Here is a 57307-nt window from a genome sequence, read left to right on the forward strand (position 1 = left end):
GTCGCCGTCGCCGCGACAGCGGCGACCACTCCCGCGCAGAGCCTGCTCGCGGACTTCACCTTCGACACCACTCCTCGCGGTGCGGCGCCTCCGCTCCGATCGTCGTCGAGGCGCCGTGGCCGGTCCGGACGACGGTCTCGGCGGGCAGCGTCAGCAGGCGCTCCGTGATCGAGTCGATGATCGTCGGGAAGTCGCTGTAGGAGCGGCCGGTGGCCCCCGGCCCGCCCTGGAAGAGCGTGTCGCCGGTGAACACCGTGCCGAGCGCCTCGGCGACGAAGCAGACGGCGCCGGGGGTGTGGCCCGGGGTGTGCCGCACCTCGAGCTCGACGCCGGCGACGGGCACGATCCGCCCGTCGACCAGGGCGCCGCTCGGGGCCGTACCGGGGTGCACGGCGTCCCACAGCATCCGGTCGGCCTCGTGGAGCAGCACCGGGGCGCCGGTCGCAGCGCGGACTCCCTCGACCGCGTCGAGGTGGTCGTCGTGCCCGTGGGTCAGCAGCACGGCGAGGAGTCGGCGCTCGCCGACGGCCGCGAGGATCGCGTCCGCGTCGTGGGCGGCGTCGATGACGACGCACTCGGAGTCGTCGCCGACGATCCAGACGTTGTTGTCGACGGCCCAGGTGCCGCCGTCGAGGCTGAAGGTGCCGCTCGTGACGAGCTGCTCGATCCGCGCGCCCATCAGAGCACCACCACCGAGCGGAGCACGTCGCCGCCGGCCATCGTGGCGAAGGCCTCCTCGATGTCCTCGATCCCGATCCGCTCGCTCACGAACTCGTCCAGGGGCAGTCGGCCCTGGAGGTAGAGGCCGGTCAGCATCGGGAAGTCGCGCTCGGGCAGGCAGTCGCCGTACCAGCTCGACTTCAGCGAGCCGCCGCGGCCGAAGACGTCGAGCAGGGGGATCTCGAGCGTCATCTCGGGAGTCGGCACCCCGACCAGCACCACGGTCCCGGCGAGGTCGCGGGCGTAGAACGCCTGGCGCCAGGTCTCGGGGCGGCCCACGGCGTCGATGACGACGTCCGCTCCGAAGCCGTTCGTCAGGGCCTGCACCGCCGCGACGACGCCCGCCTCGTCGAGGCCGCTGGAGTCGATGACGTGCGTGGCGCCGAGCTTCTCGGCCGCGACCAGCTTCTTGGGGTCCCGGTCGATCGCGATGACCGTGCCGGCGCCCGCGAGAGCGGCGCCGACCACGGCGGCCGTGCCGACTCCTCCGCAGCCGATGACCGCGACGGAGTCGCCGCGCGTCACGTTCCCGGTGTTCATCGCCGCGCCGAGGCCGGCCATGATCCCGCAGCCGAGCAGGCCCACCGCGGCGGGGTCCGCCTCCGGATCGACCTTCGTGCACTGCTTCGCGTGCACGAGGGTCTTCTCGGCGAAGGCGCCGATCCCGAGGGCGGGGCTGAGCTCGGTGCCGTCCTCCAGGGTCATCCGCTGAGTCGCGTTGAAGGTGTCGAAGCAGTACCAGGGCTCGGCCCGGGTGCAGGCCCGGCACTCGCCGCAGACCGCGCGCCAGTTGAGGACCACGAAGTCGCCGACCGCGACATGGGTGACTCCCTCTCCGATCGCGCTGACCCGTCCGGCCGCCTCGTGACCGAGGAGGAAGGGGAAGTCGTCGCTGATCCCGCCCTCGCGGTAGTGGAAGTCGGTGTGGCAGACACCGCAGGTCTCGATGTCGACCACGGCCTCGCCCGGGCCCGGATCGGGGACGACGATGTCGACGAGCTCCACGGGAGCGCCCTTCGACCGGGCGATGACGCCGCGCACAGTGGTGGGCATGGGGGCTCCTTCGACGGGGGCGTGCAGGTCCGCTCCACAGTAACGACCGCGGGAGGCGGGTGCGCCGGGTAGACGCGGGCGCTCCCGCCCACTCCGGGGCCGGGCCGCCCGCCTCGCGGACCGCGACCCTGACAGTCGGTAGGGTGCGGGCCATGCGCACTCTGTACCCCGAGATCGAGCCCCACGACTCCGGCATGCTCGACGTCGGCGACGGCCACTCGCTCTACTGGGAGGTCTCGGGCAACCCCGAGGGCAAGCCCGTCGTGTTCCTGCACGGCGGCCCCGGAGCCGGCACCTCGCCCGCCCACCGGCGGCTGTTCGACCCCGAGAAGTACCGCATCGTGCTGTTCGACCAGCGGATGTGCGGCCGCTCCACCCCGCACGCCGGCGAGCCGGAGGCCGACCTCTCGACCAACACCACCTGGTACCTGGTCGCCGACATCGAGCGCCTCCGCGAGCACCTCGGCGTCGAGCGCTGGCTCGTGCTCGGCGGCTCCTGGGGCTCGACCCTCGCCCTCGCCTACGCCGAGACCCACCCCGAGCGGGTCAGCGAGATCGTCCTCCGCGGGATCTTCACCCTCCGGCGCGCCGAGCTCGAGTGGTTCTACGAGGGCGGCGCCGCCGCGGTCTACCCGGACCTCTGGGAGGGCTACACCTCCGTCGTCCCGGCCGGCGAGCGGGGCAGCCTCATCGAGGCGTACTACCGCCTGCTCCACGACGCGGACCCCGCCGTGCACGGCCCCGCCGGCGTCGCCTGGACCACCTGGGAGGCGTCGACCATCACCCTCGTGCAGAAGCCGGAGCTGATCGCGGACTGGTCCGATCCCGTCTTCGCGCTCGCCTTCGCCCGCATCGAGAACCACTTCTTCGTGCACAGGGGCTGGTTGGAGGAGGGGCAGCTGATCCGCGACGCCGGCGTCCTCCGCGACATCCCGGCCGTCATCGTGCAGGGCCGCTACGACATGTGCACCCCGGCCTTCACGGCCTGGGACCTGCACCGGGCCTGGCCCGAGGCCGACTTCCGGATGATCGCCGACGCGGGCCACGCCTTCGACGAGCCGGGGATCCTCGACGCGCTGATCGAGGCGACGGACCGCTTCGCGTCCTGACGGGCGGGGCGGTCCGCGCCTCGCGGCCGGGATGTCCGGGCGCCCGTGCCTGAGCGTCCCGCGCCCGGTGCCGTCGTGTCCCGGGAGCGGGTCTACCCTGATCAGATGCGCGCGGACGACGCCTCCGGGATGGAGGACTGGCCCACCGGCCGGCTGCTCTCCACCGCCTCCCGGATGGTCGAGCACGCCTGGCACGGCGCCCTCGCCGAGATCGGCCTCACCCACGCCGGCCTGATCGTGCTGCACCTCCTGCAGGCGGGTCCCGTCGCGCAGAAGGAGCTGGCCGCCGCGGCCCACGTCGAGGTGCAGACCATGTCGCGCACCATCGAGCGCCTCGAGCGCGAGGGCCACGTCTCGCGCACCACGGATCCGTCGGACCGCCGCCGGCAGCTCGTCGCGCTCACCGACGTGGGCAGCGAGGCCTGGCGCCGGGCGCACCGCCTCGAGGTCGACATGTTCCCGGGCTCGCTCGAGCACGGCCCCCTGCGCGAGGCGCTGCTCGAGATCATCCGCTCGGCCAGCGAGTCGCGCTGGGGCTGACCGCAAGCCCGAGCGGAGCCCGTCCGCGGAGCGCTAGCTTCGTCGGCATGACCTTCAACGACGACTCCCAGCTCAGCGGCGGCAAGGTCCGCCGTCGCGGCCGCACTACCGGCATCGCCGTCGGCGGGGGCGCGGTGGGCGTGGTCGTGCTCGCGCTGCTCTCGCAGCTGCTCGGCGTGAACCTCTCGGGCCTCGGCGAGGTGTTCGGCGGAGGCGGGTCCTCGCCGGAGGGCGTCACCTCCACCGCGGTGGCCTGCGACAGCGGCGCCGACGCGAACACGCAGGTCGACTGCCGCCTCGAGGGTGCGGCGGAGTCGCTCGACCGCTACTGGGGCGAGCAGACGCCGACACTCGGAGTCGCCTACACGACCCCGACCGGCGTCGACCTGTTCGAGGACAGCACCACCACCGGCTGCGGGAGCGCGACCGCCGCGGTCGGCCCGTTCTACTGCCCGCCGGACCGGACGATCTACCTCGACACCGACTTCTTCGACGAGCTGCGCACCCGGTTCGACACCTCGGGCGGATCGCTCGCGCAGATGTACATCCTCGCCCACGAGTGGGGCCACCACATCCAGAACCTGACCGGCGCGATGGAGTCGGCGGACCGCTCCGGCACCGGCCCCGAGTCGGACTCGGTGCGCCTCGAGCTGCAGGCCGACTGCTTCGCCGGCGCCTGGGTGGGCGACGCCTCGACGGTGCCCGACGAGACCGGCACGCCCTACCTCAAGCCGGTGACGGCGCAGGAGTACCAGGACGCGCTCGGCGCCGCGGCCGCCGTCGGCGACGACCGCATCCAGGAGCAGGCCACCGGCACCGTCGATCCGGAGGGGTGGACGCACGGCTCGGCCGAGCAGCGCCAGCGCTGGTTCCAGGCCGGCTTCGAGGGCGACGCCATCGACTGCGACACCTTCGCGGCCGCGCAGCTCTGACCGGGCGCCGCTGAGCGCTCCTCGCCGCTCGATGAGGACCCGCGCGGGTCAGGACACGGAGTCGGCCGGCTCCTCCATGTACCACTCGGTGAACGAGCGCGCCCGCCCGTCGGGGGCGAAGCGGATGACCCAGAGGTTCAGGTAGGTGCGGTCGCCCGGGTAGACGGTGCGCGCCTCCACCACAGCGGTCTCCTCCGTCAGTGCGACCAGGCCCCACGCGAACGTCGGGTCGGCGGGCTCCTCCTCCGCCAGCCACCACTCGACGATCGCGTCGCGCGGGGTGATCGCGTCGCGGTGCGGCGCCGTGAAGTACTCGGCGTCCTCGGTGAACAGTGCGGCCACGTCTGCCGCGTCGTCCGTGGCCCAGGCCTTCTCGTAGCCGGCGATCCAGCTCTCGATGTCGATCATCCGCCCATCCTCGTCCTGCCCGACGCGCGCGGGAAGGAGGAGGAGGGAACAAAGCGGCGGCCCGCGCTGTTGAGCCCCGAGCCGGTCGAAAGCAGAGCCGAGCGATACGATCCCGCCGACGACGGCCCGCCCGCCGCCGCGGTCCGGGTGCGCGTCCGCCGCCGACACGAAGGACAGCCGTGCCCGACTCCGACAGACGCTCCCTGACCCGCTCGCCGGACCCGCGCCTCATCACCGCCGTCCTCGCCTTCGCGGGGATGAGCGCCTCCTTCATGCAGACGCTGGTCGTCCCGATCCAGTCCGAGCTGCCGACGCTGCTCGGCGCCGACCGCACCGAGACCGCGTGGGTGATCACCGCGACGCTGCTGAGCGCCTGCATCCTCACCCCGGTCTCGGGCCGCCTCGGCGACCTCTACGGCAAGCGGCGGATGGCCGTGGCCGCGCTGGTCGTGCTCGTGATCGGCTCGATCGTCTGCGCCTTCGCGGGTGACGTATGGACGCTGGTCGTGGGCCGGGCCCTCCAGGGCGCGGTGATGGGCGTCATCCCGCTCGGCATCTCGATCCTCCGCGACACCCTCCACCGCGACCGGCTCCCCGGTGCGATCGCCCTGGTCAGCGCGACCCTCGGCATCGGCGGCGCGCTCGGCCTGCCGCTCAGCGCCCTCATCGCGCAGAACACCGACTGGCACGTCCTGTTCTGGATGTCCGCGGGCCTCGGCGTCCTCGACATCGTCCTCGTCCTCCTGGTCGTACCGGTGTCGACGCTGCGCTCGCCCGGCACCTTCGACGTGGTCGGCACGATCGGCCTCGCCCTCGGACTGAGCGGCGTGCTGATCGCCGTCTCGCGCGGCAACGACTCCGGCTGGACGAGCCCCGCGATCCTGGGCTCCGGCCTCGGCGGCATCGCAGTCCTGCTCCTCTGGGGCTGGTACGAGCTGCGGCAGGAGAGCCCGCTCGTCGACCTCCGGGTGGCCGCCCGCCCCGCCGTGCTCTTCACCAACCTCGCCTCGGTGGCGGTCGGCTTCGCGTTCTTCGGCGCCCAGATCACCCTGCCGCAGCGCCTCGAGCTGCCCGCCGCGTCGGGCGTCGGCTTCGGCCTGAGCCTGATCGTGGCGAGCCTCGTGCTCGCCCCCTCGGGCCTGGCGATGATGGCGACGTCCCCGCTCGCCGCCCGCCTCTCGGCGCAGTCCGGGCCGCGGCTCGTGCTGATCGCCGGCTCCGGGCTGATCGCGGTCTCGTACCTGCTGATCCTCCCGTTCGGCGGCGAGGTGTGGCAGATCCTGGTGATCAACGCCCTCATCGGCGTCGGCCTGGGCCTCGCCTACGCCGCGATGCCGACGCTCATCATGCACGCCGTCCCCGCCTCGGAGACCGCCGCCGCGAACGGGCTGAACTCGCTGATGCGCACCCTCGGCACGACGCTCTCCTCCGCCGTGACCGCGGGCGTGCTCGCGCAGCTGACCGTGTCGGTCGGCGACGTGCAGCTGCCGAGCTCGCAGGGCTTCGAGACCACGTTCGTGATCGGCGCGATCGGAGCGCTGGTCGCCGTCGCCCTCGGCCTGCTCATCCCGCGGGCGCCCCGACCGGAGGCGCGACCCGCTCTGCCCTGACCGGTCCGCGCGTCGTCGGCCGCGAGTGCTCCTCGCTGAGGAGACCTGGTCGCGGCCGGCGACGCGCGTCCGCTACTCGTCCTCGAGAAGCATCCGCTCGATCTGCAGCTCGCGCAGCCGCGTCGAGGCCTGCAGGTTCTCGCGCGCGGCGAGCACCAGGCGGCACAGCAGCACCAGCAGCACGATCGCGAGCACCGCGACGGCCGTCACGACGACTCCGTACAGCGCGGTCAGGACTCCCCAGGTCTGGATCATCCCTCGACGCTACGGAGCCGCGCCCGCCCTCGCGTCCCCCGCTCGGCGGAGAGCGCGGGGCGGGGCGGGCAGCCGGTGCAGGGGCAGTGGACGCGCAGAGCCCGGCCCGCGACGGCTCAGCCCGCGTACGCCCCGCGGTACGCCCGCGCCGGGTGCGTCGCCGGCAGCTCGTCCGTCCCGAACAGCTTGCGGCGCAGCGTCCCCTCGGCGTACTCGGTCTGCGCGAGGCCCCGCTCCTGGAGCACCGGCATCACCCGGTCGACGAACTCCTCGTAGCTGCCGGGCAGGATCCAGTTGACGACGTTGATCCCGTCGATCCCCGCGTCGCGCCAGCCCGCCAGGTGGTCGGCGATCTGCTCGGGAGTGCCGACGACCCGTCCGCGCAGCTTCGCCGAGAGCCGGGCCAGATCACGGACGGTCGGCTCGCGGTCGGGGGAGGCGTCGCGGATCCACTGCAGGTGGCTCTGGCCGGCGTAGGTCTCGATCGCCGAGAGCGGCAGGTCGGGGTCGAGCTTCTCGCCCGTCGCCGGGTCGAAGCCGAGGTTCGAGTGCACGAGGAACGCGTCCGAGGAGAGGTACTCGTCGATCTCGCGCTCGGCGCGGCGCGCCTCCTCCTCCGTGTCGCCGGTGATGAAGGAGAGCCCCAGGTAGAAGGAGGGCGCACCCGCTCCGCGACCGGCCGCCGCGGCGAGGGCCCGCGTGTCCTCGATCAGCTCGCGGGTCTTCTCCGGCGACCCCGAGAACACGAACTGCGCCTCCGCGTTCCGCGCGGCGAAGCGCCGGCCCGCGGGGGAGGAGCCGGCCTGGAAGAGCACGGGCGTGCGCTGGGGGGACGGAGCCGAGAGGTGCGGCCCCTGCACGCGGTAGCGCTTCCCGACGTGGTCGATGCGGTGGATGCGCGCCGGGTCGGCGAAGGAGCCGCTCTTGTCGCGCAGGAGCGCGCCGTCGTCCCACGAGCCCTCCCACAGCTTGTAGACCACGTCGAGGTACTCCTGCGCCCAGGCGTAGCGCTCGTCGTGCTCCTCGAGCCGGTCGTAGCCGAAGTTGCGGGCCGCGCCGTCGAGGGCGCTGGTGACGATGTTCCAGGCGATCCGCCCCTTCGAGAGGTGGTCGAGGGTCGAGACCTTGCGGGCGAAGTCGAACGGATGCGACTGCAGCACCGAGCTCGTGAACGCGAAGCCGAGGTGCTCGGTGCTCACCGCCAGGGCCGAGAGCAGCACGGACGGGTCGTTGCTGGGCAGCTGCAGCCCCTCGCGGGCGTTGACGTCCCAGTCGCCGTCCGCCGGACCGTAGAGCCCCGCCACGTCGGCGAAGAACATCGCGTCGAAGCGGCCGCGCTCCAGCGTCCGGGCGAGGTCGACCCAGAGCTGCACGTCGTCGAACTCGTGCTGCCGGGCGTCGGGGTGGCGCCAGAGGCCGTGCTGGATGTGGGAGGCGGTGTTCATGACGAACGCGCAGAAGCGCAGCGGGCGGGGCTCGGTGATCACGCTCCCAGGCTAGGCCGGGCGCCTCCCACCGGTCTCGAACGACTCCGCGCGTAGGGTGTCCGACTGTGGAATCCCGCATCCCCGAACCCGCGCACGCCGTCCCTCCGCTGACGGACGCCGTCGCCGAAGCGCTCGACGCCACCACCGTCGCCGAGATCCGCGCCCTGCGCGACGACTTCGCGCGCTTCATGCTCCAGTACAAGTTCGGGATGGACGAGATCGTCACGAAGGTGTCGATCCTGCAGGAGGAGTTCCGCGAGCTGCAGGAGTACAACCCGATCGAGCACGTCACGAGCCGGCTCAAGTCGGCCGACAGCCTGATCGAGAAGATCGAGCGCAAGGGCTGCGAGACGACCTTCGAGGGCATCGCCGACGCGATCACCGACATCGCCGGCGTGCGGATCACCTGCAGCTTCGTCTCGGACGTCTACCGCGTCTTCGACCTGCTCACCTCGCAGTCCGACGTGACGGTGCTCGAGGTGAAGGACTACATCGCCGAGCCGAAGGAGAACGGCTACAAGAGCCTGCACGCGATCGTCGAGGTGCCCGTGTTCCTCTCCGGCGGATCCGTCGACGTCTGCGTCGAGGTGCAGTTCCGGACCATCGCGATGGACTTCTGGGCGAGCCTGGAGCACAAGATCTACTACAAGTACGACCGGCAGGTCCCGCAGGAGCTCCTCGACGGCCTCGCCGACGCGGCCCGCACCGCCGCCACCCTCGACGCCGACATGGAGCGCCTGCACCGCCAGGTCCGCGGCCCGCTGCCCGGCGCGCGCACCTACGACGTCTGACACGCCGCCCCACGCCCGCGATCGGGCCGCCCCGACTCCTGCCGATCGAGCAGCCCGCGCAACGGGCGTCTCGAGATCTCCCTACGGAGTCAGCAGCGGCAGCAGCGCCAGCAGCAGCACCGCGGAGCCGTTCAGCGTCGCGTGCGAGACGATCGCCGCTCCGAGCCGCCCGGTGATCGTCGCGATCCAGCCGTGCGCGAGTCCCGCGGTGACCGTGGTCACGCCGAGCGTCACGATCGTCGCCGGGTTCACCATCTGGTGCCCGTGCAGCAGGGCGAAGACCGCCGTGGACGCCAGGATGCTGAACACCATCGCCCAGACCCGGCGGCCGCGGGTGGGCGGCGCCGACTCCGCGGAGCCCCGGAGCATCCGGTTCCGCACCGCGCGCATCACGACGCCGCGGCAGAGGACCTCCTCGACCAGCGGCGCGACGACGACGGGGATGAGGACCGAGCTCAGCACGAACCACAGCGGATCGGGGTCGATGTCGAGGTTCCCCTGCGCGTCCTGGAGGAGCGGAGCGAACGCGGCGAGCACGAACAGGATCACGACGCGCACCGCGATGCCGAGCCCGATCCCGATGGGCACGTCGATCCAGCGGAACCGCAGCCCGAAGTCGGCCGCCATCGTGCCCAGCCCGCGCAGCCGAGACGCCGCGAACGGGACGATCAGCGCGACGAGGTAGCTCGCGAGCGCCCCCGCGAAGGCGAGTCCGGCGGAGTAGGGGAGCACGCCGAACCCGAACAGCAGGATGAGCACGGCCAGCGGCAGGACGATCCCGACGATCGTGAGCACGGCGGTCGGCAGGCCCCAGCGGACCCGAGGATCGGGCAGGTAGAGGAGGGAGGAGTAGGGCGCGTGGACCGAGGGGATGGGCTCGGCCGGCCACGACGTCGTCGCAGCGGAGTCGGGCGCGAGCGTCGCGGGATCGGGCGGCGGGAAGGCGTCGGGTTGCATGGCCGGGCCAGCCTACGCAGACCGCCTGGACGGGATCCGGGCCGCAGTCACTGCTCGGCGCGGTCCGGATCGGCAGGACGGGCGCACGTCGCGGATCGCGGCGGCGGGGACCTCCGGGTACGAAGAAACCCCCGCCATGTAGAAGCTAGGCGAGGGTTCCAGCGGCTCCGACGGGCGTCGATCCCGTGACCTCACGATTTTCAGGCGTACTGCCGCTGCGGTGTCGATGTGACGGAGCGCACATCGGAAGACAACACCGCGCGCGCGGCTGTGCTCGCTCGTGGGTGCGGGGCACCGATCAAGACCGCCACGGACGTCTGGGTTCGGTGTGGTTCGAGGATCAGGAGCAAGTGCGGTTCGTGCGCGGAGCTGTACCGCAGTGACTGGGCAGCGATTGCACGCTCGGGTGTTTTTGACGGACCGGTCGAGCATTACCGCTTCTACCTGCTGACGCTCACCGCTCCATCGTTCGGCGGCGTGCACCGAGTGCCCCGCGAGGGCAGTGCGAACTGCCGCTGCGGCAGCGTGCACGACGCGTCGGATGCCGGACTCCGTGGTGTCCCGCTTGACACTGGCAGCTACGACTACGCGGGTCAGGTCGCTTGGAACCGGGACGCGGGGCTGCTGTGGGACCGCACGCGGCGGCGGATACGCGACAGGTGGGACTCGCTCGAGTACTTCATCGTCCGCGAGTGGCAGGACCGAGGAGTCCTGCACGTGCACGCACTGGTGCGAATCAAGCGCTTTGAAGCACCGGACCAGGACACGCTCCGTGATGCGGCGCGGACGGCGACTGCGGTATCACGCATTGACGGGTACCTGGTGGAGTGGGGCGCTCAAGCAGACTGCAAGGCGTTCCGAGCTGACGGCGACGGCGCGAAGACGATCTGGTATCTCTCCAAGGCCCTGAACTACGTCCTCAAAGACGTGGCGTCCGATGCGGACGCAGTTCCGGTTGAGGTGTGGAGGCATCAAGCCGCGCTCGGGCAGGCCGCGCGGCAGATGCGCTGCGCGCGTGATTGCACGCCCCAGGACTGCTCCAGCCTCGTGCATCAGAGGCACGGGTCACGGTCACAGATCGTCAGCGCATCGCGGCGGACGGTCAAAAGGACCGGCTGGTCGTTTACCGGCCTGACGAGGACGGTCCAGCGCCAGCTACGCCGGGCGTGGTGGGACGCGCGCCCGACAGACGACGGCGGAGCGGGCCGACCGACCGCGGCGCCGGCGGCCCTCGAGGACCTCGCGGCGCGCTCGCGTCGCGAGTTGGTTGCGCGGGATGGATCCGCGCCATGAAAGGAGTGCTCGCAATTGCCGAATAGTCGCTGTCACCTGGTTGGTAATCCGCAGCCGTACTGGGACATCAAAGTACGCGAAGCACTAGGTCGAGAAGGTGAAATCGTGGGCGGGGTTTCCGGCATCGTCCAGACGTCCGAAGCTGCTTTGGACACCTTTCGAGTTATCTTCCCTGAATTGTCCGCAGTCCCGCTCGTGGCTGTACGCACGAGCGGCGTGCCCGTAAGGGCGTCAGACGAGACGCCCTGAGTGGTGGTGGGGAGGACCCGTAGCGGTGCCGCCTGCGGCACGCGAGCGCCCTCCCCGCCACCGCTCAGGGCCCTCGTCTGTGCTGGCGGATCACGATGTCGAGGGCAACCGGAGCGCACAGCGCGGAGGGCGGCAGCAGCCCCGCTAGGCTGGCGCGCATGAACGTGAGGCTCCCTTCCCGCTACGAGGACTTAGACGTTGCCTATCGCGGCAGCTTGAAACCGAATCGTCAGCTTATCGATCTCGTGCGTAGCGGCAAGAGCTCGATGGATATCTCTGGCGGTATCCGGTTCCTTCCGATTTTTGGTCGAAGCGGGTCCGGGAAAAGCTCGGCGGCTCGGGAATTGGGGACGCACCTTCCTGAATCGCGGGTCGTTGTACTTACTAGGCAAGCTCTAGCTTCATCGTCAGCGCTTCTCGAGGAGCTACGCGACGCGTATGGACGACGTGATCATCCGGCGTTGCTGATTGCGGTGATTGACCAGTATGAGGAAACAGTTGCCGAGCGCTCGTCGATTCCAACCCAATTTGTTGAGCGGCTGAGCCTGATGGATCGGAACGAGCTTCGCGAGCTTCCCGTCATGTTTCTTTGGCTGACGACGAATCGTGATTTTCAGGCGGCACTATCCGCAGCCACGAGTCGGAACGAGCGGATACTTCTCAGAGCCGACTTCGAACTTCAGGGCCCGGACGAGGATGATTGGCCGAGCATTGTTGAGGATACCTTCGCGTTCCACAACGGCCAGCCGTTAGCCGACTATGAAATCCTCCAGGCTGACATCGTCGATATGGCTGATCAGGCCGCTACGCTCGGCGCGACGATCGAGGCTGTCGGTGCGCGTCTTGGCCAACAGCAGTCCGGGCTGCAGGACCTTTCCCAGTATCAGGTTGTGATGCTTTGGCCGGTGACAGATGGGCATCGGATTACGCGTGTTTCCGCATTCACCAATCCGCGTGACGGTTACAAGCTTAACTGGGACGCGTTTTATCGCGAATTGAACGCTGATGATCGACGAACGCTGCCCCTCGCCGAGCTGAACCGTGCTCGGCTCTACTTTGACGTTCGGCTGGTGCCGATTGCCGTTGCCGATATTAAGCCTTTGTGTAGGAATCTTGACGACCCGGACTTTGTCCCCGGTGACTCATACGTTGAACAGTTCACTCATACGCACTTCTACTCCATCATCTCGGAGTCTTGGAATCCGACCACTTATGCACCGATGCGGGAACGTGAGTCCACTCGCGCGTCAGCGGCTAGAGAATGGTACGAAGGTGGAATTACGACACAGCCCACCAAATTGGGCCGTCGACTCGCGAAGTGCATTGAGTTGAGTGGCCTGACTGCTGGGTATGAGCGAGAGCTCCGCTCGCCTCACGCTGCTGTGCGGGCAGATATTGCTGTCGATCGCCCGGCCAGTGCCCAATCGGTGTGCATCGTGGAGTTGAAGGTTTTTTCAACGGAAGGCACTCGTCCGTCAAGCATCAAAGATGCGATACGAACGACGTTGAAGCGGCACGCTCAGTTCGCGGGATTCCTGCGGCGCTCTTGATCCTGTGTAGAAGATTTCGGGAGAGCAGCCCCTAGCTGTAGTCCTCGATGGGGAGCGGGTGCTGCGCCCAACGGTTGATGGTGCTCGCTGCCACTCCTAGTTCGCTCGCGGCGTCCCGCTGGCTGTAGTTCATGCGGGTGAGGGCGTACTCGGCTGTAAGGCGCTCCCAACGGTTGTAGCCACGTCGGAAATCGCGCATGGCGTTCAGAGCGTCGCGGAACGCCACACGAGTGCTGGTGTTCTCCGCCGTTACCTCTTCATCGGTCATCTCCCGCCCGCTGGCGTCGTGGTAGAGCGGGCCGAGAGGGGCGATCTGACGCGTCTCGATCAGCGCCCCCGCTCGCCGGAGTCGCTCCGCGAGCTCTACGAGGTTCCTGCCGATGTCGCGTAGCTCCACCTCGTCGATCTGATTGATCGGCTGCTCCGCGGGGTCATCTGCCATGCGCACGAGGTTACCGACACCCTCCGACGTTCGCTCTGATGTTCGCGTTAGCGCTCGCTAACGCGACGTGCTAGCGTGCAAGCGTTAGCGAACGCGAAAGCGGTGGAAGTGCCGACATTAGGAGAGTTCTTCGAGCGATACCGCTCGACTGTGCTCAGCAAGGTGAGTGGGCGAACTGGGGGCGGCTACATGGTGGCGTGGCGTCAGCGGGTCGCTCCCACTTTCGAGCATCGCGAACTCACGGACATCACAACCCTCGAGGTCGAGGAAGCGTTCAGCAGCTGGTCCGGGTCTTGGTCCACGCGCATCGATGCGCTGGCGGTGCTGTCCGCGATCTGCCGTGTGGCGGTCAAAGGGGGAGTCCTCGCATCGAACCCGTGCATCGGAGTGGAACGTCCTCGCGTGCAGCAGCCCGATCCGGCGTCCCGCGCTCTGTCGGCCGCCGAAATCGGCCTGCTCCTGAACGTTCTGCCGCCGAGCGGCCCATATCGACGGTTCGTGCTCGCCTTGCTCTACACCGGATGTCGCGTCGGCGAGGTTGCCGGGCTCAGAGTGTCCGACATCGACTGGGACGCGCGAACGATCAGAGTGGTCCGCACTGCGTCGCCCGGTTTCAGTGGTGAGCTGGTCGTCGGCCCGACCAAGGGGCGACGCGGGCGGACAGTGCCCTTGCCTGCCCCGCTTGTCCCGATCCTCGTTGAAGCAGTCGCGGACAAGGGCCCCTGGGACCTGGTGTTCCCCGGGCCGCGCGGTGGCTACATCAGCTCGAAGAACCTGAGCCGTGCGTTGAACTGGTTCGACGTCAGAGACTCCGTCAAGTCGTTCCCTCCGGAGGAGCCGCCTCTGCACTGGCATGACCTTCGGCACACGGCCGCGGTCATGCTCTTCCTCGCGGGCTTGTCAGCGCCGGACGTGCAAGCGATCCTCAGTCACTCGACACTCGTCGTGACGCAGCAGTATGCGGACACGCGGAACGAGGCTGCGAAGCGTGGGGCAGTAGCCCTGAGTGCGCTGTACGCCCGCCAGTCGGAGGGTCAACTCCGGAGCCCGCTCACGCCCGCCGCCGGGGAGGCGTAGAGCCATGCAGATCCGCGTCACTCCGGGGAAAAAAGAAGTCCCGAACCCAGTAGAAGCCTGGGAACGGGACAGTGGCTCCGACGGGCGTCGATCCCGTGACCTCACGATTTTCAGTCGTGCGCTCTACCAACTGAGCTACAGAGCCGTTGCGACGTGATGTCGCTGGAGAGGTGATCTCCTGAAAAAGGCCCTTCCTCTCGGAAGGGCCTCTTTGCGACCCTGACGGGACTTGAACCCGCGACCTCCGCCGTGACAGGGCGGCACGCTAACCAACTGCGCTACAGGGCCTCGTTGCGAAGACAAGCATACTGCCTTCGAGGCTGTTCTATTTTCACGCCCCGACCCTCTCGAGCCGGCGCACTTTCCGGTGGTGCTGGTACTTCTGGTGGTGCTGGTAGTACCGACCCATCCGTGACCCCAACGGGATTCGAACCCGTGCTGCCGCCGTGAAAGGGCGGTGTCCTAGGCCACTAAACGATGGGGCCGGAGACTCGCGGGGCGACCCTGCGGCCGACCCCCCATGACTACCGACACGCAAGCATAGGGGGCCGCGGCGCAGGATGCAAAATCGACGGTTCCGCAGGCGGCGTGCACCCCGTCCGGGGTTGACCCGGGTCTAGGAGATCGGGCAGGGCCGCGGTTAGGGTGGGGCGGAATCGCTCTTCCCCCCACCCGCGCGCCGGAGCCGCACCGCCGCGGAGGGAGGGCCCCCTATCCCCGAGGTCCCATGCCCCACTCCCTGCGCCGTCCGCGTTCCGCCCGCCTCCCCGGCGCGCCGCGACTCGGGCGACTCCGAGGTGCTGCCCTGGCCTCCGCCGTCGTCGCGCTCGTCGCCGGCCTGCTCGTCGCCACTCCCGCCCAGGCGGTCGAGTACCCGTCGTGGGCCGACGTCGAGGCGGCGAAGGGCGACACCGCCGCCGCGGCCGCTCAGGTCGACCGGATCACGTCCCTGATCGGCGACCTCCAGAGCGAGGTCGCCTCCGCCCAGCAGCTCGCGCAGCAGCGCGGCGACGAGCACTTCGCCGCTCAGCAGGCGTTCGACGAGGCCTCGGACCAGTCGAAGAAGCTCGAGGACCGGGCCGCCGCCAGCGCCGAGGAGGCCGACAAGGCCTCGCAGCAGGCGGGCCTGCTCGCCGCGCAGCTCTACCGCAGCACCGGCACCGACCTGTCCGTCAACATCTTCCTCGACCAGAAGGCCGGCCAGGCCGACCAGCTGCTGTCGAAGATCGGGAGCATGACCAAGCTGGTCGAGCGCTCCTCCGCGATCTACGAGCAGGCCAGCACCGCCCGCAACACCGCGTCCTCCCTCGCCGACCAGGCCGAGGTCGCGCAGACGGAGCGCGAGCGCCTCCGCGTCGCCGCCGAGCAGAAGCTGGCCGAGGCGACCGCCGCCCAGGAGGCGTCCGAGGCCGCGCTCGCCGAGCAGCAGGAGCAGAGCGTCGTGCTCGAGCAGCAGCTCGCCGCGCTCCGCGACACCGAGTCGAAGACCGTGGCCGAGTACGAGGCCGGCGTCGCCGCCCGCGAGGCCGAGCGCCTCCGGAAGCTCGCCGAGGAGGAGGCCGCCCGTCAGGCCGCCGCCCAGGCCGAGGCCGCGCGCCGCGAGGCCGCCCGGGCCGCAGCCGCGTCCAGCGGCGGAAGCGGTGGCGGCGGCGGGTACGTCGCCCCCTCGGGCGGCGGCGGCTCCAGCGCCGTCAGCGACTCCGGCTGGGTCCGCCCTGCCGGGGGCCGCATCACCGGCACTTTCGGCCCGCGCGACAGCATCTCGACCGGCGGAGGATCCTCCGGCTCGTACCACCGCGGCACCGACCTCGCGGGCGGCTGCGGCATCCCGATCTTCGCGGCGCACAGCGGCACCGTCTCCTACGCGGGCCCCAACGGTACCTACGGCAACTGGGTGCTGATCGACCACGGCAGCGGCATCAGCACCGGATACGCCCACATCATGTCCGGCGGGATCTACGTCCGCGTCGGCCAGCAGGTCCAGGCGGGCGAGCAGATCGCCGCCGTCGGCTCGACCGGCGCGTCCACCGGCTGCCACCTGCACTTCGAGACCCGCGTCAACGGCTCCGCCGTCGACGCCCAACCTTTCATGGCCCAACGAGGAGTCACCCTTGGCTGACGCACAGACGACCGCACGCACCTTCACCCCGGCACCCCGGGAGCGCGCCTGGAAGGGCCGCCTCCCGCTCGTCATCTCCGCCGCCTTCGCGGTCACGGCGGTCACCGCGTCCCTCGGCATCACCCCGGCCCTCGCCGACGACGCGAAGTACCCCTCGTGGGACGACGTGCAGAACGCCAAGAAGGACGAGGCGAGCAAGCAGGCCGAGATCGACTCGATCACCGGCCTCATCGCGAGCCTGCAGACCGCGGTCGACGAGAAGTCGATCACCGCGATGAAGAAGGCCGAGGCCTGGCGCCAGGCCAAGGAGGCGCTCGACGCCGCTGCGAAGGCCGTCGTCGACCTCGAGGAGAAGGCGACCACCGCCTCCGCCAAGGCCCAGACCTCGAAGATGCGCGCCGGCCTGCTGGCCGCGCACCTCTCTCGCGCCGCCGGCGGCGACCTCTCCGCCAGCCTCGTGGCCAAGGGCAAGGACGCGGGCGACCTGCTCTACCAGCTAGGCGCGATGTCGCAGCTCTCGGAGCAGTCGCAGAAGGTCTACGCCGACGCCCTCGCCGACAAGCAGAACGCGGAGTCGCTCGGCGACCAGGCCGACCGCGCTGTCACCGAGCACCAGGCGCTCTCGGACGAGGCCGACGCCGCGCGCAAGGACGCCGACGCCGCCGCCGAGTCGGCCCGCGCGTCGCTCTCGGCGCAGGAGGAGAAGTCGCAGGAGCTGGTCGCCCAGCTCGCTCTGCTGAAGGACTCCTCGGTCGAGGCCGAGACCCAGTACCTCGCGGGCGAGCAGAAGCGCCAGGCCGACGAGGCCGCCGCCCAGGCGCAGGCCGAGGCGGAGGCCGCCGCTCAGGCGCAGTCCACCGCCCGCTCCGCCCAGCAGCAGTCCTCGGCGCAGGCCGACACCGCCGCCCCGTCGCGTCAGACCGCGTCCCTCCCGCAGCCCGCCGCGCCGCAGCCCGCGCAGCAGCAGCCCGCTCCTGCTCCGGCCCAGCCCGCTGCTCAGCCGGTCGCCCAGCCGGCGGCTCAGCCGCTCCCGCAGCCGGTGACCGCTCCGGTCCTGGTGCCGACCAGCGGCGCCGTCGAGAACGCGATCTCGTACGCGATGGCTCAGCTCGGCGAGGAGTACGTCCTCGGCGGCATGGGCCCGGACCAGTGGGACTGCTCGGGCCTCACCAAGGCCTCGTACGCGTCCTCGGGCATCTACATCGGCACCCACTCGGCGACGAACCAGTACAACACCATGGCCGGCGCCGGCAAGCTCGTCCCCTACAGCCAGCGCCAGCGCGGCGACCTGATCTTCTGGGGTGGCGGCGGGGACTACTACCACGTGGCCATCTACCTCGGGAACAACCAGATCATCGAGGCCGCCGACTACGGCAAGCCCGTGCGCATCTGGAACACCTGGGGCACGCCCGCCGGCATGGTCGGCCGCCCGGCCGCCTGAGCCGCGGCCGCACAGCACAACGAGAGAACCCCCTCCTGTCGAGACGACGGGAGGGGGTTCCTTCGTTGATGCGAGGGGTCAGTGACCCTCTTCGGCCAGCTTTTTGATGCCGTCCTGGACGATCTGCTCCGCCTCGGCGGCGTCGCCCCACGCGTCGACCTTGACCCATTTGCCGGGCTCGAGGTCCTTGTAGCGCTCGAAGAAGTGCTTGATCTCGTTCTTCGTCTGCTCCGGGACGTCGCCGATGTCCTGGATGTGCTGCCAGCGCGGGTCCTTCGCGGGGACCACGATCACCTTCGCGTCGGAGCCGGCCTCGTCGCTCATGTTGAGCACGCCGACCGGGCGGACGGAGACGCCCACGCCCGGGAAGACGGGGTACTCGAGCAGCACCAGCGCGTCGACGGGGTCGCCGTCGAGGCCGAGGGTGTTCTCGAAGTACCCGTAGTCCGTCGGGTAGACGAAGGAGGTGAAGAGCACGCGGTCGAGGTAGACGCGACCGGTCTCGTGGTCGACCTCGTACTTGTTGCGGCTCCCCTTGGGGATCTCGACGACGACGTCGTATGCGGCCATGCTCTCTCCTTGAGTCGGTGGCGCCGTGAGCGGCGCATCGGCGGACGGATCGGCCTCCGGATCGCTCGCGCGGGTGCGCGCGCGGGAGGGGCGGATCGCTGGCATTACGTTACTTGATGTGCCCGATCGCCCCCGCCTGACCCCCGCCGTCGCCGATCTGCGGCGGGCGGTGCGCGAGAGCCTCGACGGGCTCGCCCCCGGAGCGCTGGTGCTGGTCGCGCTGAGCGGGGGAGCGGACTCGCTCGCGCTCGCGGCGGCGGTCGCCTTCGAGGCCCCGCGGGGCGGGAGGCGGGCCGGCGCGGTGATCGTCGACCACGGGCTGCAGGATGCGTCGGCGGAGGTCGCGCGGCGGGCCGCGGAGCAGGCGCACGGGCTGGGGCTCGCGCCGGTGCTGCGCGAGGTGGTGACGGTGTCCGCCGAGGGCGGACCGGAGGCGGCCGCCCGCAGCGCGCGCTACCGCGCCTTCGACGACGCGCTGACCGCGACGGGCGCCGCCGCGATCCTCCTGGGCCACACCCTCGACGACCAGGCCGAGACGGTGCTGCTGGGCCTGGCACGAGGAGCCGGTGCGGCCTCGCTGCACGGGATGGCGCCGGTGAGCGGGCCGCTGCGTCGGCCTATTCTGGGACTGCGCCGCGAGACGACCCGCCTCGCCTGCGCCGACCAGGGGCTCGTGCCGTGGGACGACCCGCACAACGACGACCCCCGCTACTCGCGGGTTCGGGTGCGGAACCGCGTGCTGCCCGTGCTGGAGGACGAGCTCGGGCCGGGAGTGGCCCAGGCTCTGGCGCGCACGGCCGAGCAGCTGCGGGAGGACGGGGACGCGCTCGACGCGCTCGCCCTCGACTGGGCGCTCGAGCTGGTGGGCCAGGACGAGGCGGGGCACGTCACGGTCGACGCGCGCGGGCTCGCCGCGGACCCGCCGGCGCTGCGGCAGCGGATCATCCGCCTGGTCGTGGCGAACGAGTTCGGAGTCGCGCTCTCGCGCTCGCAGACGCTGGCGGTCGCCGCGCTGGTCACCGACTGGCACGGCCAGAAGGGCGTCGACCTCCCCGGCGTCCTCGCCACCCGCCGCGGCAGCACCCTCGTCTTCGCACCCGCCTCCTCCTGACCCCGTTTCCACGAGGCCGGTCCCCGCGAGACGCCCGCCCCCTCCCCGCGAGATGCCGCTCCGGCGCGCGACTCGCCGGCGGAGGTGTACCGGAGCGGAAATTCGCGGAGGGGAGACGGGGGCCGGTCACCCGTAGAGTGGCCGGGTGGAAGCAGCCGACATCGCCGACGACATCACCGAGGTCCTCTACACCGAGGCCGAGATCCACGAGCGGATCCGCGCCCTGGCCCGCGCCATCGAGCGCGACTACGCGGGCGAGAACCTGCTCATCGTCGGGGTGCTGCGCGGCGCCGTGATGGTGATGGCCGATCTGGCCCGCGAGCTCAAGCTCGACATCGTCATGGACTGGATGGCCGTCTCGTCCTACGGGAGCGGCACCAAGTCCTCCGGCGTCGTGCGGATCCTGAAGGACCTCGACTCCGACATCACGAACCGCAAGGTGCTGATCGTCGAGGACATCATCGACTCCGGCCTCACGCTCTCGTGGCTGCAGGGCAACCTCCGCAGCCGCGGCGCCGAGTCCGTCGAGATCTGCGCGCTGTTCCGCAAGCCCGCGGCCGCCAAGGTCGAGGTCGACGTGGCCTACGTCGGCTTCGACATCCCGAACGAGTTCGTGATCGGCTACGGGCTCGACTACGCCGAGCGCTACCGCAACCTCCGCGATGTCGCCGTCCTCGCCCCGCACGTCTACGAGTAGCGCCGCGGACACCGCGCAGGAGAGCCTCGAGCGGCTCTTCGCGGTGCCCCTGCTGGGCTACCACATGAGCTACCCGACCTCGCTGCGGGCCGACCTCGAGTTCAACTACTGGTGGCTTGCGCACGCGATCGACGCGGCCGTCGACGCCTTCGAGCGCACGGGCGACGAGGCGCACCTGGAGCGTGCCCGGCGGATCCACCGGGCGATCCGCCTCCGCAACGGCGGGCGCCTGGTCAACGGCTACTTCGACGACATGATGTGGCTCGGCGGCGCGCTCGCCCGCCTCGGGGAGGCCTCCGGCGACCCGCGGTTCCTCGACCGGGCCGACCGCCTGTGGCGCTTCGCCGTCGCGAAGGGCTGGAACCTCCGCCACGGGGCGAGCCTCGCCTGGCGCCGCCGGCAGCTGGACTACAAGAACGCGCCCGCGAACGGCCCGTTCGCGATCCTCGGCGCGCGCCTGGAGCGGCTGCGACCGGACGGCCGGGAGGAGCTCTCGCGCGCCGCCCTCGACTGGATGCACGTGCGCCTCCGCGACGACGACACCGGCTTCGTCGCCGACGGCATCGGCCGCGAGGGCGGCTCCGCGCGCGACGACTGGGCCTTCAGCTACAACCACGCCGTCTACATCGGCGCGGCGCTCGCCCTGCACCGCCTGCGGCCCGACCCCCGCCTGGTCGCCCACGCCTCCCGCACGGCCGAGGACCTGCTGGACCGGCTCGCCCCCGATGGCGTCTTCGTCGACCAGGGCTCGGGGGACGGCGCCCTGTTCGGCGGCATCGCCTACCGGCACCTCGTCGACCTCGCCACGACGAGCGGAGTCGCGCCCGCGGTGGCGGCTCGCGTCCGCGGTTTCGTCACCGGCAGCGTCGCCGCGCTGCAGAGCTCGAGCGTCCGCCGCGGCGTGCTGCTGGCCGGGCCCCGGTGGGACGCGCCTCCGTCGCTGCCCGCCACGCTCTCGGCCGAGATCGGCGCCGTGCTCGCGCTGGAGGCGTCAGCGCGACTGGACCGGTCGCCGGTGCCGTCAGACTGACGGGGTGAAGGCACCCGAGAAGCGCACCGTCGCCGTCGTGATCAACCCGAGCAAGTTCGACGACGTCGGCGCCGCGGAGGACCTGGTCGCGACGATCGCGCGCCGCCACGGCTGGAACGAGCCGCTCTGGTTCGAGACCAGCCCGGGCGACTCCGGTGCCGCCGCGGCCCGCGCCGCGCTCGAGGCGGGCCCGGACCTGGTCTGCTCGATGGGCGGCGACGGCACCGTCCGCGCCGTCGCCACGGTGCTGCGCGGCACCGGCGTCCCCTACGGCCTGCTGCCCAGCGGCACGGGCAACCTCCTCGCGCGGAACCTCGGGATCCCGCTCGCCTCGCTGCCCGAGGCGGTCGAGATCGCCCTGCTCGGGCAGGACCGCGCCATCGACGTGGGCACGGCCGCGTTCGACGACGGCGAGGAGCGGGTGTTCATGGTGATGGGCGGGGTGGGCCTGGACGCCGAGATCATGGACAAGACGGACGAGGAGCTGAAGAAGCGGGTGGGCTGGGGCGCCTACTTCGCGGCGGGGGCGCCGGCGATGTTCAAGGCCGGATTCGAGGTGACCCTCACGATCGACGGCGCGGAGGAGCCTCCGCAGCGCTGCTTCATGGTGCTGGCCTGCAACTGCAGCTCCGTGGTGGCGAACATCGAGCTGGCCGCGGGCGCGGTGCTCGACGACGGCGACCTGGAGCTGGTGCTGCTGCGTCGGCGCTTCGGCCTCGCGCTGGATGTCGCGACCGGCAACCGCAACGGGCTCGCCTCCCTCCGGCAGTGGCCCGGCCGCGAGTTCTCGTTCGAGCTCGACCAGCCGGTGCTCGCCGAGCTGGACGGCGATCCGGTCGGCCGCACCCGCTCCGGGCGCTTCGGCGTGGATCCGGGCGCCCTGCTCGTGCGCCTGCCGGTGCCGACGCCGCGGAGCCCGGGACTGACTCCGCACGACTCGGTGATCGTCGATACGTCCGCCATCGCGACGCTGCTCCCGGAGCCGCCCTCCTCCTGATGCTTGCGCGCTCTTCTTTACGGTTGTAAGTTATCTGACGGACGTAAAGAAGGCGCTCCTCGCGCCGGGAAGAAGGACCCCGTGACCGATCCGCGGCTCACCCGCTCGCGCGAGCTCCTGCTCACCGCGATCACGAGTGCCCTCGACCGCCCGGGCGACGACCAGCCCTCCATCACGGAGCTCTGCGGCGCCGCGGGCGTCAGCCGCCCCACGTTCTACCAGCACTTCGGCGATGTGCCGTCCCTGATCGAGGCCGCCGCGGTGGAGCGGATGCACGCGCTGTTCGGCGACGTCGCTCCCGGCACCGCCCCCGCCGACTGGGAGGGCGCGGTCCCCCGCATCGTCCGCGGGCTCCTCGAGGGCCTGCTCGTGCACGCCGACTTCTACCGCCGCGTGCTGAGCGGAGGCACGGCCCGCGCCGTGCAGGAGTCGGTCGTCGCGTTCCTCGCGCAGCGGCTCCTCGCCTTCTCGCCCCTCGCCGAGCGCGGATCGGGCGGCGGCGACCATGCCCGCGTCGAGCGCTTCGCCGTCCTCCTCGCCGCCGGCACCACCTGGCTTGTCGTCGGCTGGCTCCTCGACGGCGACGCCCGCCGTCCCGCGGCCTCGGCCTCCGCCGACATCGCCGAGCTCCTCGTCACCGGAGTCGCCTCGCCGCGGCTCGCCGCCCTGCACTCCACGAAGTAGAAGGACCATGACCACCTCCCCGCTCCGCCGCGCCCTGCGCGCCGTGAACCCGCGCCTCGTCGTCGTCTTCGCCGCGATCGCGCTCATCCCGCTGATCTACGCGGGACTGCTGACCTCGGCCAACCTCGATCCCACGCACCACCTCGACACGGTGCCCGCCGCGATCGTCAACGAGGACACCGGCGCGACCGCCTCGGACGGCTCCGCGCTCGCCCTCGGCGACGACCTGACCGAGCAGCTCACCACCGACACCTCCGGCTCGGACTTCGCCTGGACGGCGACCGGTGCCGACGAGGCGTCCCGCGAGCTCGCCTCCGGCGACGTCCTCGCCGTGCTGACGGTGCCGGCCGGCTTCTCGGCCGACGTCGCCTCCGTCGGCGGCGACGACCCCGCCGCGGCCGTGCAGGCGAAGCTGTCGATCGAGACGAACGACGCGGCCAACCTGATCGTCGGCAACATCGCCTCCACTATCGGCACCACCGTGACGAAGACGCTGGAGGAGAAGGTCGGCGCGACCTACCTCGAGAACGTCTACCTCGGCTTCACCGACGTGCACTCGAGCCTCGAGCAGGCGGCCGACGGCGCCGCTCAGCTGGCGGACGGCGCCGGGACCGCCGCGTCCGGCTCCTCCGAGCTGGTCGTCGGGCTCGCGCAGCTGCAGGACGGCACCGCGCAGCTGGCGACCGGCGCCGACTCCCTCCGCTCGGGCGCGGGGAGCGCGGCCTCCGGAGCGTCCGACCTCTCGTCGGGACTCCAGCGGATCGCGAGCGGGACCGGTCAGCTGCCCGACCAGGCGGCGGCGCTCGACACGGGAGCCCGCACGGTCGCCGACGGCGCCCAGCAGCTCGACGGCGGAGCGGCGTCGCTCGCCTCGGGCGCCGCCGACCTCGTCGCGGGGTCGTCGACCCTGAAGGACGGCGCGGCCTCGGCGGCGTCCGGCGCCGCGGCGCTGGCCACCGGGTCCGCCTCCCTCTCCGACGGAGCGGGGAAGGCCCTCGCAGGAGCCCAGCAGCTCGCGACCGGCGCGGGAGCGCTCGCGACCGCCACTCCGCAACTCGCCACCGGAGCGACCGGAGTCGACTCCGGCCTCGCCTCCCTGCTCTCTCGGTACGACTCGCTGTCCGACGCCCAGCGCGTGGCCGAGCTGACCGCCCTCGAGGAGGGTGCGGCCGCCCTCGCGGGCGGAGCCGCCTCGGCGGACGCGGGCGCGCAGACGCTCGCCTCCGGTGCGACCGCGCTCGTCGGCGACGACGGCAGCGGACTGACGGCGCTCGCCGCCGGTGCCGCCACGGTCTCGAGCGGAGCCGCCGACCTCGCGACCGGCACCGCCGCTCTGTCCACCGGGGCGACCTCCGCCGCCGACGGCGCCCAGAAGCTGCAGACCGGTGCGCAGGCCCTCGCCCAGGGAGCCGCGACCCTCGACGGCGGAGCCGCCCAGGTCGCCGGCGGAGTGGACACCCTCTCCGGCGCGGTCGGCCCGCTCACCAGCGGGATCGCCTCCGCGGCCGCCGGCGCCTCCGACCTCGCCTCCGGGACGGCCGCCCTCGCGACGGGCGCGTCGGACCTCGCGGACGGCGCCGAGACCGCCGCGACCGGCTCGGCCGACGCGGCCACCGGTTCGCAGGACCTCGCCGACGGGATCGACTCCCTCGCCTCCGGATCGCGCACCCTCGACACGAAGCTCTCGGACGGCGCGGACGACGTGCCCACCTACACCGGCGAGCAGGCGCAGGAGCTCAGCACCGTCGCGGCCGCCCCGGTCGGGATCGACGCCGAGCGGATGAACCGCGTGCCGTCCTACGGCTACGGCCTCGCCCCCTACTTCATGGCCCTCGCGCTCTGGGTCGGCGCGCTGGCCTTCTACCTGATGAGCGCCCCGCTCAGCTCCCGCCTCCTCGCCGCGCGCCGTCCCGCCTGGGTCATCGCACTGCGCAGCTACCTGCCCGGCGCGCTGATGGCGGTCGCCCAGGGCGTCCTGGCCGCGCTCGTCATCCGCTTCGGAGTGGGCGTCGAGGCGTCGAACCTGCCCGGGCTGATCGGGATCGCCGTGCTCACGAGCCTCACCTTCGTGGCGATCAACCAGGCGCTGATCGCGCTGCTGGACGCCCCGGGCCGATTCCTGGCGCTGCTGATGATCGTGCTGCAGCTGTCCTCGGCCGGAGGCACCTACCCGGTCGAGACCGCGCCCGCCTTCTTCCAGGCGATCCACGGGGTGCTGCCGCTGACCTGGACGGTGGAGGCGTTCCGCTCGCTGATCGCCGGCGGCAGCATCGGAGTCGCGCACGCGGTCCTGGTGCTCGTGCTCTGGCTGGTCGGGGCGCTCGCCGTGACCGTGCTGGCCGCCGCCCGCCGCCGCCGCGGCCTCGTGCCCGCCCTCCGCGACCCGGAGCCCCTCCTCGAGTCGGCCTGACCCGGGCCGGGCGGGCCCGTCCGTCCGTCCGCGCCTGCTGCCCCTCGTCGCGGCACGCCCCGCCCGGACACCCTCGCCCTCCCGAGACCGCAGTAGTCGTCGCTGTCGAGCTCGAGTGCGACAACTCCTGCGCTCTCACGGCGCGTCCCCACCGCCGAAGCGCCGATCCCCGCGACCTCCACCCGCAAGGCAGAGGACGCGGACCGGGAAACGCGTGCCAGCGTTTCCCGGCAGTCCGACGCACCCCGCTCTGCGGAACGCACCATCTCGCGAAGCCGACCGCGCGCGGGGATGCGGCCCGCCGCATCCCCGCCAGACCACACAGCCCGCGGCCGTTCGGCCCACGGCGAACGCGTGGGCGGCGCTCAGAGTGCGGGAGGTAGCCTGGCAGGCACAATCTCCTCGTCAGAAAGGCGCCGGGTGTCGCACCCGCAACAAGCATGAACGTGAAGCGCATCTTCCGGGGTCCCATCCTCTACGTCGTCCTGGCGATCGTCGCGGTGTGGATCGGCTCCTCGCTGATCACCATGTCCGGCTTCCGGCCGGTCACGACGCAGGAGGGTCTCGACCTCCTGAAGGACGGCAAGGTCGACTCGGCGAAGATCGTGGACGGCGAGCAGCGCGTCGATCTCACGCTCAAGCAGGCCGACGGCGACAACGGCACGCAGGTGCAGTTCTACTACGTGGCCCCTCGCGGCGCGGAGGTCGTCGACGCGGTGTCCGCGGCCGATCTCGGCAGCACCGGCTACAACGACGAGGTCCCGCAGACCAACTGGTTCCTCTCGGCTCTCGGTTTCCTGCTCCCCATCCTGCTGATCGGCGCGTTCTTCTGGCTGATGCTCTCGGGCATGCAGGGCGGCGGCAACCGCGTCATGCAGTTCGGCAAGTCGAAGGCGAAGCTCGTCTCGAAGGAGTCGCCCAAGGTCACGTTCGGCGATGTCGCCGGCGCCGACGAGGCGATCGAGGAGCTGCACGAGATCAAGGAGTTCCTCAAGGAGCCCGCGAAGTTCCAGGCCGTCGGCGCCCGCATCCCGAAGGGCGTCCTGCTCTACGGCCCTCCCGGCACCGGCAAGACCCTGCTGGCGCGCGCGGTCGCGGGCGAGGCGGGCGTCCCCTTCTACTCCATCTCCGGATCGGACTTCGTCGAGATGTTCGTCGGCGTCGGCGCGAGCCGTGTCCGCGACCTGTTCCAGCAGGCGAAGGAGAACTCGCCGGCCATCATCTTCGTCGATGAGATCGACGCCGTCGGCCGCCACCGCGGCGCCGGCATGGGCGGCGGTCACGACGAGCGCGAACAGACCCTCAACCAGCTGCTGGTCGAGATGGACGGCTTCGACGTCAAGACGAACGTCATCCTGATCGCGGCGACGAACCGCCCCGACATCCTCGATCCCGCGCTGCTGCGTCCGGGCCGCTTCGACCGCCAGATCGGCGTCGACGCCCCCGACCTGCTCGGCCGCAAGCGGATCCTCGAGGTCCACGGCCGCGGCAAGCCGCTCGCCGGCGGAGTCGACCTCGAGGTCGTCGCCCGGAAGACCCCGGGCTTCACCGGCGCCGACCTGGCCAACGTCCTCAACGAGGCCGCGCTGCTCACCGCCCGCTCCAACGCGCAGCTGATCGACAACCGCGCGCTCGACGAGGCCATCGACCGCGTCATCGCGGGGCCGCAGCGCCGCACGCGCGTCATGCGCGACAAGGAGAAGCTGATCACCGCCTACCACGAGGGCGGACACGCTCTGGCGGCGGCGGCGATGCGCCACACCGACCCCGTGACCAAGGTCACGATCCTGCCGCGCGGTCGCGCCCTCGGCTACACGATGGTGCTCCCGCTGGAGGACAAGTACTCCACGACCCGCAACGAGCTCCTCGACCAGCTCACGTACGCGATGGGCGGCCGCGTCGCGGAGGAGATCGTCTTCCACGACCCCACGACCGGAGCGTCGAACGACATCGAGAAGGCGACCTCCATCGCCCGCAAGATGGTCACCGACTACGGCATGTCCGCGAACGTCGGAGCGGTCAAGCTCGGCCAGTCGTCGGGCGAGATGTTCCTCGGCCGCGACATGGGCCACCAGCGCGACTACTCCGAGCAGATCGCCGAGACGGTCGACGCCGAGACGCGCCAGCTCATCGAGCAGGCGCACGACGAGGCGTGGCAGGTCATCAACGACAACCGCGACATCCTCGACCGCCTCGCGATGGAGCTGCTCGAGAAGGAGACGCTCGACCACGACCAGCTGGCCGAGATCTTCAAGGACGTCCGCCGCATCGACGAGCGCCCGCAGTGGCTCTCGAGCGACAAGCGCCCCCTGTCCGACCTGCCGCCCATCGCGGTCCCGGTCGCCAAGGCGCCGATCGACTCGGGTGCGACCGACGGGGGAGTCTCCTCCGCCGGTGCCGACGAGGTCGCGCCGAAGCGCCCGCCGCTGATCAACCCGCGCCCCGCGACGGCGTAGCGCGCGCGTGCCCGTCGACAAGGCGCGCATCGAGGCGGCCGTCGCCGAGATCCTCGCGGCCATCGGGGACGACCCGGGCCGCGAGGGACTCCTCGACACGCCGCGGCGGTTCGCCGAGGCGTACGAGGAGTTCTTCGGCGGGTTCGACGACGACGCCGCGGCCCAGCTGACCGAGACGTTCGCGGTGGTCGAGGGCGGCCAGGAGTCGCCGCTCGACCAGACGGTGATCGTGCGCGACCTCGCCTTCCGCTCCGTCTGCGAGCACCACCTCCTGCCGTTCCTCGGCGTCGCGCACATCGCCTACCGGCCGCGCGAGCGGGTCGTCGGCCTCGGCCGGCTGCCGCGCGTGGTCGAGACGGTCGCGTCGCGACCGCAGATCCAGGAGCGGATGACCGAGCAGATCGCCGACGCGCTCGAGCAGGGCCTCGCTCCCGAGGGAGTGCTCGTCGTGGTCGACGCCGAGCACGGCTGCGTGCGGATGCGCGGGCCGCGCCAGACCGCGAGCTCGACCGTGACGGTCGCCGCCCGCGGCTCCCTCGCCGACCCGGCCGCCCGCGCCGAGATCATCGCGCTGATCGGCGCCGCGCGGGGGGAGTGACGTGGCCACCACCGTCGCCGACCTCACGCCGACCGGCCGCGCCGCGCTCCTCGGGATCCTCAACGTCACTCCGGACTCGTTCAGCGACGGCGGACGCTGGCTGTCCGTCGACGACGCCGTCCGCCACGGCCTCGACCTGACCCGGCCCGCCGGGGACGGACCCGCCGCGTTCGGCGCGGACCTGGTCGACGTCGGCGGCGAGAGCACCCGCCCCGGTGCGGCGCGCGTCGACTCCGCCGCCGAGCAGGGCCGCGTGCTGCCCGTCGTCCGCGCCCTCGCCGCGGAGGGGGTGCGCGTCAGCATCGACACGATGAGCGCTGCCACAGCGGAGGCCGCTCTGGACGCGGGCGCCGTCGTCGTCAACGACGTCTCCGGCGGCCTCGCCGATCCGCGGATGCTCCCGCTCGTCGCCGAGCGCGGCGCCGTCTACATCGCGATGCACTGGCGCGGGCACAGCGCGGGCATGACCGCTCTCGCCTCCTACGGCGACGTGGTGGCGGACGTCCGCGGCGAGCTCGAGCGCCGCGTCGACGCCGCCCGTGAGGCCGGGATCCGGGACGACCGCCTCCTGCTCGACCCCGGCCTCGGCTTCGCGAAGGTCGGCGCGCACGACTGGGCGCTGCTGGCAGGGCTCGACGCGATCGTCTCGCTGGGCTTCCCGGTCCTGGTCGGCCATTCGCGCAAGCGGTTCCTCGCTCCGTTCGCCCCCGCCGGCGCCCCGGCCGCCGAGCGCGACGAGGTCTCCGCCATGCTGAGCCTCGTCGCCGCCGGGCACGGCGCCTGGGGCGTCCGGGTCCACGACGTCCGCTCGTCCGCCCGCGCCCTGGCCCTCGCCGCCCGACTCCAGGAGGAGACCCCGTGACCGCGATCGACCCCGCCGCCCTGGCCGTGCGCGACTCCATCACCCTCACCGGGCTGCGCGTGCGCGCGCACCACGGCGTCTTCGACTTCGAGCGCGAGAACGGCCAGGACTTCGTGATCGACGCGACGGTCTGGCTCGACACCGCGCCGGCGGCCGAGGGCGACGCGCTGGCCGAGACGGTGCACTACGGCGAGCTCGCGATCGCCCTGGCCGACGCGGTGACCCGCGACCCGGTCGACCTCATCGAGACCCTGGCCGAGCGCCTCGCCCGGGTGGCCCTGGGCTTCGCCGCCGCCGACGTCGTCCGCATCACCGTCCACAAGCCGGACGCGCCGATCCCGCTGCCGTTCGAGGACGTCGCCGTGCAGATCACGAGGACCCGCTCGTGAGGCCGCGGCAGGAGCGCGTCCGCCCGGTGCGCCACGTCGTGCTCGCGCTCGGCAGCAACCTCGGCGACCGCCTGGCGCACCTCGAGGAGGCGCTGCGGGCCCTCGCCACGACGCCGGGCCTGCGCATCGAGGCGGTGTCCAAGGTCGTGGAGTCGCCCGCGTGGAAGCCCGAGGGCGTCGACGAGGACGCGCCCGGGTACCTCAACGCGGTCGTGACCGGCTCGACCGTCCTCGAGCCCGACGACCTGCTCGCGGCGACGGCGGCGATCGAATCGGCCGGCGGCCGGATCCGCGGCGAGGGCGAGGAGCGCTGGGGCGACCGGACCCTCGACATCGACGTGATCGCGGTCGGCGGCGTGCTCCGCGACGACGCGCATCTGACCCTCCCGCACCCGCGGGCGGCCGAGCGGGCGTTCGTGCTCGAGCCGTGGCTCGACGTCGAGCCGGCGGCGGTCCTTCCCGGGGCCGGACCCGTGGCCGAGCTGCGCGCACGGGCGACCGACCGCGTGACCGACCACCCGGCCGGGCTGACCTGGCCGGGGAGCGACTCCGCCCGCGGCAGCACCGCCGACCCCGAGAGCAGGACCCCGTGAGGCGCACCCGCATCAGCACCCTGCTCGGACTCGGCCTCGCCGGGGCCGTCGCGGGGTTCCTCCTCGACCTCGCGATCGCCGCCGCCGGCCGCCCCGTGCTCATCCCGCCGCTGACGGTTCCGCTGACCCTGATCGTGGTCGCGGCCCTCGTGCTCGGCTTCGCCGTCCCGATCCACCGCGCCACGAAGGGCACGCTGCGCCGGCCCATCGATCCGTTCCGGGCGATGCGCGTCGTGGTGCTGGCGAAGGCGTCCAGCCACGTCGGTGCTCTGCTGCTCGGAGCCTCCGGCGGCATCCTGGTGTACCTGCTGAGCCGTGCGATCCCTTCGCTAGGCTCCGTGTGGCAGGACGTCGCGACCATCGTGGGTGCGCTCGTCCTGCTGGTGGCCGGCCTGGTCGCCGAGCACCTGTGCACCATCCCGCCGAGCGACGACGACGACAGCGCCGTCGGCGAGGTGAATCACGCCTGACGCCGACGCCCGGACCGCCGCGGGCAGTGAGGACGACGCCATGCCCGCCGAGCCCGAGGACGCGTCGCCGACGACCCGCCGCGACGCGAGGGGACGCCGGCGGGACCGTCTCGACATCACGGGGGAGTGGCGCCGCGTCTCGCCCCGGTACGTCGCGGTCGAGATCGTGTCGGCCGTCGTGTCGAGCGTGCTGCTGCTCGCCGTGCCCGTGGTGCTGATGCTGATCGGCCTGCCGTGGGGCTGGATCCCGATGGCCGCCGCGGCCGCCCTCGCGGTGACCCTCCTGATCGTGGCCCCGCGCCGTGCGCGCGCCTACGGCTACCTCCTGCGCCAGGACGACCTCCTCTTCCGCCGCGGCATCATGTTCCAGCGCTTCGTGTCGGTACCGTACGGGCGGATGCAGCTCATCGACGTCAACCGCGGGCCGCTCGCCCGGGCGCTCGGCCTCGCCGACCTCCGCTTCGTCACCGCCGCCGCGGCGACCGGCGTCAGCATCCCGGGCCTGGCCGAGCAGGACGCGGAGGAGCTCCGCGACCGCCTGGTCGAGCTCGCCGAGTCGCGCCGGGCCGGCCTGTGACCGAGCTCCGCGCCGTCGAGACGGACCTCGCCGACGGGGAGTGGCACCGCCTGCACCCCGCGACCCCGGTCCTCAAGGGCGGGATCGGCCTGCTGGTCGTCCTCGGCATCGTGATCACGAACCTCCGCGAGCGCCTGGTCGAGCTGTTCCTGCCCGGGCCGGAGGGGTTCGAGAGCGGCGATCCGGTCGACGAGCTGCTGCGCCGCGGTCTCGTCGGCTGGGCGCTGCTGGCGGTCGCGGTGGGCCTGGCGGTCGCCGTCTTCGCGTTCTGGCTGTCCTGGCGGATGCACACCTTCCGCATCACGGACGAGCTCGTCGAGGTGCGCTCCGGCGTGCTCTTCCGGACCAACCGGCGGGCGCGGCTGGACCGCATCCAGGGCATCGCGGTGCAGCGTCCGCTGTTCGCGCGGCTGTTCGGGGCCGCGAAGCTCGAGGTGAGCGTGGCCGGGCAGGACGCGAACGTCCAGCTGTCGTACCTCGGCTCGCGGCTGGTGGACGCCTTGCGCCGCGACATCCTGCGGCTCGCGTCCGGGGTGCGCGAGCGGGAGGCGACGGTCGACGGAGCGGCGCCCGCCGGCGGGTTCCTGGCGCGGCGGCTGGAGGAGTTCGGCGAGCCTCAGGACGAGACGCCGCCCGAGTCGGTCGTCTCGATCCCGCCGGGCCGGCTCCTCGGCTCGCTCGTCTTCAGCGGCTTCACGCTGTTCCTGGCCGCCTCGGTCGTCGCCGTGGTGTTCGTCGCCGTCTACGGCTCGCCCTACGTGCTCTTCGCGATCCTGCCGGGCCTGATCGGCTCGGGCAGCTACTACGTCCGCCAGTTCGTGCGCTCGCTCCGGTACTCGATCGCCGCGACGCCCGACGGCGTGCGGGTCGGCTACGGCGTGCTCTCGACCAGCAGCGACACGATCCCGCCCGGCCGGATCCACGCCGTCGAGATCACGCAGCCGCTGCTCTGGCGCCCCTTCGGCTGGTGGCAGGTGCGGATCGACCGCGCCGGCCACGCGGCCTCCCGCGGGGCGAACGGCGAGCCGAACACCACGATCCTGCCCGTCGGCGACCTCGCCGCGGTCGAGCGCGTCCTCGCCCTCCTGCTGCCCGGACCGGCTGAGGGAGCGGAGTCGACGCCCGTCGGAGACGCACTCCGGCACCGCGACGCGGCCGGCTTCACCCGGGCGCCGCGCTCGGCGGTGTGGCTCCGCCCCTTCTCGTTCCGGAGGACCGGGTACCGGCTGACGGACGAGGTCGCGATCCTGCGCAGCGGAGCGGTCTGGCGGCGGGTCGCCGTGGTGCCCCTGGCGCGGATGCAGAGCGTCGGGGTCCAGCAGGGACCGCTCCAGCGCCTGCTCGGGCTGGCCTCGGCGCGCGTGCACACGGTGGCCGGCCCCGTCACTCCGCTCGTGCCGGTGATGAGCGCGGCCGACGGACTCGCCTTCTTCGAGAGCCTCGCGACGGCCGGAGTGCGGGCCGCCGACCGCGACGCGAGCCACCAGTGGGGGCGGCGCGCGGCCGCACCCGCCCTGCCCGACTGGCCCGCTCCGGAGGGGGAACCGCATGCCTGAGAACCGCCGCGACGGACGCCTGGGCGTCGGCGTGATCGGTGCCGGACGCGTGGGCCCGGTGCTCGGTGCCGCGCTCGCCGGGGCCGGCCACGCCGTGATCGGTATCGCCACCACCAGCGAGAGCGGCCGCGAGCGCGCCGACGCGCTGCTCCCCGGAGTCCCCGTGCTCGCGATCCCCGAGCTCGTCGAGCGCAGCGAGCTGGTGATCGTCGCCGTCCCCGGGAGCGAGATCGCCGCCCTGGTCGCGGGGCTCGCCGCGACCGGAGCGTGGCAGCCCGGCCAGCTGGTGCTGCACACGGCGCCTGAGCACGGCTACGGGGTGCTCGCTCCGGCGCTCGCCTCCGGGGTCATCCCCCTGGCAGTCCACCCGGCGATGGCCTTCAGCGGCACCAGCCTCGACCTGGCGCGCCTCGCCGAGACCTACTTCGCCGTGTCGGCACCGGGCCCGGTGCTGCCGATCGCGCAGGCGCTGGTGGTCGAGATGGGCGGGGAGCCGGTCACCGTGGCGGAGTCGGACCGCGCCGCCTACGCGGAGGCGGTCTCGACCGCCACGACCTTCTCGACCGCGATCGTCGACCAGGCGGCGGGACTGCTGGCAGGCATCGGCGTCGAGAAGCCGGGCTTCTTCCTCTCCAGCCTCGTCCGCTCCTCCGTCGACGACGCCCTGCGCCGCGCGGCGGGCTGACGGGCGCGCCGCTCGAGACGCCGCTCCCGGGTGGGACGCCGCTCGGGAGGCGGTGCCTCGCGGAGGAGCACGGCGGCTCGGTGCCGAGGGCCCGGGCGGCCGCGGGACCGCCGGTAGCATCGTCGGGTGATCAGCACCGTCCACCGCATCGGCGACCTCCGCGAGCGGCTGCAGGAGGCGCGGCGGGCCGGTCGGCGCATCGCGCTCGTGCCGACGATGGGCGCCCTGCACGCCGGGCACCTCGCCCTCGTCGAGCGGGCTCGCGAGCTGGCCGACGTCGTCGTCGTGTCGGTGTTCGTGAATCCGCTGCAGTTCGGCCCGTCCGAGGACCTGGACCGCTACCCGCGCGACCTCGAGGGCGACACCGCCCTGCTCGACGCGGCCGGGGCCGACCTCCTCTTCGCTCCGGGAGTCGCCGAGATGTACCCCGACGGGCCGTCCTCGACGCGGGTCGTCGCGGGGGAGGTCGGCGGCCTCTACGAGGGGCGGGCGCGGCCGGGGCACTTCGACGGGATGCTCACCGTCGTCGCCAAGCTCCTGAGCATCGCCCAACCGGGCATCGCGGTCTTCGGGCAGAAGGACGCGCAGCAGCTGTTCCTCGTGCGCCGCATGGTCCGCGACCTCGACCTGCCCGTGGAGATCGAGGGCGTCGGCATCGTGCGGGAGGAGGACGGGCTCGCCCGCTCCAGCCGCAACCGCTACCTCGACGAGGAGCAGCGCCGCGCGGGCCTCGTGCTGCCGCGCCTCCTCGCGGCCGCCGCGGAAGCCGCGGACCGCGGTGCCGCCGCGGCGATCGAGGCCGCCGAGGCCGTCGCGCACGCCGAGCCGCTCGTTAAGCTGGACTACCTCGTCGTCGTGGATCCCGCGACGCTCCTCCCGGTCGACGCCGACCACCGCGGCCCGGCACTCGTGCTCGTCGCCGCGATCGTCGGCACCACCCGCCTCCTCGACAACGCCCCGATCCTGCTCGCCTGATCGCGGCCGTCCGCCCCGAACCGAAAGCACCGCGACCCCTCATGGCCGACACCCCCGACGTCCCCGAGTCCACGACCCCCGCCGCCGAGCAGTCCGCCGCCGAGCAGGCCGCCGCCGAGCGGGCCGCGCAGCAGGAGGCCTCCGAGCAGAAGGCCGTCCGCCTCGCCAAGCGCGAGCGCCTGCTCGAGCTCGCGGGCGACGACCTCGGCGCCGGCGCCTACCCCGTCGCGGTCGGAGTCACCGACACCATCGCGGCCGTCCGGGCGCGCCACGAGGGCATCGAGCCGGACGTGAAGACCGGCGAGCGCGTCGGCCTCGCGGGCCGCGTGGTGTTCCAGCGCAACACGGGCAAGCTCTGCTTCGCGACCCTGCAGGCCGGCGACGGTGAGCGGATCCAGGCCATGGTCTCGCTCGGCGACGTGGGCGAGGAGTCGCTCGCGGCGTGGAAGGAGCTCGTCGACCTGGGCGACCACCTCTTCGTCGAGGGCGAGGTCGTCTCGAGCAAGCGCGGCGAGCTGAGCGTGTGGGTGTCGGAGTGGACGATCGCCGCGAAGGCGATCCTGCCGCTGCCGAACCTGCACAACGAGCTCGGCGACGAGACCCGGATGCGCCAGCGCTACCTCGACCTGATCGTGCGCCCCCAGGCCCGCGAGACGGTCGTCACCCGCGCCCGCGTGAACGCCTCCCTCCGCGACACCTTCGCCTCGCACGAGTTCCTCGAGGTCGAGACCCCGATGCTGCAGGTGATGCACGGCGGCGCCTCCGCCCGCCCCTTCGCCACGCACTCGAACGCCTTCGACACCGAGCTGTACCTGCGCATCGCGCCCGAGCTCTACCTCAAGCGGGCGGTCGTCGGCGGCATCGACCGGGTCTTCGAGATCAACCGCAACTTCCGCAACGAGGGCGCGGACTCCACGCACTCGCCCGAGTTCGCGATGCTCGAGGCCTATCAGGCGTACGGCGACTACAACTCGATCGCCGACCTCACCCAGGAGCTGATCCAGAACGCGGCGCAGGCCGTCGCGGGCTCGCACGTGGTCACCTGGGCCGACGGCACCGAGTTCGACCTCGGCGGCCGGTGGGACCGCATCTCGATGTACGAGAGCCTGTCGCTCGCGGCCGGCATCGCGATCACCCCGGAGACGGAGCTCGCCGAGCTCGAGACCCTCGCCGCGCGCGAGGGCGTCGAGGTGCATGTCCCCACGCACGGCAAGTACGTCGAGGAGCTGTGGGAGCACTTCGTGAAGGGCGGCCTGACGCGTCCGACCTTCGTGATGGACTTCCCCGTCGACACCTCGCCGCTCGTGCGCGCGCACCGCAGCATCCCGGGCGTCGTCGAGAAGTGGGACCTCTACGTCCGCGGCTTCGAGCTGGCCACCGGCTACTCCGAGCTGATCGACCCGGTCGTGCAGCGCGAGCGCTTCGTCGAGCAGGCGCGCCAGGCCGCCGCCGGCGACGACGAGGCGATGCGCCTGGACGAGGACTTCCTCCGCGCCCTCGAGCACGGCATGCCCCCCACCGGCGGCATGGGCATGGGCATCGACCGCCTCCTGATGGCGATCACCGGCCTCGGGATCCGCGAGACGATCCTCTTCCCGCTCGTCAAGTAGGGTCGCAGGAGCCGAGGGGGAGACATGGTCAGGGCATCGAGCATCGTCGCGGCCGTCGCGGCGGGCGTCCTCACGATCGCGCAGTTCGGAGTGGGGACCGCGGTCGCCGCGAGTGTCCTCACCTCCTCCGGCGACGTCGGCACCGCGCTGGCCGACCGGCGGGCGGCCGAGGCGTTCACGCCCGACCCCACGATCGCCGGCTTCGCGGAGCGGACCGCCATGTCCGACCGCGGCCGCGCCCTCTACTACGCGTCGAGCCCGTCGGTCGAGCCGACCGCCGGCTTCAACGACCTCTGCGGCTACGGCGCCTCCGACGACATCGTCCTCGGCTGCTACACCGGCACCAGCATCTACATCTCGGACGTCGCCAACCCCGACCTCGACGGGATCCGCGACGTCACGGCGGCCCACGAGATGCTGCACGCCGCGTGGGTGCGGCTCGACGCGGAGGAGCAGGCCGAGCTGGGCGACGAGCTCGAGGCCGCGTACGAGACCCTCCCGCAGGACGGCACGATCGCCGAGCGCCTCGAGCTGTACCGCACCGGCGGCCTCGGCGAGCGCGTCAACGAGCTGCACTCGATCCTGGGGACCGAGGTGGCCGACCTGCCGCCGGCGCTCGAGGCGCACTACGCCGAGTTCTTCGACGACCGCTCGGTCGTCGTGGGCCTGAACGCCCGCTACGAGGCGGTCTTCACCGATCTCGAGAACCGCATCGAGGACCTGGTCTCCCGGATCGAGACGATGTACGCCGACCTCACGGCGCGGGTCGACGCGAACAACGCCGAGTACGACGCGCTCAACGTCGAGATCGACGACTTCAACTCGCGCGCCGACAGCGGCGACTTCGGATCGACGGCCGAGTTCGAGACGGAGCGCGCCGATCTGCTCGCCCGCAGCCAGGCCGTAGACGCCACCCGCGCCGCCATCGACGCGGACATCGCCGTGTACGACGGCCTGCGCTCGGAGCTGGAAGGCCTCAACTCCGATGCCGCGGCGCTGAACAAGTCGGTCGAGAGCCAGTAGCGCCCAGCGCCCGCGAAGGCCGCTGGGCGCACGGGCCTCCGGGCTCACGGCTCCCGCGCCGGTGCCGCGGGTAGGATCGCCGCATGGACTGGGAGCTGTGGAACCAGGGGCTGTGGGCCCTCGTGCCGACGATCACGGTCGGAGCCATCTTCTGGTTCGTGATGCGCGCCCTCATCCGCTCGGACCGCAACGAGCGCCGAGCGTACGACCGCATCGAGGCCCGCGAGCGCGAGCGCCGCGGCCTGCCTCCCCGCGACGCCTCCTGACCACCGCCGCCGCGCGGGTGCCTCCCGCGCCCGCTGAGCGGCTCCGCACGACGAACGAGGAGGCGCGGTGCCCGCACCCGACTGGGCCGTGATCCTCCCGATCGCGGCCGTCGTCGTCGAGCTCGCGGTCCGCGTGATCGCCGTCATCGTCGTGCCGCGGAACCGCCGTCCGACCACCGGCCTCGCCTGGCTGATGGCGATCTTCCTCATCCCGTACGTCGGCATCCTGCTGTTCCTCTTCATCGGGAGCTACCGGCTGCCGCGCAAGCGCCGCCGGAAGCAGCAGGAGATCAACCGGTTCATCCTGGAGTCGACCGACGGCATCGACCGCGTCGCCCGGGAGCACCCGTGGCCGCAGTGGCTGGAGTCGGTGGTCACCCTCAACCGCAACCTCGGCGCGATGCCGCTGGTCGGCGGGAACGACGCGCGCCTCCAGGGCGACTACGAGCAGACCATCCGCGCGATGGCCGCCGAGATCGACCGCGCCCGCCGGTACGTGCACTGCGAGTTCTACATCCTCGCCGCCGACTCGACCACCGCGCCCTTCTTCGACGCGCTCGACCGCGCGGTGGCGCGCGGGGTGCGGGTGCGGATCCTCCTCGACCACATCGCGTCGATCCGCGTGCCCGGCTACTACAGCGGCACCCATCGCCGGCTGCGCGCCCTCGAGCGGGCGGGCGCCTCGTGGTCGTACATGCTCCCCGTGCGGCCGTGGCGCGGCCAGTACCAGCGGCCGGACCTGCGCAACCACCGCAAGCTGCTGATCGTCGACGGCAACGCGGCCTTCATGGGCTCGCAGAACGTCGTCGACTCCAGCTACAACAAGCGCGGCAACATCCGTCGCGGCCTGCACTGGCACGACCTGATGGTGCGCCTCGAGGGGCCGGTGGTGCAGGGCATCAACGCCATCTTCATCACCGACTGGTACAGCGAGACCGACGAGCTGCTCCTGCGGGAGTCGGAGCCGATGGAGGCGCTGCAGCAGCGCGACACGATCGACTGCCAGGTGGTGCCGAGCGGCCCGGGGTTCGAGGGCGAGAACAACCTGCGGCTGTTCCTGACGCTGCTCTACTCGGCGCAGAAGTCGATCATCATCACCAGCCCGTACTTCGTGCCCGACGAGGCGATGCTCTACGCGATCACGACGGCGACCCGGCGGGGCGTGCACGTGGAGCTCTTCGTCTCCGAGATCGGCGACCAGGCCGTGGTCTACCACGCCCAGCGCTCGTACTACGAGACGCTGCTGACCGCGGGCGTGCGCATCTGGATGTACCGCAAGCCGACCATCCTGCACGCGAAGCACTTCACGATCGACGACGACGTCGCCGTGATCGGCTCGAGCAACATGGACATGCGCTCCTTCACGCTCAACCTCGAGGTCTCGCTCATGGTGCGCGGCTCGGAGTTCGTCGAGGACCTGCGCCAGGTGCAGCAGGACTACCGCGAGCACTCCCGCGAGCTGACCCTCCGCGAGTGGCGGCAGCAGCCGCTCCGCTCGACCCTGCTCGACAACCTGGCGCGGCTCACCTCGGCGCTGCAGTAGCGCGGCTCCCGTCCGCCCGCCGGCGGAGGATGCGTGGGACCGATTCGTCGCGCAAGTCCCTGTGCGGGCCGCCGCGCCCCGCGTAGCGTCGGAGCGTCCTCAGCACCATCCGGTTCCGCCTGCCCGGCGCCGGGTTCGAGAAGGGAACGGACATGACGGCATCCCGTACGACGCGCATCCTCATCCTCGGCGGCGGCTACGTCGGCCTGTACACGGCCTGGGGCCTCGAGAAGAGACGGGGGGAGGCGCCGATCGACGTCACCGTCGTCGAGCCGAACCCCTACATGACCTACCAGCCGCTGCTGCCCGAGGTCGCCGGCGGCCACGTCCAGCCGCGCCACGTCACGGTGCCGCTGGTCTCCGCGCTCAAGCGCACCCGCGTGATCCGCGGCGCGATCACCGGCGTGAGCCTCGCCGAGCGCAGCGCCACCGTCGCCGCGATGGACGGCTCCACCCGCACGATCGAGTTCGACCAGGTCGTCTTCGCACTCGGAGCCGTCACCCGCACCTTCCCCACGCCGGGTCTCGCCGAGCACGGCATCGGCTTCAAGACGGTGGAGGAGGCGGCGCACCTGCGCGACCGCGTCATCGAGAACATCGCGAAGGCGGCGCTCACCACCGATCCCGCCGAGCGTCGGCGCCTGCTCACCTTCGTCTTCGTCGGCGGCGGCTACACCGGCGTCGAGGCGCTGAGCGAGCTGCTCGACCTCAGCCGCAAGACGCTCGCCGCGCAGCCCTCGCTCTCGATGGGCGACGTCACCTGGCACCTCGTCGAGGCACTGGACCGGGTCGCCCCCGAGGTCGGTCCCGAGCTCTCGAAGTGGACGCTCGACCACCTCCGCTCGCGCGGCGTGCACGTGCACCTGAAGACGACGATGCCCTCCTGCGAGGACGGCGTCGTGGAGCTCTCCTCCGGCGAGCGCATCCCGACGGCCACGATCGTGTGGACCGCCGGCGTGAAGCCGAACCCGATCCTCGACGCGACCGACGCGCCCCGCGGGCCGAAGGGCCACGTCATGGCGGATGCACGCCTGCGGGTCATCCGCGAGGACGGCGAGCCGGTGGGCGGCGCCTGGGCGGCCGGCGACGGCGCGCAGGTGCCGGACCTCACCAGCGAGAAGCAGCCCGCGTACTACCCGCCGAACGCGCAGAACGCCGTTCGGCAGGCCAAGCTCCTGGCGCGCAACATCATCGCCGACCTCACCGGAGGCACCGTGGAGGAGTACCGCCACGCCTCCGTCGGGACCGTCGCCGAGTACGGCATCGGCAAGGGCGCGGGCCTGATCAAGGGCGTGAAGCTGCGCGGCCTCCCCGCCTGGATCGCGCACCGCGCCTACCACGGAGCGGCGATGCCGACCCTGGACCGCAAGTGGCGGATCATCACGGGCTGGCTCGTCGACGCCGTCACTCCGCGCGACCTCTCGCCGATGAGCGCGCTGCAGGATCCGCGCCGAGCCTTCCGCGAGACGGCCGAGGCCACCGATCGCGAGGCCGCGGCGAAGGCCGCCGCGAAGAAGGAGTCGGACGCGTCCTGACGCACCGGTGAGAGCGCGGGAGTCGGGGTGGTCGAGCAGGATCATCGCGACTCCCGCGCTCCCGAGTCGTGGGCCCCGCCTCGGAGCGCCTCGGCCTGACGTCCTCGGCTCAGGCCCGGCGGCGCGGCTTGAGGCGCACGGTCGGCAGCACGGGCGCGGAGAGCGCGCGTCCGCCGTACCCGTCGACGGTGCCGAACGGTCCCGCGGGATCCGCCCCGGCGATCACGTCGGACTGCCAGCGCTCGCGGGCGGCCGCCACGTCGTCGTGGCTGCGGCCGACGAAGTTCCACCACATCACCAGCTCCTCGGCGAACGGCTCGCCGCCGAGCAGCACCACGCGGGCGCCCGCGTCCCCGGCCGTCAGCACCAGGTGCGAGCGGCCGGGCGCCAGGTAGGCGAGGTCCGAGCGCGGGACGTCCGCGCCCTCGACCGCCACGGGGCCGGCGTCGACGAGCACGCCGTACTCCCACGACTCCTCGACCGGCACCTCGACCCGGGCACCCGGCTCGAGGTCGATCTGGGCGGCGACCAGCGGAGTGAAGGTGCTCGCGGGCACCGACGCGCCCAGCATCCCTCCGACGAAGACGCGCACCAGCGCGCCGGGCAGCTCCACGGGCACGCCGCGGTGGTGCTCGAAGAACGGATCGACGAGCCGCGCCTCCTCGGGCAGCGCGACCCAGAGCTGCACCCCGTGCAGGACGGGCGCGCCCCCGGTCGAGACCTCCGAGTGCGAGATGCCGCGTCCGGCCGTCATCAGGTTGAGCTCGCCCGGGCGCACCACGGCGAGGCTGCCGACGCTGTCGCGGTGCTCGATCTCGCCCTCGAAGAGCCAGCTCACGGTCTGCAGGCCGGTGTGCGGGTGCGGCGGGACGTCCATCCCGGCCTCCTCGCCGAGCCGCACCGGGCCGTAGTGGTCGGCGAAGCACCATGCGCCGATCGTCGAGCGCGAGCGCTGGGGGAGGGTGCGGCGCACCTCGATCGCACGCGGACCGCCGAGCGGGACGAGCCGTGCCTCCAGGATCTCGACCGCGCCGGGCTCGCGAGGGACCGGCTCCGCGGCGACGGGGAGCTCGTCGGGATGCTCCTCCAGGTTGCTCATGCGGGAAGTGTATGCCTTCGCATGGACCGGTGGACGGGACCGCCGCCCGCACCCCTCCCGGATCGCGTGCACGCCCAGGGCGAACAGGCCTGCTCACCGGGGGGAGCGCTGGTTACAGTCGACGTATCGGAGCCCACCCCTGCGGGTTCTGTAGGGAGTGACAGCATGTTCGAGAGATTCACCGATCGCGCGCGGCGCGTCGTCGTCCTGGCCCAGGAAGAGGCCAAGATGCTCAATCACAACTACATCGGCACGGAGCACATCCTGCTCGGCCTGATCCACGAGGGCGAGGGAGTGGCCGCCAAGGCGCTCGAGTCCCTCGGGATCTCGCTCGACGCTGTGCGCGAGCAGGTGCAGGACATCATCGGCCAGGGGCAGCAGCAGCCGACCGGCCACATCCCCTTCACGCCTCGGGCGAAGAAGGTCCTCGAGCTGTCCCTGCGCGAAGCGCTGCAGCTCGGCCACAACTACATCGGGACCGAGCACATCCTGCTCGGCCTCATCCGCGAGGGCGAGGGCGTCGCCGCTCAGGTGCTGGTCAAGCTCGGTGCCGACCTGAACCGCGTGCGCCAGCAGGTCATCCAGCTGCTCTCCGGCTACCAGGGCAAGGAGCAGGTCGCCGTGGGCGGTGAGCAGCAGCAGCCTCAGGGGGGATCGCAGATCCTCGACCAGTTCGGACGCAACCTCACCCAGGCGGCGCGCGACAACAAGCTCGACCCGGTCATCGGGCGCGAGAAGGAGATCGAGCGGGTCATGCAGATCCTCTCCCGCCGCTCCAAGAACAACCCCGTCCTGATCGGCGAGCCCGGCGTCGGCAAGACCGCCGTCGTCGAGGGCCTCGCCCAGGCGATCGTGCGCGGCGACGTGCCCGAGACGCTGAAGGACAAGCAGCTCTACACGCTCGACCTCGGCTCGCTCATCGCCGGATCCCGCTACCGCGGTGACTTCGAGGAGCGCCTGAAGAAGGTCACGAAGGAGATCCGCACCCGCGGCGACATCATCACCTTCATCGACGAGATCCACACCCTCGTCGGCGCAGGGGCCGCTGAGGGCGCGATCGACGCCGCCTCGATCCTCAAGCCGCTGCTCGCCCGCGGCGAGCTGCAGACCATCGGCGCGACCACGCTCGACGAGTACCGCAAGCACTTCGAGAAGGACGCCGCTCTCGAGCGCCGCTTCCAGCCGATCCAGGTCGCGGAGCCGTCGCTGCCCCACACGATCAACATCCTCAAGGGCCTGCGCGACCGCTACGAGGCGCACCACAAGGTGTCCATCACCGACGGCGCGATCGTCTCGGCGGCCAACCTGGCCGACCGCTACATCAGCGACCGCTTCCTCCCCGACAAGGCGATCGACCTGATCGACGAGGCCGGCGCACGCCTGCGCCTCTCGATCCTCTCGGCGCCGCCGGAGCTGCGCGACTTCGACGACCGCATCGCCGTGGTCCGCTCCGCCAAGGAGGCCGCGATCGAGGACCAGGACTTCGAGAAGGCCGCGTCGCTGCGCGACGAGGAGAAGCAGCTGCTCGGTGAGCGCCTGCGCCTCGAGAAGCAGTGGAAGTCGGGCGACGTCAAGGCCACCGGCGTGGTCGACGAGGGCCTGATCGCCGAGGTCCTCGCCCAGGCGACAGGCATCCCGGTCTTCAAGCTCACCGAGGAGGAGTCCTCGCGGCTCGTCTTCATGGAGAAGGCCCTGCACCAGCGCGTCATCGGCCAGGAGGAGGCCATCGCGGCACTCTCGCGGACGATCCGCCGCACCCGCGCGGGCCTCAAGGACCCCAAGCGCCCCTCGGGCTCGTTCATCTTCGCCGGCCCCACGGGCGTCGGGAAGACCGAGCTGGCCAAGGCGCTCGCCGAGTTCCTCTTCGACGACGAGAACGCGATGATCTCGCTCGACATGTCGGAGTACGGCGAGAAGCACACCGTCTCGCGGCTGTTCGGCGCCCCTCCCGGGTTCGTCGGCTTCGAGGAGGGCGGCCAGCTCACCGAGAAGGTGCGCCGCAAGCCGTTCAGTGTGGTCCTCTTCGACGAGATCGAGAAGGCGCACCCGGACATCTTCAACTCGCTCCTCCAGATCCTGGAGGAGGGTCGACTGACCGACGGCCAGGGCCGTGTCGTCGACTTCAAGAACACCGTCATCATCATGACCACCAACCTCGGTGCTCGTGACATCGCCGGTGGTCCCGTCGGGTTCCAGATCGAGGGCGACAACGCCACCGGCTACGACCGCATGCGCGGCAAGGTCAACGAGGAGCTCAAGAAGCACTTCAAGCCCGAGTTCCTCAACCGCGTGGACGACGTCATCGTCTTCCCGCAGCTGTCGAAGCCCGAGCTGCTCCAGATCGTCGACCTCTTCATCAAGCGCCTGGGCGACCGCCTGCTCGACCGTGACATGACGGTGGAGCTGACGCAGCCGGCCAAGGAGCGCCTGATCGAGGTCGGGTTCGACCCGGCCCTCGGTGCGCGCCCCCTGCGCCGCGCGATCCAGCGCGAGATCGAGGACCAGCTGTCCGAGCGGATCCTGCACGGCGAGCTCGGCGCCGGAGACCACATCCACGTGGACTTCGCCGACAACAGGTTCGTCTTCACCACGACCCCGCGCCTGATCTCGATCAGCGCCGGCGCGTCCACCGGAGCGGCCACGGCCGGCCCGGCGACGCCCGACCTGATGTCGTAGCAGGCTGCCGAACGACCCCGTGCCCGTCCCCTCTCGCGAGGGGGCGGGCACGTCGTCGTCCGGGGGTGGGCGCCTGCTCGCAGGATCCCGCGCCCGGTGCGGCCTAGGCTTGTCAAATGGCCGATTGGAAGTACCCGGTGCGCCGCGCGCGCACGAGCGATGTCCCCTTCATCCAGGAGCTCAGCGAGCCGCTCGTGAACGAGCGCATCCTCCTGGGCAAGGACCGCGTGGTGCTCTACGGCGCCGTGCAGGAGTTCCGCATCGCCGAGGACGGGCACGGGACGGCGATCGGCTGCGGTGCGCTCCATGTGATGTGGGACGACATCGCGGAGGTGCGCACCCTCGCGGTCGCGCAGGACTGGCTCGGGAGGGGTGTGGGTCACCACATCCTGGAGCGCCTCGAGAACGACGCGCGCGAGCTCGGCCTGAAGCGCCTGTTCTGCCTCACCTTCGAGGTCGACTTCTTCGCCCGCCACGGCTTCGAGCCGATCGGCGAGAAGGTCGTCGACCCCGAGGTCTACGCCGAGCTGCTCCGCTCTCCCGACGAGGGAGTCGCCGAGTTCCTCGACCTCGCCCGGGTGAAGCCGAACACGCTCGGCAACACCCGCATGCTGAAGACGCTCTGACCGCCGCCACGTCGTAGCCTGTCCCGGTGACTCCGCCGCCCCGCCGCCTGCCCTCCCGGGTCTACCGGCGACGCCGCGCCGGAGTGCTGCTCGCGCTGGTCGTCATCGTCGCGGGCCTGGCGGTGGTGCTGTCGCTGCTCCCGCGGATGACCGGCTCCGACGCCGCGTCGAGCCCCACGCCGACCGTCGTGCTGCCGACGCTCTACCCGACCACCTCGCCCGGTGCGACGCCCGGCGCCGCACCCGCCTGCTCGGCCGACTCCGTCGCCGTCACCGCGGTCACGGACGCCACGAGCTACGCGCCCGGCGAGGATCCGCAGCTCTCGCTCTCGCTGGCCAACATCTCGAGCACCGACTGCGTGATCGACGCGGGCACGAGCAAGCAGGTCTTCACGATCACGAGCGGCTCCGAGCAGATCTGGACCTCGACCGACTGCCAGACCGGCGCGGCCGATCTGCCGGTGCTCCTCCAGGCGGGCCGCTCGGTGATGGGCAGCGCGCTGACGTGGGACCGCACCCGCTCCTCCGCCGACACCTGCTCCGGCGGACGCGAGGCGGTCGAGGCGGGCGGCGCCGCCTACAACCTGTCGGTGTCGGTCGCCGGCATCCCCTCGGGCTCGCCCACGCAGTTCCTGCTCCAGTAGTCCGCCCGGGGGACGTGCCGGGCGTGCGTCGGCGCGTAGCATCGCAGGCATGTGGGGGCTGCTCGGCACGATCCTGTCCGCCTCGACCGGCCGGGCGGGGGTGGTCGCGCGGCGCGCGGCGGCCGTGGCCCTCGCGGTCCCGCTGCTGGTCGGCGGAGCGGCGGCGCAGGCCGTGGCGGCTCCGCACCCTGTCGCGGCTCCGCAGCCCGTCGCGGGTGTCGTGCGCGCGGATGTGGACCGCTTCCGGTTCTCGGAGTACTCGGCCGACTTCCGCCTCGACCGCGACGAGGAGGGCCGCTCGACGCTGACCACCGTCGAGACCTTCGTCGCCGAGTTCCCGCCGTCGCAGAACCGCGGCATGCAGCGCGCGATCCCGCTCGACTACGAGGGGCACCCGACCGACGTCGACCTGGTGTCCGTCACCGACGGCGACGGGGCGGCGCGGCCGGTCGACACCGAGCGCGAGGACGGCTTCCTCCTGGTCACCAGCGCAGCGGACGAGTTCGTCAGCGGCAGCCAGACCTATGTCTTCACCTACACGCAGCACAACACGACCCTGCCTGGATCCGGCACGCGCAGCGGCGAGGACGAGTTCTACTGGGACGTCAACGGCACGGGCTGGCGCCAGTCCTTCGACCGCTACGACGTGCGCGTCGAGCTCGCCGGTTCGCTGGCCTCCGCCGCGACGGGGACCGTCAGCTGCTACCGGGGGCCGGAGGGCTCGACGACGCCCTGTCCGATCGGCCGCGACGGCGCGGTCGTCACGGCATCGGGGGAGTCGCTGGCTCCGGGGGAGAACGTGACCGTGGCGATCGGCTTCGCTCCCGGGACCTTCACGCCGCGCGACGACCGCTACCTCGCCTCCGGCTGGTCCTGGGTGCAGCTGGGCGGCCTCGCCGCGGTCCTGATCGGCCTCGCGCTCGCCGTGCACCGCCGCCGGACCGTGCTCCGCGACGCTCCCGGCCGCCCGACCGTCGTCGCCGAGTACGACCCGCCCGCGGAGGGGCTGTTCCTCTCCGCCGCGCTGCTGCGGAAGACGTCGAAGGCCCCCGCGGCCGGACTCCTGGACGCCGCCGTCCGCGGTCTCGTGCGCATCGAGGAGACGGGGGAGGGGCGGAAGCAGGAGTACGCCGTGCGGGTGCTCGACCCCGCGACGACGCCGACGCGACGCGCGGGACGCCCGCGGCCCCTCGCCTCCGACGACCGCGAGTTCCTCGACATCGCCCTCGGCCGGGTCCCGGGGACGGTGCGTGAGCTCTCCGGCAAGGACAAGGAGTTCGGCAAGGCAGTCGGACAGTTCCGGACCGCGCTGGGCAACCGGGTGACCGAGGCGGGACTGAAGAAGGCCGGGACGATCGGCGGCAGCGTGCTCGTGATCGTCCCGCTGCTGCTGGGTGTCATGGCCGCCTTCCTGGGCGCGATCCTCCTGATGACCCGCTCCTTCGGCGGAGCGCTCCCGCTCGTGCTGATGCTGGTCGCGATCGTCGCGGCCGTCGTCGGGACGATCCTGGTCTCGAGGGTGCCGCTGACGGCCGCGGGCGCGGAGCTGCGCGACCATCTGCGCGGGCTCGAGCTGTACATCCGCCTGGCCGAGGCCGACCGGATCGCGATGCTGCAGTCGCCCCGCGGGGCGGACCGGCGCACGGTCGGACCGGTCGAGGTGGTCGAGGTGACGGAACGCCTGCTGCCGTGGGCCGTGCTCTTCGGTCTCGAGAAGGAGTGGTCGGCGGAGCGGACGCGCGCGTGGTCGGGCGGAGCTGTCGGGCAGTGCCCATCGAGCCCGTGTTCGCCTCCGGTGGCGATCCTCGACCATGCGGTGGACGGGGGCGCCGGCGGCTCCGAGCGGTGGACGGGTGCGTGTGCGGCGTGCCGGGGACGCGGCGGTCAGTGCGTGGGCACCCGCTCCGGACGGATGCGCTCGGGAACGGGGACGAGCGCGTGGGTGATCGCGCTCGAGAGGGTGAAGGCGCTGGAGTCGAGGTGCGAGGAGTGCCCGAGTCGTGTCGCTTCGGAGGCGCGCTGCTTCGCTCCGGAGGCGGGCCGGATGTCTCCCGAGAGGCTGATCTCGCCGAACGCGGCGATCCCGGGCCGCAGCGGCGTGTAGGCGTGGGCGGAGGCGATGGCGACCGCGATCGCCAGGTCCGCCGCCGGCTCCATGAGCTTCACGCCGCCGACGGTCGACACGTAGACGTCGCAGCGCCGCAGGGGGATGCCCGCCTGCCGCTCGAGGACCGCGAGGATCATCGCGACCCGGGACGCGTCGACTCCGTTCGTGACGCGGCGCGGGTGCTCGCCGTCGTTCGCGATCACGAGCGCCTGGATCTCGACGGGGAGCGCGCGGCGTCCCTCCATCGCGACCGTGACGCAGATGCCCGGGGTGGGGAAGCGGGTGCGGCTGAGGAACAGACCGCTCGGGTCGGGGATCTCGGCGATGCCCTCGGCGGTCATCTCGAAGCAGCCGACCTCGTCCGTCGGGCCGAAGCGGTTCTTGAGCGAGCGGACGAAGCGCAGCGCCGTCTGCCGGTCGCCCTCGAAGTGGCAGACCACGTCGACCAGGTGCTCGAGCAGGCGCGGCCCCGCGATGGAGCCGTCCTTCGTGACGTGTCCGACGAGCACGAGGGGGAGCGCCCGCTCCTTGCAGACGCGGATGAGGGTCGCGGCGACCTCGCGGACCTGGCTGGGACCGCCGGGCAGGCCGTCGACGGTGTCGCTCGCGACCGTCTGCACCGAGTCGACGATGAGCAGGTCCGGCCGGACCTCGTCGATCTGGCCGAGCACGGTGGCGAGGTCGGTCTCGGCCGCGAGGAAGAGGCTGTCGTGCATCGCGCCGGTGCGCTCGGCCCGCATGCGCACCTGCGCGGCCGACTCCTCCGCGCTGACGTAGAGGACCCGCTGGCCCTCGGCCGCGGCGCGGCTCGCGACCTCGAGCAGGAGGGTCGACTTGCCCACGCCGGGCTCTCCCGAGAGCAGCACGACCGCGCCGGAGACGATCCCGCCGCCGAGCACGCGGTCGAGCTCGCCCACGCCGGTGGGGCGGTGCGCCGCGGACGTGGTCTCGATCTCGGTGATGGGCCGCGCGATGCGGCCGGCGGCCGGAGCCACAGCGGCGACCGCGCGGACGAGGCCGGTGCGCTCGGTGCTCTCGATCACGGAGCCCCACTGCTGGCACTCGCCGCAGCGGCCGACCCACTTCGCGGTCGTCCATCCGCACTCCGAGCAGCGGTAAGGGGCGGTGCGCGTCTTCGAGGAGGCCATGAGGTCCTTTCGGGGCGGAGGAGGGGGACGAGCGCGACGCTACGGGGGACCCCCGACACCGCCGCTCGTTCGAACGTGTCTTCGACAGTACCGTCGACCACCGACGCCGGGAGCGGGGCGCGCCAGGCCGGGGGAGAGGTCGCGTGGAAGCCGTCTGTGGAGGACCGTCGTCGCGGAGGGGCGGAGGCGGAGGATCGCGCCACGGAAGACGACTCCCGAGCGCCGCTCCGTCGGCGTCGGACGTCTGCGGGAGACTGGGGGACATGCCCTCGACAGTGCACGTCCTCAAGTCCGGCCGCCCGCTCGGAGTCAGCTGGTCCGGCCCCGAGGGCGCCGAGCGGGTCGTCGTCCTGGCGCATCCCGCTCCCGGCTCCTCGGACCTCGACCCCGACCCGGAGGCGACCGCGCGCCACGGGGTGCGCCTGCTCTCGTTCGACCGCCCGGGCTACGGCGCCTCCTCCCTTCTGACCGACCTCGACCCCGCCGGAGCGGGCGTCGGAGCCAGCCCCGAGCAGGCCGCCGCCGACATCGCGGAGTACCTCGCGACCGTCGGCATCGCCTCCGTCAGCGTCGCCGGCTGGTCGGCGGGAGGCCGCGTGGCCCTCGCGCTCGCCGCGAACTACCCCGGCCTCGTGGAGCGCGTCGCCGTGATCGGCACGCCCGCTCCCGACGAAGCCGTGCCGTGGGTCGGCGACGAGAACCGTGCCGAGCTCGCGCGCCTGGCCGAGCTTCCGCTCGACGAGGCCGTCCGCTCGCTCACCCGCACGCTCGAGGGCGCCTTCGGCCCGGCCCCCGCCCCGGACGCCCTGCTCGGGATGCTCGGCTCCGGCGACGCCGACACGGCGGTGCTCGAGACCCCCGGAGTCCGCGAGCGCCTCTCGCGCATGCTCGAGCGCGCCGCCGCCCAGGGCGCCCTCGGCATGGCCGCCGACCTCATCGGCTACGGCGTGCAGGAGTGGGGCTTCGCCGTCGAGTCCGCCGAGCCGCCCGCGCTCCTCCTCTACGGCGCCGAGGACGCGGTCGCCGGCCGCCGCCACGCCGAGTGGTACGCCGCACGGCTGCCCGACTCCCGCCTCGAGGTCGTGCCCGGCCGCGGCCACCTGCTCGCGATCCCGGAGTGGGACCGCGTGCTCGGCTTCCTCCTCCCCGCCTGACGGCGGCCCGTCCGCTCGATTGGCGCGACTTCCGGCCGTCGCGTACACTCGACCCCGGTACCGTGTCCGAGCGGCCGAAGGAGCATGTCTCGAAAACATGTGTGGGCTTGCGTCCACCGTGGGTTCAAATCCCACCGGTACCGCCAACGAGAAGGCCCCCCGCTTCCACGGAAGCAGGGGGCCTTCGTCGTTCCCGGCGTCGTGCGGCGGTCGCGACGTGCGGGTCAGCCGGTGTGGAGCAGCCAGGAGCGGCCGGCGCGCAGGGCCCGGTACAGGCGCCTGATCGCGTGGTCGGCCTCGGCCGAGCCGACGTCCGAGAAGGAGCCCGCCCCGCCCCAGAGCCCGAGCGCGTCGGCGGCCGCCGCCCGGACGTCTCGGCGGGTCGTCGCTCCGGCGAACAGCTCGTCGAGCCGGTCCGCGACGCGGGCCCGCGCGCCGTCCTGCTGCGACCGTGCGACGTCGCGCACCTCGGCGACGGCCGCCGTGATCTCGGCGAGCACAGCGGGGATCGTGCGGTCCATCCTCCTGAGCCTAGGAGCGGGAGCGCGAGCGCTGCGAGGCGGCGTGGGTCAGGAGCGTCGCCACGACTCCGACGAGCACGCCCAGCGCGGTCTCGAGCGCCCGGTCGCGCAGCAGCACGAGCTCGTCGACGGGATGCGCGAGCTCGACCATGAGGATCGCGAGCGGAGTGACGAAGGCGAGGGTCAGGCCGTAGTTGCGGCCGACGACGAGCTCGGCGGTCATCTGGAGGAGCACCACCACCACGATCACGGCGAGCGGGGAGAGCGGCAGGGCCAGGAGCGCGGCCGCGATCAGCACTCCGACGATCGTGCCCAGCATCCGGTGTCCCGCGCGCACGAGCCGGGCGCCGGCGTCCGCTCCTGAGACGGCTGCGACGGCGGAGACCATCGCCCAGTAGGGGTGGCCCAGGCCCGTCGCGGTCGAGACGGTGCCCGCCACCAGGACGACGGTCCCGAAGCGGAGCAGGGCGGCGCGCGTCGCCGGACGGGCCGCCGCCGCGCGGAACGAGGTGCGCCACGGCGTCGGGGCGAGGCGGCGTGCGCGGGGGAGCGCGACACCGCTCAGGCCGACGACGAGCGAGAAGGCGGCGGAGCCCGCGGCGAGAGCGACGGCGAGCGGGATCCGCGAGGGCTCGGACGGGACGGACGCGCACGCCGTGACGGCGAACACCGGGAACAGCGGGCCGGGCGGATGCCAGTGCAGGGCGTCGCTGAGATAGGCGGCCGCGACGGTCACGGCGACCACGACGGGGATGATCAGCCAGTCGCGGTGAGGAGAGAGGGAGACGACGGTGCCGAGGGTCACGGTGGTGACGAGGAACGCGGCTGCCGACAGCTGCATCAGCAGGCGCGGCCGGTGCGTGTGCTGGCGTCCGTAGAGGGCCGTGAAGGCGCCGAAGGTCGCATAGAGGGCGAGATCGGTGCGGCCGAGCGCCCAGAGGACGAGCAGCGGGACGGCGATCGAGACGCCGGCGCGCAGGGCGACGCGATGGGCGCCGGCGTGCGGGCCGAAGGCGAGGAGCTCGCGGGGGTGGGGCAGAACGGGGGTGGCGGCCATCGGGTCCTCTGATCGGGGTCCGAGCGGCGGCGGCCGGAGAAGTGTTTCACGGGTGAAGCAGATATACTTTACGCGTGAATGACTCTGAAAGCCAGCCGGATGACGCGGTCGACGAGATCAGGGCGGGCTGGGCAGTGCTGCGGCCCGAGCTCGACACCTCCGCCGTCGACGTCGTCGGGCGGGTGATCCGCGCCTCCGCGCTGATCGTGCGGGCGACGGAGGAGCTGCTCGCCGCCCACGGGCTGACCCGCGGCGAGTTCGACGTGCTCTCCACGCTGCGTCGCGCCGGCGCTCCGCAGTCGCCGACGACCCTCCGGACGATCGCCCTCGCCTCCGCTCCCGCGATCACCAAGCGCGTGCACTCGCTGGAGCGGCGGGGCCTGGTGCGGCGCGCCGCGAACCCGGCGGACGGGCGCGGCTCGCTCATCACGCTGACTCGCGAGGGGGAGGAGCTGGTCGACCGGGCCTTCCCCGAGGTGCTCGACGCCGAGCGGGCGCTGCTCTCGGGGGTGCCCGCCCATCTGCGGGCGGAGGCGTCGCGCTCGCTCCGCGCGGTGCTCGCGAGCGTCGAGGCGGCCGCGAGCCGGTGATGCGCGCGGAGACCGCGAGGCGGCGGGCGCTCGCTACCGTGGTCCCATGCGCCTGACCTCGAGCTTCACCGTGCCGACGCGGCCGCCGGTGCTGCAGCTGGTCAAGACGGCGGCGGCCACGGTCGTCACCTGGCTCCTCGCCGGCGTCGTCTTCCCGGGGACGCTGCCCGTCTTCGGCGCGATCGCCGCGCTCCTCGTCGTCGCGCCGAGCATCAACCAGTCGTTCTCCAAGGCACTCGAGCGCTCGGTCGGCGTCATCATCGGCGTGATCGTCGGATCCGTGATCGGCACGGTGCTCGGCGGCGAGAGCATCATCGTGCTCCTCGCGATCGTGGCCGCGATCGCCGTCGGGTGGGCCGTGCGCCTGACCCCCGCCTCCGCGGTGCAGATCCCGATCAGCGCGATGCTCGTGCTCTCGGTGGGCGCGGTCACGCCGAACTACGCGCTCGACCGCATCCTCGAGACCCTGCTGGGCGCGGCCGTGGGAGTCGTCATCAACGTGCTCATCGTCCCTCCGGTCGTGCTGGCGCCGGCCGAGCGGGCGATCGGAGACCTCACCGCTCAGCTCGCCGCTGCCCTCGACGACCTCGGCGACGCCCTCCAGGCCCCCGTCCCGCGACGTCGGCTCGACGAGCTGCTCATCAACGCCCGGCTGCTGCAGACCATGCAGAGCAAGGCGGAGGAGGCGATCGCGACCGGCGAGGAGTCCCTCCGCCTCAACCCGCGCCGCTCCGCCCACCGGGACCGGCTGCTGGCCCTCGACTCCGTCGTCCCGCGGCTGGGGCGCATCGTGACCCGGGTCCGCGGCATGACCCGGACCGTGCACGACCTCTACGACGACGAGCTCGTCGGGGAGCCGACGATCGCCGACATCGCCGTCCAGCTGCACCGGGCCGCCCACGATCTGCGGCTCCTCGTGCAGTCCTCGGTCGACGTTCCCGAGCCGGAGGCGATCACGGACGAGCTGCCCGCTCTCACCGCGCCGCTCGTGATCGCGACTCCGCATCCGCAGCACTGGATCCTGCTGGGGGCGCTCGCCGAGGACCTGCGGCGCATCCGCGAGGAGATCGTCGGCGCGGAGTCCTGACGGGCGGTCGCCGAGTGGCGTCGGCGGGAGGGCTGCTCTTGCTGCGCTCGGCGTCTCACGCCGCGCGACGTGCGGGTCGTGGTGGCCTGCGGTGGTCAGCCGTCCTGCTCGCCGTCCTTCCTCGGTCCGCCGCCCTCGACGAGCTCGCCGTCGCCCGGGTCCGGAGCGACCTGGTGCAGTGCCTCGGGATCGCTCGCCTCGGCGTGGAGGGTCTTGCCCTCGGCGATGAGGGAGTCGTCGTCCACGAGGATCCCGGCCAGCTCGGTGATGCGTCCCCGGAGAGCGCCGATCGGGTCCTCGGTGGGCGCGTCCTCCTCGGAGTGGTCGACCTCCGAGTCGGGGTAGCGGCGGAGGGCGGCCTCGTCCCGGTCGGGCTGCGGCGCCCGCGCGTGCTCGACGCAGAGGCGGGCGACCTCCTCCGCGTGCGCGTGCATCACGGAGTGGGAGGCGTCGGGGATCTCCCAGGCCCGCGCGTGCGGCATCGACCGGGCGATCTCCTCCGCCCACTCGCGCGGCACGAGCCGGTCGAACTCGCCGCGGATGACGAGGGCGGACGCGCGGATCCGGGGGACGGTCTCCTCGATCCGGTAGTGCATCATCTCGGGCAGCACACGGGAGAACCAGCGCGGTCCGCAGAGGAGGTAGGCGCCCGCGGCGAGGATCGCGACCTTGAGCGGCTCGCGGACGCTCGACTGGGCGAAGCGGAGCGCGGCGGTCGGGAGGCGGCGCTCGTGCCGGTTCATCACTGGTCCGAGCAGGACGATGGTGGTCAGCTCCGGACGGCGCGCGGCGAGCTCGGCCACCACCTGCGTCCCCATCGAGTGGCCGAGGACGACGGGATCGTCGAGGCCGAGCTCGTCGATGACGGCGCCGACCAGCTCGGCGTAGTCGCCGATGTCCATGCGCCGCGCGTCGATCGGGTGCGGTACGCCGCCGAACCCCGGCAGATCGAGGGCGTGCACCGGACCGAACTCGTTGAGTGCGGGCGCGAGGCGCTCGAAGTAGGTGGCCGCGACTCCGATCCCCGGCACGAGGACGAACGTGCGCTCGCCGTCGCGCCCCACCGTGCTCACCCGCGCCCAGACGTCGCGGTGGTGCACGCGCTGGACCGAGACGTCGGTGCTGCGGGTGCGGCGGTGAGGATCCCGCCCCCGGGAGCGCGTGGTCGCGAAGACGTCGCGGACTCCGCGCCGCAGAGTCGTGGCGAGAGTGGGGAGGAGGTCGCTCGGGCGGAGCACGGGGCCTCCTTCGATCGGGGGAGTCGGTCGCTGCGAGCCTAGGCGCTCGCCGCCGGGCTCAGATCAGCATGTCGTCCGACCTGTGGAGGATCAGGCGGGCCGGACCGGTGTGGAGGACGCCGTTGGTCAGGGGGGCGGTCCGGACGCCGCCGCGCCTCCGCATCGCCCGGAACGCCCCGGGGGCGAGCACGACGTCCATCCAGGCGCAGGGGTTCGCCGGTCGTCCGCCTTGGAACTCGATCCGCTCCCCGCCCTGCTCGATCGCGAACGTGCGGCCGGCGAGGGCATCGACGTCGGCGCCGCGGACGATGATGTTGCGGCGGGCGTCGGCGGGGTCGAAGGGCCCTGCGCCGAGCTCGGCTGCGATGTGCTCGAGGGTCTCGACCGCGAAGAGCGTGATCGCCGCGGGGCGGTGCGCGCGCTGGGCGAAGAAGCGGTCGCCGACGATGCCGAGGCCTGCGCGGATCTCGATCCGCTCGGGCTGCTCGTTCCCCTCGGACGGCACCGGGCCATCGGCGGGGCGGCCCTCGTAGCGGTGCAGCGGAGAGACGACGAAGCCCACGAGCTCGATCGCGGCGGCCTCCATGAGACCACGGTACGCCGTGAGGGGGAGCAGCGGTGTCCGCCGGTCGGAGGCTCTGCGAGGCGCTCCGGGACACCGCGACGGAGCCTGGGTTCTGGTGGCTGCGGCGGCGTCCCGAGAGGGAGCCGTCTGCACCGCCGCCGCCGATTCGCGGAGGGGGCTCCCGGCATGTATAGTCGTACCTCGTTGCGTGCGCCTCTGGCCCACGCGATGGACTGCGCCCGTAGCTCAACGGATAGAGCATCTGACTACGGATCAGAAGGTTGGGGGTTCGAATCCCTCCGGGCGCACTCTGGTTGAGACAGAGCCGAACGGCCCGCTTCGGCGGGCCGTTCTCGTTTTAACGGTCGCTCGTTCCGGTGGCTGTCGGCGTCGGTCTCCCGGAGAGCGCAGGGCGACGGAACGGCCGGTCCTCCGCCTCGCAGGACGCCTCTTCGCGCCGTCGACGGCGCCGACCGTCTTCCGCCCGCATCCGCGATCAGTCCGCGCCCGTGCTCGCGATCACTCCTCGCAGGCTCTGCGATCACCCGTCGCGAGCACGCCGCTCGGCTCTTCTCGCGCGCCGTTTCCTCCTCCACAGCGCCCATCTCGCGCCGTTCTCCACGGATGCAGCCGTACCGGCCGCGGTGACGTCGAACCGAGCAATACTCTCCTTCCGTGGGGCTGAACGGTCGCCGCCGACGCAGTGCGCTCGGTCGGCAGAGGAGAGGACATCGGATGAGTCGAACGGAACAGTCGGGGCTGGACGAGCGCGGACGACCCCGAGCGCGGACGGCGCGAGCGCTGGTCGGCACGACGGCGGGCTGCGTGCTCGTGAGCGGGCTGCTGGGCGGAGGCCTCGCGCCGCCGCCCGCCCTCGCCGCCGACGGTCCTCACACGACGATCGAGAACACCCTCCTGCAGGGAGGCGCGACGAACGCCGGCGTGACGACCGTCTCGGCCTGGGTCCAGAAGGGCGAGACGCTCCGGGTGGACCTCCACCCGCTCCAGGCGGGCTCGGGGACCGGCGAGGGCGAGACCGGCGGCGGTACCGCCCGGGTGACGGCTCCGGGCGGAGCCGTCCTCGACGAGCAGGACTTCGCGCCCGGAGCGGCGCCCTCGGTGTCCGCCGGCGGCTCGTTCGTGGCAAACGAGACCGGCGTCTTCCAGATCCGGGTGTCCGACGACGACGTGACGGCGCCGGTGAACCTCGTCTGGAGCATCGGCGTCCAGGACGCGCGGGGCGCGGCGGTCGCGGGCCGGGTGTGGTCCGACTCCTATGCGATCCAGTCCGGGGCGAAGGAGTCCTACTCCTCGCCCGAGGAGCGGCGCTCCTCCTTCACGCTCCACGCCGTCACGGAGACGGGCGCCCGCTACGAGCTGGGGCTGCGCGGCTACGACGGAGTCGCCTCGACGGTCCAGGCCACGAACAAGGGCAATGTGAAGGTCGGGTCGTCCGATCCGTCCTACCTCTCGGTCCCCATGCCGCAGTCGAGCGAGGCGGGCGGGATCGGGGCTCAGTACGTGCAGGCGTCCGGACGCTCCGGGATCGACGGCCTGCAGACCTACAAGCTCTTCCTGGACCCGCCGTCGTCCGACCTGCCGGAGTCGATCGCTCCGGCCTACCGCGCGCCGACGATCGAGGGCCTCGCCTTCCGCCGGTCGACCGCGGGCTCCGACGCGGGCACGCTGACCGGCGTCCTGGGGACGCAGCCGGGCACCGTCGTCGTGGACGTCGATGCGGACGGGGACGGCTCCTACGACGGCGAGCGCGACGTGCACCTCACCCGGATCGCGGGGACGACCGGTCCCTTCTCGGTCGACTGGGACGGACGGGACGCGAAGGGCGGGACGGTCGACGTGACCGACCCCGACGTCACCTTCCGCGCCTCCATCGGCCGCACGAACGAGTTCCACTTCACGCGGGTCGACGCCGAGACGTCCGCCGGCGGCGTGTCCGTCGTGAGGTCGACCGGCGGCGGCGATGACCCGTCGATGGTCCACTGGGACGACTCGCTCCTCGCCGGATCGAACTCGGAGCGGTACTCCGGCACCTCCGCGGTGACGTCCGGCGACGGCGGCACCGACTCGTCCGGCGGGGTGCACCGCTGGGAGGGCGACGACTCCG

The 57307-nt window shown here is 72.2% G+C and carries 52 protein-coding genes, 5 tRNA genes and 1 pseudogene (1 of these 58 cut by a window edge); 41 read left to right on the forward strand and 17 right to left on the reverse strand.

The window, feature by feature from the left end; genetic code table 11:
* Positions 1-55 precede the first annotated feature (55 nt).
* On the reverse strand, positions 56-679 hold the full coding sequence (locus C5C30_RS04845) for an MBL fold metallo-hydrolase (RefSeq protein ID WP_104333279.1): 624 nt from the start codon (positions 677-679) through the stop codon (positions 56-58).
* The gene (locus C5C30_RS04850; RefSeq protein ID WP_104226021.1) at positions 679-1773 is read right to left on the reverse strand and encodes an S-(hydroxymethyl)mycothiol dehydrogenase; all 1095 of its coding nucleotides are present in this window, start codon (positions 1771-1773) and stop codon (positions 679-681) included. Before C5C30_RS04850 ends, C5C30_RS04845 begins: the two co-directional genes overlap by 1 nt.
* A 152-nt stretch (positions 1774-1925) precedes the next feature.
* Between C5C30_RS04850 and pip the strand changes: the two genes are divergently transcribed.
* From pip to C5C30_RS04865, 3 genes are all read left to right on the forward strand, one after another.
* Positions 1926-2882: a prolyl aminopeptidase gene (gene pip / locus C5C30_RS04855; protein WP_104224398.1), complete on the forward strand. Its 957-nt coding sequence runs from the start codon at positions 1926-1928 to the stop codon at positions 2880-2882.
* 105 nt (positions 2883-2987) lie between these two features.
* Entirely contained in the window at positions 2988-3422 is a 435-nt protein-coding gene (locus C5C30_RS04860; RefSeq protein WP_104247849.1) for a MarR family winged helix-turn-helix transcriptional regulator, read from the forward strand.
* Positions 3423-3469: 47 nt separating this feature from the next.
* Positions 3470-4354: a neutral zinc metallopeptidase gene (locus C5C30_RS04865; RefSeq protein WP_104247848.1), complete on the forward strand. Its 885-nt coding sequence runs from the start codon at positions 3470-3472 to the stop codon at positions 4352-4354.
* A gap of 48 nt (positions 4355-4402) precedes the next feature.
* On the opposite strand, the gene C5C30_RS04870 is transcribed toward C5C30_RS04865, so the two are convergent.
* Complete coding sequence (locus C5C30_RS04870) at positions 4403-4762, reverse strand: nuclear transport factor 2 family protein (protein ID WP_104255526.1); 360 nt, start codon at positions 4760-4762, stop codon at positions 4403-4405.
* Positions 4763-4941: 179 nt separating this feature from the next.
* Between C5C30_RS04870 and C5C30_RS04875 the strand changes: the two genes are divergently transcribed.
* Positions 4942-6372: an MFS transporter gene (locus tag C5C30_RS04875; protein ID WP_244230520.1), complete on the forward strand. Its 1431-nt coding sequence runs from the start codon at positions 4942-4944 to the stop codon at positions 6370-6372.
* A 72-nt stretch (positions 6373-6444) separates the two neighbouring features.
* Here the strand turns inward: C5C30_RS04875 and C5C30_RS04880 are convergent, their stop codons facing one another.
* Positions 6445-6627, reverse strand: a complete 183-nt coding sequence (locus tag C5C30_RS04880) for a hypothetical protein (RefSeq protein ID WP_104224402.1) — start codon at positions 6625-6627, stop codon at positions 6445-6447.
* 116 nt (positions 6628-6743) lie between these two features.
* On the reverse strand, positions 6744-8072 hold the full coding sequence (locus C5C30_RS04885) for an NtaA/DmoA family FMN-dependent monooxygenase (protein ID WP_374955300.1): 1329 nt from the start codon (positions 8070-8072) through the stop codon (positions 6744-6746).
* 230 nt (positions 8073-8302) lie between these two features.
* Here C5C30_RS04885 and C5C30_RS04890 point away from each other — a divergent pair, with 230 nt between their 5' ends.
* Positions 8303-8905 carry a GTP pyrophosphokinase family protein gene (locus C5C30_RS04890; protein ID WP_104234325.1) on the forward strand — a complete coding sequence of 201 codons (603 nt, stop codon included), beginning with the start codon at positions 8303-8305 and terminating at the stop codon, positions 8903-8905.
* Between the two features lie 81 nt (positions 8906-8986).
* Here C5C30_RS04890 and C5C30_RS04895 read toward each other — a convergent pair whose 3' ends face one another.
* On the reverse strand, positions 8987-9862 hold the full coding sequence (locus tag C5C30_RS04895) for a CPBP family intramembrane glutamic endopeptidase (RefSeq protein WP_104333280.1): 876 nt from the start codon (positions 9860-9862) through the stop codon (positions 8987-8989).
* Positions 9863-10090: 228 nt separating this feature from the next.
* Between C5C30_RS04895 and C5C30_RS04900 the strand changes: the two genes are divergently transcribed.
* Both C5C30_RS04900 and C5C30_RS04905 read left to right on the forward strand, forming a co-directional pair.
* Positions 10091-11155, forward strand: a complete 1065-nt coding sequence (locus C5C30_RS04900) for a replication initiator (protein ID WP_146081481.1) — start codon at positions 10091-10093, stop codon at positions 11153-11155.
* A gap of 407 nt (positions 11156-11562) precedes the next feature.
* The gene (locus C5C30_RS04905; protein ID WP_104333343.1) at positions 11563-12954 is read left to right on the forward strand and encodes a hypothetical protein; all 1392 of its coding nucleotides are present in this window, start codon (positions 11563-11565) and stop codon (positions 12952-12954) included.
* Between the two features lie 31 nt (positions 12955-12985).
* Here C5C30_RS04905 and C5C30_RS04910 read toward each other — a convergent pair whose 3' ends face one another.
* A complete protein-coding gene (locus tag C5C30_RS04910; RefSeq protein WP_104333282.1) occupies positions 12986-13396 on the reverse strand; it encodes a hypothetical protein in 411 nt (136 codons plus the stop codon).
* Between the two features lie 102 nt (positions 13397-13498).
* On the opposite strand from C5C30_RS04910, the gene C5C30_RS04915 reads away from it, so the two are divergent.
* A complete protein-coding gene (locus C5C30_RS04915) occupies positions 13499-14473 on the forward strand; it encodes a site-specific integrase (RefSeq protein WP_146081482.1) in 975 nt (324 codons plus the stop codon).
* A gap of 72 nt (positions 14474-14545) precedes the next feature.
* Here C5C30_RS04915 and C5C30_RS04920 read toward each other — a convergent pair.
* The 3 genes from C5C30_RS04920 to C5C30_RS04930 all read right to left on the reverse strand — a co-directional run bounded on the left by C5C30_RS04920 (position 14546) and on the right by C5C30_RS04930 (position 14958).
* A tRNA-Phe gene (locus C5C30_RS04920) sits at positions 14546-14618 on the reverse strand.
* A gap of 69 nt (positions 14619-14687) precedes the next feature.
* Positions 14688-14761: transfer RNA gene (locus C5C30_RS04925), tRNA-Asp, on the reverse strand.
* 124 nt (positions 14762-14885) lie between these two features.
* Positions 14886-14958, reverse strand: a tRNA-Glu gene (locus tag C5C30_RS04930).
* Between the two features lie 242 nt (positions 14959-15200).
* Here C5C30_RS04930 and C5C30_RS04935 point away from each other — a divergent pair.
* Together C5C30_RS04935 and C5C30_RS04940 are read left to right on the forward strand one after the other, a co-directional pair.
* A complete protein-coding gene (locus C5C30_RS04935) occupies positions 15201-16592 on the forward strand; it encodes a peptidoglycan DD-metalloendopeptidase family protein (RefSeq protein WP_104226018.1) in 1392 nt (463 codons plus the stop codon).
* Positions 16585-18033 carry an NlpC/P60 family protein gene (locus C5C30_RS04940; RefSeq protein ID WP_258063191.1) on the forward strand — a complete coding sequence of 483 codons (1449 nt, stop codon included), beginning with the start codon at positions 16585-16587 and terminating at the stop codon, positions 18031-18033. The genes C5C30_RS04935 and C5C30_RS04940 overlap by 8 nt, the downstream gene beginning before the upstream one ends.
* A gap of 78 nt (positions 18034-18111) precedes the next feature.
* Here the strand turns inward: C5C30_RS04940 and ppa are convergent, their stop codons facing one another.
* Positions 18112-18603: an inorganic diphosphatase gene (ppa, locus tag C5C30_RS04945; protein ID WP_068255683.1), complete on the reverse strand. Its 492-nt coding sequence runs from the start codon at positions 18601-18603 to the stop codon at positions 18112-18114.
* 118 nt (positions 18604-18721) lie between these two features.
* On the opposite strand from ppa, the gene tilS reads away from it, so the two are divergent.
* The 21 genes from tilS (at position 18722) to C5C30_RS05045 (ending at position 40670) form a co-directional block, all read left to right on the forward strand.
* A complete protein-coding gene (gene tilS, locus C5C30_RS04950; protein WP_104333284.1) occupies positions 18722-19714 on the forward strand; it encodes a tRNA lysidine(34) synthetase TilS in 993 nt (330 codons plus the stop codon).
* A 145-nt stretch (positions 19715-19859) separates the two neighbouring features.
* Positions 19860-20411 carry a hypoxanthine phosphoribosyltransferase gene (gene hpt, locus C5C30_RS04955; protein WP_104238400.1) on the forward strand — a complete coding sequence of 184 codons (552 nt, stop codon included), beginning with the start codon at positions 19860-19862 and terminating at the stop codon, positions 20409-20411.
* Complete coding sequence (locus C5C30_RS04960; protein WP_104297268.1) at positions 20377-21441, forward strand: glycoside hydrolase family 76 protein; 1065 nt, start codon at positions 20377-20379, stop codon at positions 21439-21441. Before hpt ends, C5C30_RS04960 begins: the two co-directional genes overlap by 35 nt.
* A gap of 4 nt (positions 21442-21445) precedes the next feature.
* Entirely contained in the window at positions 21446-22438 is a 993-nt protein-coding gene (locus C5C30_RS04965) for a diacylglycerol kinase family protein (RefSeq protein WP_104297269.1), read from the forward strand.
* Positions 22439-22519: 81 nt separating this feature from the next.
* A complete protein-coding gene (locus tag C5C30_RS17565) occupies positions 22520-23122 on the forward strand; it encodes a TetR/AcrR family transcriptional regulator (protein WP_104224106.1) in 603 nt (200 codons plus the stop codon).
* A 7-nt stretch (positions 23123-23129) separates the two neighbouring features.
* Positions 23130-25532, forward strand: a complete 2403-nt coding sequence (locus C5C30_RS04970) for a YhgE/Pip domain-containing protein (protein WP_181131455.1) — start codon at positions 23130-23132, stop codon at positions 25530-25532.
* 440 nt (positions 25533-25972) lie between these two features.
* Complete coding sequence (ftsH, locus tag C5C30_RS04975) at positions 25973-27988, forward strand: ATP-dependent zinc metalloprotease FtsH (RefSeq protein WP_104224104.1); 2016 nt, start codon at positions 25973-25975, stop codon at positions 27986-27988.
* 7 nt (positions 27989-27995) lie between these two features.
* Positions 27996-28586, forward strand: coding sequence for a GTP cyclohydrolase I FolE (gene folE, locus C5C30_RS04980; RefSeq protein ID WP_104224103.1), 591 nt, complete (start codon positions 27996-27998; stop codon positions 28584-28586).
* A gap of 1 nt (position 28587) precedes the next feature.
* Positions 28588-29448, forward strand: coding sequence for a dihydropteroate synthase (gene folP, locus C5C30_RS04985; protein ID WP_104238405.1), 861 nt, complete (start codon positions 28588-28590; stop codon positions 29446-29448).
* Positions 29445-29837 (forward strand): dihydroneopterin aldolase, encoded by a 393-nt coding sequence (gene folB, locus C5C30_RS04990; RefSeq protein ID WP_104347803.1) that lies wholly within the window; start codon positions 29445-29447, stop codon positions 29835-29837. Before folP ends, folB begins: the two co-directional genes overlap by 4 nt.
* A complete protein-coding gene (gene folK / locus C5C30_RS04995; RefSeq protein ID WP_104333286.1) occupies positions 29834-30430 on the forward strand; it encodes a 2-amino-4-hydroxy-6-hydroxymethyldihydropteridine diphosphokinase in 597 nt (198 codons plus the stop codon). The genes folB and folK overlap by 4 nt, the downstream gene beginning before the upstream one ends.
* Positions 30427-30900: a DUF3180 domain-containing protein gene (locus C5C30_RS05000; protein ID WP_104238407.1), complete on the forward strand. Its 474-nt coding sequence runs from the start codon at positions 30427-30429 to the stop codon at positions 30898-30900. The genes folK and C5C30_RS05000 overlap by 4 nt, the downstream gene beginning before the upstream one ends.
* A gap of 40 nt (positions 30901-30940) precedes the next feature.
* Positions 30941-31477 (forward strand): PH domain-containing protein, encoded by a 537-nt coding sequence (locus tag C5C30_RS05005; RefSeq protein WP_104238408.1) that lies wholly within the window; start codon positions 30941-30943, stop codon positions 31475-31477.
* Positions 31474-33033: a PH domain-containing protein gene (locus C5C30_RS05010; RefSeq protein WP_104238409.1), complete on the forward strand. Its 1560-nt coding sequence runs from the start codon at positions 31474-31476 to the stop codon at positions 33031-33033. Before C5C30_RS05005 ends, C5C30_RS05010 begins: the two co-directional genes overlap by 4 nt.
* Entirely contained in the window at positions 33026-33718 is a 693-nt protein-coding gene (locus tag C5C30_RS05015) for a Rossmann-like and DUF2520 domain-containing protein (protein WP_104224097.1), read from the forward strand. Before C5C30_RS05010 ends, C5C30_RS05015 begins: the two co-directional genes overlap by 8 nt.
* Positions 33719-33844: 126 nt before the next feature.
* Positions 33845-34693 carry a pantoate--beta-alanine ligase gene (gene panC, locus C5C30_RS05020; protein WP_104333287.1) on the forward strand — a complete coding sequence of 283 codons (849 nt, stop codon included), beginning with the start codon at positions 33845-33847 and terminating at the stop codon, positions 34691-34693.
* Between the two features lie 41 nt (positions 34694-34734).
* A complete protein-coding gene (gene lysS / locus C5C30_RS05025) occupies positions 34735-36303 on the forward strand; it encodes a lysine--tRNA ligase (RefSeq protein ID WP_104333288.1) in 1569 nt (522 codons plus the stop codon).
* 24 nt (positions 36304-36327) lie between these two features.
* A complete protein-coding gene (locus C5C30_RS05030) occupies positions 36328-37326 on the forward strand; it encodes a hypothetical protein (RefSeq protein WP_104255539.1) in 999 nt (332 codons plus the stop codon).
* Positions 37327-37409: 83 nt separating this feature from the next.
* Positions 37410-37592: a hypothetical protein gene (locus C5C30_RS05035; RefSeq protein ID WP_104224094.1), complete on the forward strand. Its 183-nt coding sequence runs from the start codon at positions 37410-37412 to the stop codon at positions 37590-37592.
* A gap of 67 nt (positions 37593-37659) precedes the next feature.
* On the forward strand, positions 37660-39135 hold the full coding sequence (cls, locus tag C5C30_RS05040) for a cardiolipin synthase (RefSeq protein ID WP_104333289.1): 1476 nt from the start codon (positions 37660-37662) through the stop codon (positions 39133-39135).
* A 152-nt stretch (positions 39136-39287) separates the two neighbouring features.
* Positions 39288-40670: an NAD(P)/FAD-dependent oxidoreductase gene (locus C5C30_RS05045; RefSeq protein ID WP_104333290.1), complete on the forward strand. Its 1383-nt coding sequence runs from the start codon at positions 39288-39290 to the stop codon at positions 40668-40670.
* Between the two features lie 109 nt (positions 40671-40779).
* On the opposite strand, the gene C5C30_RS05050 is transcribed toward C5C30_RS05045, so the two are convergent.
* Complete coding sequence (locus tag C5C30_RS05050; RefSeq protein WP_104333291.1) at positions 40780-41769, reverse strand: pirin family protein; 990 nt, start codon at positions 41767-41769, stop codon at positions 40780-40782.
* Between the two features lie 165 nt (positions 41770-41934).
* Between C5C30_RS05050 and C5C30_RS05055 the strand changes: the two genes are divergently transcribed.
* From C5C30_RS05055 to C5C30_RS17995, 4 genes and pseudogenes are all read left to right on the forward strand, one after another.
* Positions 41935-44445 (forward strand): ATP-dependent Clp protease ATP-binding subunit, encoded by a 2511-nt coding sequence (locus C5C30_RS05055; RefSeq protein ID WP_104234294.1) that lies wholly within the window; start codon positions 41935-41937, stop codon positions 44443-44445.
* Positions 44446-44561: 116 nt separating this feature from the next.
* On the forward strand, positions 44562-45071 hold the full coding sequence (locus tag C5C30_RS05060; RefSeq protein ID WP_104224089.1) for an amino-acid N-acetyltransferase: 510 nt from the start codon (positions 44562-44564) through the stop codon (positions 45069-45071).
* A 26-nt stretch (positions 45072-45097) separates the two neighbouring features.
* A complete protein-coding gene (locus tag C5C30_RS05065) occupies positions 45098-45715 on the forward strand; it encodes a hypothetical protein (RefSeq protein WP_104224088.1) in 618 nt (205 codons plus the stop codon).
* A gap of 49 nt (positions 45716-45764) precedes the next feature.
* Positions 45765-47432, forward strand: a pseudogene (locus C5C30_RS17995) (DUF2207 domain-containing protein); the annotation flags it as partial.
* 167 nt (positions 47433-47599) lie between these two features.
* On the opposite strand, the gene radA reads toward C5C30_RS17995, so the two are convergent.
* Positions 47600-48970 carry a DNA repair protein RadA gene (radA, locus tag C5C30_RS05075; protein ID WP_104224086.1) on the reverse strand — a complete coding sequence of 457 codons (1371 nt, stop codon included), beginning with the start codon at positions 48968-48970 and terminating at the stop codon, positions 47600-47602.
* Positions 48971-49233: 263 nt separating this feature from the next.
* On the opposite strand from radA, the gene C5C30_RS05080 reads away from it, so the two are divergent.
* Entirely contained in the window at positions 49234-50124 is an 891-nt protein-coding gene (locus tag C5C30_RS05080; protein WP_104333293.1) for an alpha/beta fold hydrolase, read from the forward strand.
* A 56-nt stretch (positions 50125-50180) separates the two neighbouring features.
* Positions 50181-50270: transfer RNA gene (locus C5C30_RS05085), tRNA-Ser, on the forward strand.
* Positions 50271-50348: 78 nt separating this feature from the next.
* Here C5C30_RS05085 and C5C30_RS05090 read toward each other — a convergent pair.
* Positions 50349-50645, reverse strand: a complete 297-nt coding sequence (locus C5C30_RS05090) for a hypothetical protein (protein ID WP_104262352.1) — start codon at positions 50643-50645, stop codon at positions 50349-50351.
* Between the two features lie 10 nt (positions 50646-50655).
* Complete coding sequence (locus tag C5C30_RS05095; protein WP_104262353.1) at positions 50656-51702, reverse strand: FUSC family protein; 1047 nt, start codon at positions 51700-51702, stop codon at positions 50656-50658.
* Positions 51703-51776: 74 nt separating this feature from the next.
* Here C5C30_RS05095 and C5C30_RS05100 point away from each other — a divergent pair, with 74 nt between their 5' ends.
* On the forward strand, positions 51777-52292 hold the full coding sequence (locus tag C5C30_RS05100; protein WP_104333294.1) for a MarR family winged helix-turn-helix transcriptional regulator: 516 nt from the start codon (positions 51777-51779) through the stop codon (positions 52290-52292).
* A 46-nt stretch (positions 52293-52338) separates the two neighbouring features.
* Positions 52339-53379, forward strand: a complete 1041-nt coding sequence (locus C5C30_RS05105; protein ID WP_104225996.1) for an aromatic acid exporter family protein — start codon at positions 52339-52341, stop codon at positions 53377-53379.
* Positions 53380-53474: 95 nt separating this feature from the next.
* Here C5C30_RS05105 and C5C30_RS05110 read toward each other — a convergent pair whose 3' ends face one another.
* Both C5C30_RS05110 and C5C30_RS05115 read right to left on the reverse strand, forming a co-directional pair.
* Positions 53475-54617: an alpha/beta fold hydrolase gene (locus C5C30_RS05110; RefSeq protein ID WP_104333295.1), complete on the reverse strand. Its 1143-nt coding sequence runs from the start codon at positions 54615-54617 to the stop codon at positions 53475-53477.
* 58 nt (positions 54618-54675) lie between these two features.
* On the reverse strand, positions 54676-55203 hold the full coding sequence (locus C5C30_RS05115) for an MOSC domain-containing protein (protein ID WP_104248232.1): 528 nt from the start codon (positions 55201-55203) through the stop codon (positions 54676-54678).
* A 214-nt stretch (positions 55204-55417) separates the two neighbouring features.
* On the opposite strand from C5C30_RS05115, the gene C5C30_RS05120 reads away from it, so the two are divergent.
* Together C5C30_RS05120 and C5C30_RS05125 are read left to right on the forward strand one after the other, a co-directional pair.
* A tRNA-Arg gene (locus C5C30_RS05120) sits at positions 55418-55490 on the forward strand.
* A 427-nt stretch (positions 55491-55917) separates the two neighbouring features.
* Positions 55918-57307 carry the beginning of a DUF11 domain-containing protein gene (locus tag C5C30_RS05125; RefSeq protein WP_146081483.1) on the forward strand. Its footprint extends 1472 nt past the window's final position, so the window shows 1390 of its 2862 coding nt (coding positions 1-1390); the start codon lies at positions 55918-55920; its stop codon lies off the right edge, out of view.

Source organism: Rathayibacter sp. AY2B5 (genome assembly GCF_002931645.1).
Classification (GTDB): Bacteria; Actinomycetota; Actinomycetes; order Actinomycetales; family Microbacteriaceae; genus Rathayibacter.

Coding starts and splice junctions, on each gene's coding strand:
- C5C30_RS04865 (WP_104247848.1), top strand. CDS start 3,470: ATGACCTTCAACGACGACTCCCAGCTCAGCGGCGGCAAGGTCCGCCGT.
- C5C30_RS04845 (WP_104333279.1), bottom strand. CDS start 679: ATGGGCGCGCGGATCGAGCAGCTCGTCACGAGCGGCACCTTCAGCCTC.
- radA (WP_104224086.1), bottom strand. CDS start 48,970: ATGGCCTCCTCGAAGACGCGCACCGCCCCTTACCGCTGCTCGGAGTGC.
- C5C30_RS05050 (WP_104333291.1), bottom strand. CDS start 41,769: ATGAGCAACCTGGAGGAGCATCCCGACGAGCTCCCCGTCGCCGCGGAG.
- C5C30_RS05035 (WP_104224094.1), top strand. CDS start 37,410: ATGGACTGGGAGCTGTGGAACCAGGGGCTGTGGGCCCTCGTGCCGACG.
- C5C30_RS05015 (WP_104224097.1), top strand. CDS start 33,026: ATGCCTGAGAACCGCCGCGACGGACGCCTGGGCGTCGGCGTGATCGGT.
- C5C30_RS05005 (WP_104238408.1), top strand. CDS start 30,941: ATGCCCGCCGAGCCCGAGGACGCGTCGCCGACGACCCGCCGCGACGCG.
- C5C30_RS05060 (WP_104224089.1), top strand. CDS start 44,562: ATGGCCGATTGGAAGTACCCGGTGCGCCGCGCGCGCACGAGCGATGTC.
- C5C30_RS04885 (WP_374955300.1), bottom strand. CDS start 8,072: ATGAACACCGCCTCCCACATCCAGCACGGCCTCTGGCGCCACCCCGAC.
- C5C30_RS04905 (WP_104333343.1), top strand. CDS start 11,563: ATGAACGTGAGGCTCCCTTCCCGCTACGAGGACTTAGACGTTGCCTAT.
- C5C30_RS04935 (WP_104226018.1), top strand. CDS start 15,201: ATGCCCCACTCCCTGCGCCGTCCGCGTTCCGCCCGCCTCCCCGGCGCG.
- C5C30_RS04860 (WP_104247849.1), top strand. CDS start 2,988: ATGCGCGCGGACGACGCCTCCGGGATGGAGGACTGGCCCACCGGCCGG.
- C5C30_RS05030 (WP_104255539.1), top strand. CDS start 36,328: ATGGTCAGGGCATCGAGCATCGTCGCGGCCGTCGCGGCGGGCGTCCTC.
- C5C30_RS04890 (WP_104234325.1), top strand. CDS start 8,303: ATGCTCCAGTACAAGTTCGGGATGGACGAGATCGTCACGAAGGTGTCG.
- C5C30_RS05115 (WP_104248232.1), bottom strand. CDS start 55,203: ATGGAGGCCGCCGCGATCGAGCTCGTGGGCTTCGTCGTCTCTCCGCTG.
- ftsH (WP_104224104.1), top strand. CDS start 25,973: ATGAACGTGAAGCGCATCTTCCGGGGTCCCATCCTCTACGTCGTCCTG.
- C5C30_RS04960 (WP_104297268.1), top strand. CDS start 20,377: ATGTCGCCGTCCTCGCCCCGCACGTCTACGAGTAGCGCCGCGGACACC.
- C5C30_RS05055 (WP_104234294.1), top strand. CDS start 41,935: ATGTTCGAGAGATTCACCGATCGCGCGCGGCGCGTCGTCGTCCTGGCC.
- C5C30_RS04880 (WP_104224402.1), bottom strand. CDS start 6,627: ATGATCCAGACCTGGGGAGTCCTGACCGCGCTGTACGGAGTCGTCGTG.
- ppa (WP_068255683.1), bottom strand. CDS start 18,603: ATGGCCGCATACGACGTCGTCGTCGAGATCCCCAAGGGGAGCCGCAAC.
- C5C30_RS05095 (WP_104262353.1), bottom strand. CDS start 51,702: ATGGCCGCCACCCCCGTTCTGCCCCACCCCCGCGAGCTCCTCGCCTTC.
- C5C30_RS04970 (WP_181131455.1), top strand. CDS start 23,130: ATGACCACCTCCCCGCTCCGCCGCGCCCTGCGCGCCGTGAACCCGCGC.
- C5C30_RS05105 (WP_104225996.1), top strand. CDS start 52,339: ATGCGCCTGACCTCGAGCTTCACCGTGCCGACGCGGCCGCCGGTGCTG.
- C5C30_RS04895 (WP_104333280.1), bottom strand. CDS start 9,862: ATGCAACCCGACGCCTTCCCGCCGCCCGATCCCGCGACGCTCGCGCCC.
- C5C30_RS05080 (WP_104333293.1), top strand. CDS start 49,234: ATGCCCTCGACAGTGCACGTCCTCAAGTCCGGCCGCCCGCTCGGAGTC.
- C5C30_RS04910 (WP_104333282.1), bottom strand. CDS start 13,396: ATGGCAGATGACCCCGCGGAGCAGCCGATCAATCAGATCGACGAGGTG.
- C5C30_RS04870 (WP_104255526.1), bottom strand. CDS start 4,762: ATGATCGACATCGAGAGCTGGATCGCCGGCTACGAGAAGGCCTGGGCC.
- C5C30_RS04850 (WP_104226021.1), bottom strand. CDS start 1,773: ATGCCCACCACTGTGCGCGGCGTCATCGCCCGGTCGAAGGGCGCTCCC.
- C5C30_RS05045 (WP_104333290.1), top strand. CDS start 39,288: ATGACGGCATCCCGTACGACGCGCATCCTCATCCTCGGCGGCGGCTAC.
- lysS (WP_104333288.1), top strand. CDS start 34,735: ATGGCCGACACCCCCGACGTCCCCGAGTCCACGACCCCCGCCGCCGAG.
- pip (WP_104224398.1), top strand. CDS start 1,926: ATGCGCACTCTGTACCCCGAGATCGAGCCCCACGACTCCGGCATGCTC.
- C5C30_RS05090 (WP_104262352.1), bottom strand. CDS start 50,645: ATGGACCGCACGATCCCCGCTGTGCTCGCCGAGATCACGGCGGCCGTC.